At 61.2% G+C, this 44,196-nt stretch carries 34 protein-coding genes and 2 pseudogenes; 26 read left to right on the top strand and 10 right to left on the bottom strand.

Features of this window, described 5'->3' with window-relative positions; all coding sequences use genetic code 11:
- Window positions 1-61: 61 nt before the first annotated feature.
- On the bottom strand, window positions 62-1,060 hold the full coding sequence (locus tag AC1DSG_RS11440) for an NAD(P)H-quinone oxidoreductase (protein ID WP_477790986.1): 999 nt from the start codon (window positions 1,058-1,060) through the stop codon (window positions 62-64).
- Window positions 1,061-1,115: 55 nt separating this feature from the next.
- Window positions 1,116-2,327 (bottom strand): annotated as a pseudogene (locus AC1DSG_RS11435) (YbfB/YjiJ family MFS transporter).
- Between the two features lie 113 nt (window positions 2,328-2,440).
- Between AC1DSG_RS11435 and AC1DSG_RS11430 the strand changes: the two are divergent.
- Window positions 2,441-3,316, top strand: a complete 876-nt coding sequence (locus AC1DSG_RS11430; RefSeq protein WP_477790985.1) for a LysR family transcriptional regulator — start codon at window positions 2,441-2,443, stop codon at window positions 3,314-3,316.
- Window positions 3,317-3,417: 101 nt separating this feature from the next.
- Here the strand turns inward: AC1DSG_RS11430 and AC1DSG_RS11425 are convergent, their stop codons facing one another.
- Window positions 3,418-4,140, bottom strand: a complete 723-nt coding sequence (locus AC1DSG_RS11425) for a pirin family protein (RefSeq protein WP_007947050.1) — start codon at window positions 4,138-4,140, stop codon at window positions 3,418-3,420.
- 339 nt (window positions 4,141-4,479) lie between these two features.
- Here AC1DSG_RS11425 and AC1DSG_RS11420 point away from each other — a divergent pair, with 339 nt between their 5' ends.
- Together AC1DSG_RS11420 and AC1DSG_RS11415 are read left to right on the top strand one after the other, a co-directional pair.
- Window positions 4,480-5,430, top strand: coding sequence for a GlxA family transcriptional regulator (locus AC1DSG_RS11420; protein ID WP_477790984.1), 951 nt, complete (start codon window positions 4,480-4,482; stop codon window positions 5,428-5,430).
- 185 nt (window positions 5,431-5,615) lie between these two features.
- Window positions 5,616-7,100 (top strand): ATP-binding protein, encoded by a 1,485-nt coding sequence (locus AC1DSG_RS11415; RefSeq protein WP_477790983.1) that lies wholly within the window; start codon window positions 5,616-5,618, stop codon window positions 7,098-7,100.
- Here the strand turns inward: AC1DSG_RS11415 and AC1DSG_RS11410 are convergent.
- On the bottom strand, window positions 7,065-9,869 hold the full coding sequence (locus AC1DSG_RS11410; RefSeq protein ID WP_477790982.1) for an ATP-binding protein: 2,805 nt from the start codon (window positions 9,867-9,869) through the stop codon (window positions 7,065-7,067). The genes AC1DSG_RS11415 and AC1DSG_RS11410 overlap by 36 nt on opposite strands.
- A 421-nt stretch (window positions 9,870-10,290) precedes the next feature.
- On the opposite strand from AC1DSG_RS11410, the gene AC1DSG_RS11405 reads away from it, so the two are divergent.
- Window positions 10,291-10,866, top strand: coding sequence for a flavodoxin family protein (locus AC1DSG_RS11405; RefSeq protein WP_477790981.1), 576 nt, complete (start codon window positions 10,291-10,293; stop codon window positions 10,864-10,866).
- 33 nt (window positions 10,867-10,899) lie between these two features.
- A complete protein-coding gene (locus AC1DSG_RS11400) occupies window positions 10,900-11,724 on the top strand; it encodes an alpha/beta fold hydrolase (RefSeq protein WP_477790980.1) in 825 nt (274 codons plus the stop codon).
- 299 nt (window positions 11,725-12,023) lie between these two features.
- Here AC1DSG_RS11400 and AC1DSG_RS11395 read toward each other — a convergent pair whose 3' ends face one another.
- A complete protein-coding gene (locus AC1DSG_RS11395) occupies window positions 12,024-12,464 on the bottom strand; it encodes a helix-turn-helix domain-containing protein (protein WP_477790979.1) in 441 nt (146 codons plus the stop codon).
- A gap of 219 nt (window positions 12,465-12,683) precedes the next feature.
- Here AC1DSG_RS11395 and AC1DSG_RS11390 point away from each other — a divergent pair, with 219 nt between their 5' ends.
- The 6 genes from AC1DSG_RS11390 (at window position 12,684) to ycaC (ending at window position 18,192) form a co-directional block, all read left to right on the top strand.
- Entirely contained in the window at window positions 12,684-13,670 is a 987-nt protein-coding gene (locus AC1DSG_RS11390; RefSeq protein WP_477790978.1) for an MBL fold metallo-hydrolase, read from the top strand.
- Between the two features lie 46 nt (window positions 13,671-13,716).
- Entirely contained in the window at window positions 13,717-14,637 is a 921-nt protein-coding gene (locus AC1DSG_RS11385) for a LysR family transcriptional regulator (protein ID WP_477790977.1), read from the top strand.
- Window positions 14,638-14,879: 242 nt separating this feature from the next.
- The gene (locus tag AC1DSG_RS11380; protein WP_477790976.1) at window positions 14,880-15,074 is read left to right on the top strand and encodes a hypothetical protein; all 195 of its coding nucleotides are present in this window, start codon (window positions 14,880-14,882) and stop codon (window positions 15,072-15,074) included.
- Window positions 15,067-15,660: an antibiotic biosynthesis monooxygenase gene (locus AC1DSG_RS11375; protein WP_477790975.1), complete on the top strand. Its 594-nt coding sequence runs from the start codon at window positions 15,067-15,069 to the stop codon at window positions 15,658-15,660. The genes AC1DSG_RS11380 and AC1DSG_RS11375 overlap by 8 nt, the downstream gene beginning before the upstream one ends.
- A complete protein-coding gene (locus AC1DSG_RS11370) occupies window positions 15,657-17,495 on the top strand; it encodes an amidohydrolase (protein ID WP_477790974.1) in 1,839 nt (612 codons plus the stop codon). Before AC1DSG_RS11375 ends, AC1DSG_RS11370 begins: the two co-directional genes overlap by 4 nt.
- Before the next feature lie 70 nt (window positions 17,496-17,565).
- On the top strand, window positions 17,566-18,192 hold the full coding sequence (gene ycaC, locus AC1DSG_RS11365) for an isochorismate family cysteine hydrolase YcaC (RefSeq protein WP_477790973.1): 627 nt from the start codon (window positions 17,566-17,568) through the stop codon (window positions 18,190-18,192).
- 224 nt (window positions 18,193-18,416) lie between these two features.
- Here ycaC and AC1DSG_RS11360 read toward each other — a convergent pair whose 3' ends face one another.
- On the bottom strand, window positions 18,417-19,853 hold the full coding sequence (locus tag AC1DSG_RS11360; protein WP_477790972.1) for a mechanosensitive ion channel domain-containing protein: 1,437 nt from the start codon (window positions 19,851-19,853) through the stop codon (window positions 18,417-18,419).
- 201 nt (window positions 19,854-20,054) lie between these two features.
- Entirely contained in the window at window positions 20,055-21,074 is a 1,020-nt protein-coding gene (locus tag AC1DSG_RS11355; protein WP_477790971.1) for an alpha/beta hydrolase, read from the bottom strand.
- A gap of 162 nt (window positions 21,075-21,236) precedes the next feature.
- Here AC1DSG_RS11355 and AC1DSG_RS11350 point away from each other — a divergent pair, with 162 nt between their 5' ends.
- Window positions 21,237-22,133, top strand: a complete 897-nt coding sequence (locus AC1DSG_RS11350; protein ID WP_477790970.1) for a LysR family transcriptional regulator — start codon at window positions 21,237-21,239, stop codon at window positions 22,131-22,133.
- Window positions 22,134-22,603: 470 nt separating this feature from the next.
- On the opposite strand, the pseudogene AC1DSG_RS11345 reads toward AC1DSG_RS11350, so the two are convergent.
- The 3 genes and pseudogenes from AC1DSG_RS11345 to gspG form a co-directional block, all read right to left on the bottom strand.
- Window positions 22,604-23,260 (bottom strand): annotated as a pseudogene (locus tag AC1DSG_RS11345) (hypothetical protein); the annotation flags it as partial.
- A 151-nt stretch (window positions 23,261-23,411) separates the two neighbouring features.
- Window positions 23,412-24,599 carry a type II secretion system F family protein gene (locus AC1DSG_RS11340; RefSeq protein WP_477790969.1) on the bottom strand — a complete coding sequence of 396 codons (1,188 nt, stop codon included), beginning with the start codon at window positions 24,597-24,599 and terminating at the stop codon, window positions 23,412-23,414.
- A 12-nt stretch (window positions 24,600-24,611) separates the two neighbouring features.
- The gene (gene gspG / locus AC1DSG_RS11335) at window positions 24,612-25,046 is read right to left on the bottom strand and encodes a type II secretion system major pseudopilin GspG (RefSeq protein ID WP_223512704.1); all 435 of its coding nucleotides are present in this window, start codon (window positions 25,044-25,046) and stop codon (window positions 24,612-24,614) included.
- 195 nt (window positions 25,047-25,241) lie between these two features.
- On the opposite strand from gspG, the gene AC1DSG_RS11330 reads away from it, so the two are divergent.
- The 14 genes from AC1DSG_RS11330 to AC1DSG_RS11265 form a co-directional block, all read left to right on the top strand.
- Window positions 25,242-25,850: a lytic transglycosylase domain-containing protein gene (locus AC1DSG_RS11330; RefSeq protein WP_477790968.1), complete on the top strand. Its 609-nt coding sequence runs from the start codon at window positions 25,242-25,244 to the stop codon at window positions 25,848-25,850.
- Window positions 25,851-26,057: 207 nt separating this feature from the next.
- Window positions 26,058-31,880, top strand: a complete 5,823-nt coding sequence (gene mnxG / locus AC1DSG_RS11325) for a manganese-oxidizing multicopper oxidase MnxG (RefSeq protein WP_477790967.1) — start codon at window positions 26,058-26,060, stop codon at window positions 31,878-31,880.
- Window positions 31,881-32,037: 157 nt separating this feature from the next.
- Window positions 32,038-33,990: a YncE family protein gene (locus AC1DSG_RS11320; RefSeq protein WP_477790966.1), complete on the top strand. Its 1,953-nt coding sequence runs from the start codon at window positions 32,038-32,040 to the stop codon at window positions 33,988-33,990.
- 13 nt (window positions 33,991-34,003) lie between these two features.
- Window positions 34,004-34,660, top strand: coding sequence for an SCO family protein (locus AC1DSG_RS11315; RefSeq protein ID WP_477790965.1), 657 nt, complete (start codon window positions 34,004-34,006; stop codon window positions 34,658-34,660).
- Window positions 34,657-35,277 carry an SCO family protein gene (locus AC1DSG_RS11310; protein WP_477790964.1) on the top strand — a complete coding sequence of 207 codons (621 nt, stop codon included), beginning with the start codon at window positions 34,657-34,659 and terminating at the stop codon, window positions 35,275-35,277. Before AC1DSG_RS11315 ends, AC1DSG_RS11310 begins: the two co-directional genes overlap by 4 nt.
- 11 nt (window positions 35,278-35,288) lie before the next feature.
- Window positions 35,289-36,839, top strand: a complete 1,551-nt coding sequence (locus AC1DSG_RS11305) for a cytochrome c/ABC transporter substrate-binding protein (RefSeq protein WP_477790963.1) — start codon at window positions 35,289-35,291, stop codon at window positions 36,837-36,839.
- Between the two features lie 13 nt (window positions 36,840-36,852).
- Window positions 36,853-37,806 (top strand): peptidylprolyl isomerase, encoded by a 954-nt coding sequence (locus AC1DSG_RS11300; RefSeq protein WP_477790962.1) that lies wholly within the window; start codon window positions 36,853-36,855, stop codon window positions 37,804-37,806.
- Between the two features lie 219 nt (window positions 37,807-38,025).
- Window positions 38,026-38,559, top strand: a complete 534-nt coding sequence (locus AC1DSG_RS11295) for a response regulator (RefSeq protein ID WP_477790961.1) — start codon at window positions 38,026-38,028, stop codon at window positions 38,557-38,559.
- 85 nt (window positions 38,560-38,644) lie between these two features.
- Window positions 38,645-40,351 carry a GspE/PulE family protein gene (locus AC1DSG_RS11290; protein WP_477790960.1) on the top strand — a complete coding sequence of 569 codons (1,707 nt, stop codon included), beginning with the start codon at window positions 38,645-38,647 and terminating at the stop codon, window positions 40,349-40,351.
- Entirely contained in the window at window positions 40,332-41,135 is an 804-nt protein-coding gene (locus AC1DSG_RS11285) for a hypothetical protein (RefSeq protein WP_477790959.1), read from the top strand. The genes AC1DSG_RS11290 and AC1DSG_RS11285 overlap by 20 nt, the downstream gene beginning before the upstream one ends.
- A gap of 1 nt (window position 41,136) precedes the next feature.
- Window positions 41,137-41,682: a PilN domain-containing protein gene (locus AC1DSG_RS11280; RefSeq protein WP_477790958.1), complete on the top strand. Its 546-nt coding sequence runs from the start codon at window positions 41,137-41,139 to the stop codon at window positions 41,680-41,682.
- On the top strand, window positions 41,669-42,217 hold the full coding sequence (locus AC1DSG_RS11275) for a GspMb/PilO family protein (RefSeq protein ID WP_477790957.1): 549 nt from the start codon (window positions 41,669-41,671) through the stop codon (window positions 42,215-42,217). The genes AC1DSG_RS11280 and AC1DSG_RS11275 overlap by 14 nt, the downstream gene beginning before the upstream one ends.
- Window positions 42,217-42,735: a hypothetical protein gene (locus tag AC1DSG_RS11270; protein WP_477790956.1), complete on the top strand. Its 519-nt coding sequence runs from the start codon at window positions 42,217-42,219 to the stop codon at window positions 42,733-42,735. The genes AC1DSG_RS11275 and AC1DSG_RS11270 overlap by 1 nt, the downstream gene beginning before the upstream one ends.
- On the top strand, window positions 42,732-44,196 hold a 1,465-nt coding region (locus AC1DSG_RS11265; protein ID WP_477790955.1), incomplete at its 3' end, for a secretin N-terminal domain-containing protein. The genes AC1DSG_RS11270 and AC1DSG_RS11265, both read left to right, overlap by 4 nt.

Genomic DNA, 44,196 nt, shown 5'->3' with positions numbered 1-44,196 from the left:
GATCCACTGTGGGAGCCAGCCTGCTGGCGATGGGGCCAGTACTGCCAAAGCCATATTTCGATCAATCCACCTTCAACACTATCTTGCCAACATGATCCCCACCCTCCATCCGCGCATGGGCCTGCGCCGCATCGGCCAGCGCATACACTTTGTCGATCATCGGCAAGCAACGCCCGGCCGCGAGCACGGGCCAGACGTATTCGCGCAACTGTTCGGCAATCGAGGCCTTTTCTTCGCGGGTGCGTGGGCGCAACAGGGAGCCGGTGATGATTGCGCGTTTGGCCATGATCGCCAGCAGGTCGACATCCTTGGCGTGAGCGCCGCCGAGAAAGCCCAGCATCACCAGTCGACCTTCCATGCCCAGCGCCGCGATGTTCGGATTCAGGTACGAACCGCCCATGATGTCGAGGATCACGTTCACGCCTTTACCGGCGGTTTTTTGCGAGATGACCTCTGCAAAATCCTCGTTGCGGTAGTTGATCGCCTCGGCCCCCAACTGACGAATCACCGCGCACTTGTCCTCGCTGCCCGCCGTGGCGAAGGCCTTGACCCCGAACTCGCGACAGAGCATCAACGCCGTGGTGCCGATGCCACTGGTGCCGCCGTGAATCAGTGCGCGTTGGCCTTTGCTGGCGCCACCCATCTCGAACAGGTTGGCCCACACCGTGAAAAAGGTTTCCGGAACCGCTGCCGCGTGCACCCAATCCATTCCATCAGGGATCGGCAGCGTCTGGCTGGCCGGTGCCACGCAATACTGCGCATAGCCGCCGCCGTTGGTCAGCGCACAGACGTTGTCACCCACGATAAAGTCGCTGACGCCTGCGCCAATGGCCACCACTTCCCCGGCCACTTCCAGCCCGGGGATCGGGCTCATGCCGGGTTTCATCGGGTACTTGCCGGCACGTTGAATCACGTCGGGACGGTTGACCCCGGCAGCGTGCACGCGAATCAGCACTTCGCCCGCCGCCGGGGTCGGCACCGGCACCTGGCGCGGCTTCAAAACCTCGGGGCCGCCGGGCTCGGTGATTTCAATCAGGGTCATGGTTTGAGGCAAGGTCATGTCGAAGTCCTAAGGTGAAGGCGTAAAAAATAGACCGCATCGAGGAGTGGGTGATTCAGTCCAAAGCAGGCAACAAATCATCACGACGGTTGAGCAAACGCATACCCTGTTCCAGCAGCAGTGCAACCACAATCGCACCGGCCGCGATGACAAACAACAGAGCGTGATGACCGCCGCTGGCGTTAAACAGCGCCGAATAGGCAAACCCGGCGAGGGCCTGAAACGTTGCAAATGAAACTGTCGCGCGACTCCAGGCCACTTGCTGCTGGTGATGCTGCGGGATCAGTTCGTGAACCCGTGCCAGCGCCAACGGGACGATGCCCGGCGGGAACGAGCCGAGAATCACCGCCAACAAGGCCAGTGCCGCAAAAGAACTCGATATCGCCAACAAGCCAACGGCAATCGCCTGCACCACCAGCACCACGCGAATGCTGACCTTCGCGCCGAGTTGATCCGCGAGAAACCCATAACTCACCGGCCCGATAATCGCGCCAAGGCCATACATCACCCAAATCAGCGCGCCGACGTGCGGCCCGGCACCGAGCCCGCGGGCCACGTAATCCACCAGGAACACCATCGCGGGCACCAGCCCGGCGGCCATGAATGCGTATTGAGCGAACAGCAGGTAAACCCGTGGGTCAGTGGCCGTCTTCGGCTCGGCGGTTACTGGCGTGACGGTGGCGTGATGTGATTCTGACGGCCAGCCGAACCAACTGGCGGCGGTCAGCACCAACGACAGCAGGCCAAGGCCGAACCAGGTCTGTTGCAAGCCAAGGCTCAGCAATGGCGGAACAATCGTCCCCGAGCCGGCAATGCCCAGGCCAATGCCGAGAAAAATCGCACCGCTGGCCAACCCTCTGCGCGACGCCGGCACGTGTGGCAACACGGTCTAGGCCACCAGCACCATGATCGCGCCACCGGCAATGCCCGACAGCAGGCGCCAGCCGAAGAACCAGCTCACCGACAAGGGAAAGCCGCAGGCGAAGAACGACAGGGTAACGGCCAACATCATCAGCCGTAGCGCGGTTTTGTTGGACGTGCGTTGCGCGACGGGGCGGCCGATCAGGGCGCCAATCAGATAGCCGACCAGATTGGCGGCGCCGAGGTACACCACGTCGCTGGCGGAAAACCAGTGCGCCTGGATCAACGATGGAATCAGCGGTGTGTAGGCAAACCGCGCCAGGCCAATGCTGACCAGGCTGGCGCTGAGGCCGGCAAAGATTGGCAGCCAGATCGCGCTGCGCAGGGTGGTCGGTGAGCTGTGCATGAGAAGGCTCCTGTGAGGTTGACACTGGCCTTCAGCCTAGCGTGATTGTTTGATGCAATTACGCAGCGAATTTGCGCTATGGTGATGCGCATATGCATCAGTGGGGGAGCCGTATGAATTGGGATGACGCACGGGTATTTCTCGCGGTGTGCCGAGAGTCGACACTGCGTGGCGCCGCGCGGGTGCTGGGGGTTGATCAGGCCACGGTGGGCCGGCGCATCACGGCGCTGGAAAAGTCATTGAGTGCGACGTTATTTCTGCGCACCTCCGAAGGCTACGCATTGACCGCCGTCGGCGAGGCGGCACTGGCGGCGGTGGAAAAAATGGAGCGTTCGGCACTGGAACTGCAGCGGCAGATCCAGGGGCTGGATGACCGGTTGACCGGGCTCGTACGGGTCAGCACCACGGATTCCATGGCCATCGATTTCCTGATCCCGGCCATTGCGCGCCTGCATCAGCAGCACCCCGACGTGCGCGTGCAACTGGACGCCTCGACGCAGATTCTCAGCCTGGCCAAACGCGAAGCCGACATCGCCGTGCGCAATACCCGGCCGGATAACCCGGACCTGATCGCGCGCCGAATCGCCCGCTGGCCGGTGGGTCTTTTTGCGTCCCAGGCGTATGTGGACGCCCACGGCGTACCGGCGCCGGGTTCGGCGTTTGAGGGGCATGATCTGGTGGTGTATCAGCCGTACCTGCAAAGCCACAAGGACATGACGCTGGTGTCGGAACCGTTGACGCGCGGGCGGATTGTGTCGAGCCTGAGCTCCGGCCTGCTGGTGCGTCGATCCATTGCGGCGGGCATCGGGCTGGGGGAAATTCCGGTGTACATGGGGGAGAGGGACGGGCTGGTCAGGCTCTGGCCGGAACGCACGCGACCGCTGCCGTATGACGTCTGGCTGGTGACCCACGCCGACTTGCGGCACACCGCGCGGGTGCGGGCGGTGATCGAAGAAATTGTCGCGGTGTTTTCAGGGACAGGTGAGTGATGGCGAAAAGATCGCAGCCTCGTTTCACTCGACAACTGCTACAGGGTTTCGCATACACCTGTAGCAGCTGACGAGCGAAGCGAGGCTGCGAGCTCTTGAGCTTATGGCATTTCCGGCAGTTCTTGCGGGCGCAGATCGAACACCAGCACTTCGGCATCCACACCGTTGCTCAACGTCAACACCTGCTCATCACGAACCCGCACGCCATCGCCTTCCTGCAACTGCACACCATTGAGTTCGACACTGCCACGGGCCACGTGCACGTAGGCATAACGATTCGCGGCCAGTTCCAGCGCGGCGCTTTCCTTGCCGTCGATCAGCGCGGCGTACACCCGTGCATCCTGGCGCACCTTCAGCGAACCCTTGTCGCCGTCGGGGGAGATGATCAGTTGCAGACGCCCGCGTTTCTTTTGCGTGCTGAAATGCTCTTGCTGATAACGCGGTTTGGCGCCGCTCACCTCTGGCACGATCCAGATTTGCAGGAAGTGCACGGGCCGTGTCGCCGAGTGGTTGTACTCGCTGTGGGCCACGCCACTGCCGGCGCTCATCAACTGCACGTCACCCGGGCGGATCACCGAACCGGTGCCCAGCGTGTCCTTGTGTTCCAGCGCACCGTCGAGCACGTAGGAGAAAATCTCCATGTCGCGGTGCGGGTGCTGGCCGAAACCTTTACCGGCCGCCACGCGGTCATCGTTGATCACCAACAGGTCGGAAAAACCCTGCTCTTTCGGGTTGCGGTAGTTGGCGAAAGAAAAGGTATGGAACGACTTCAACCAACCGTGATTGGCCGCGCCGCGATCAGAAGCTTTGCGAAGGGTCAGCATGATGAAATCTCCTGTGGGGACGTTGATTCGTCCGAGTGAGGAGAAGGTTAATGGTTACTGGTTGATGCAATAAGTAGATGAAAATTGAAACACTGTCTCTTTCAGGTTGACGGTTGTGTGCGGAGATCACGTATTCATATCCGACGTCGATGCCACTATTGTCCATAATGCACCGCACCCTTTTAATGCCGGGTACATTCCCCCTGTGGGAGCGAGCCTGCCCGAAGGCGGTGTCACATTCAGCACTGCTGGTGACTGACAGACCGCTTTCGCGAGCAGGCTCGCTTGGATTGGTTTTCAGCCGATGGAACTTCCTTTGACTTCAGTGATTATTAATCCATGAAAACCGTCGCAATGGTGCTGTTTCCGGACTTTCTGCTGCTCGACATGGCCGGTCCGATGGAAGTGTTTTCCATCGCCAACCGATACCTGGCCCCGGCTGACCACTACGTACTCACGACCATCGGCACCGAGYCTGACGCATTGCGTGCGTCCAACGGCGTCAGGGTTCAGGCCGATCTGTACATTGATCAGGCGCTTGAAGATTACGACCTGCTGCTGGTGCCGGGCGGTCCTGGTGCCTACAACGAGAAACATCCGCCGTTGCTCGGCTGGCTCAAGGGCGCTGTAAATCGGGTCGGGCGCTACGGTTCGATCTGCACCGGCGCTTTTTTGTTGGGGCACGCCGGTTTGCTCGACGGTTACCGCGTGACCACTCACTGGCATTACACCGAACGGCTGATCAAAGGCTTTCCCAAGGCTACGGTGGAGACCGATCAGATTTACGTGCAGGACCGCAATCTCATCACCTCCGGCGGGGTGACTGCGGGCATCGACCTGGCGCTGGCGGTGGTCGCCGAAGACCATGGCAAAAAAGTCGCGCAGGACGTGGCCAAAGTACTGCTGGTGGTGATGAAGCGCCAAGGCGGGCAGGCGCAGTTCAGCCCGTTGATGGCCGCGGTCGCTCCCCATGAAACACCGATCACCCGACTGCAAAACTATGTGCTCGAACATCTGGACGAAGCATTCAGCATTGAACGCATGGCCAGCCTGGCAACCATGAGTGCGCGCCACTTCACCCGGGTTTTTGCCCGGGAAGTGAACATGACGCCCATGGGATTTTTGCAAAACGCACGCATCGACCGCGCCAGGAGCCTGCTGGAAACCAGTGACGTACCGCTCAAGACCGTGGCTTTCAAAAGTGGCTTCGGCAGTGTGCGGCACATGCGTTTTCTATTCAGCGAAAAGCTCGGCCTGACCCCCAGCCAATACCGTGAACAGTTCAGCTAACGCCTTGTGTCCGTTGCACGCACCGTGATGGCCGGCACGCTCCCTCCGTGGCCGTTGAACCGTCACTGAGGTCTGCCAAGATACCTGTGAACTCTTTGCAATGGAGGTGCTGGAGCCTGGTGGGCAAGTGCGATGGATGTTCGCGGCACTTTGAGCCGGACCAGGTTTTCAGCACGCGAACGTGCATGAACAGCCTTACTGATTTTTACAGCGAAGCGGTGCTGCATTTTGGTCCCTATGCGTTTCACCAGCGGCAACGGCTGATCCTGGAAGGTGATCGGCCCCTGCGCATGGGCGGACGGGCACTGGACATTTTGCAGGTGCTGGTCGAACGTGCCGGCACGGTGGTCAGCAAGGACGAGTTGATTGCCCAGGTCTGGCCGACGTCGGTGGTCGAAGAAATCAACCTGCGTGTGCACATCGCTGCGCTGCGCCGCGCCCTTGGCGACGGGCAGAACGGTCAGTGCTACATCGTCAACATTCCACAGCGCGGCTATAGCTTTGTGGCCCCGGTACAGCACGTGCCGGCAGGCGAGCCTGTGTCGATCCAGACTGTTCAAAACACTCTGCACAACCTGCCTGCACGGCTCACACCGGTGATCGGCCGTGACTCGATGGTCGGCAGTCTGGTGCGGCAGTTGCCGGTGCGGCGCCTGATGACACTGGTCGGGCCCGGCGGCATCGGCAAGACCACCGTAGCGTTGCGCGTGGCCGAACTGTTGTTGCAACACTATCAGGACGGCGTCTGGCGGGTTGATCTAGGGGCGATCGATGATCCCGCGCAAGTGCTTGAGCACCTCAGGCGCACCCTCGAACCGGACGTCGGGACGCCCCTCGATGGATGGGCGCAGCGCCATGCGTTACTGGTACTCGACAACTGCGAGCACCTGCTTGAGCAATGCCGGACATTGGTCGAAAGCCTGCTGATAGCGGCGCCCCGGTTGTCGATTCTGGTCACCAGTCGCGAGCCTTTGCTGGCCGCAGGGGAAACGCTCGTACATCTACCGCCACTGGCGGTGCCGCCTGACTGCGAACGGCAAAGTGTCGCGCAAGTCATGGGCTATTCGGCCGTGCAATTGTTCGTCAGTCGCGCTCGTGCCCGTCAACAAGGTTTTGTCCTGCGCGAACAAGACCTCAAGGCCGTGGGTGAAATCTGCCGCAGGCTCGATGGTTTGCCGCTGGCCATCGAGTTGGCCGCCGCTCAAATCGACGCATTGGCGCTGGTGGGGTTGCAAGCCCAGCTCGATAACTGTTTTCAACTGCTGACCCTGGGCCGGCGCACCGCCGTCCCCCGGCATCAAACCTTGAAAGCCGCGCTGGACTGGAGCTATGAACGGCTGAGCCCGATAGAGCAAACGGTATTGCAGCGCCTGGCGGTGTTCAAAATGGCCTTCAGCCTAGACGCCGCCATCAGCGTGATGAGCTGCGCGGTGTTGCTGCCTGGTCGCGTGAGGGAAGCGGTGGAACACCTGGCGCTTAAATCACTGTTGTCGCTGGAGCAGGGTAGTGGTGTAAGCCGGTACCGTTTCCTCAACACCACCCGCACCTATGCCCTGGAAAAACTCGAACGCAATGGGGCATTGCGCGATGTTGAAAGGCGTTACGCCCGCTACCTCCGCCGGGCGCGATCCACGTCAGGCGGGCAGGTGGCATTGCAACTCGTCGAGTAACCGGCGGACTTTCATCAGGTCCGGTGTGGTAAAGCCTTCAGTGAACCGCTGGTAGAGCGGCGCCAGCAGCTCATGGGCTTGCTGATAGCGGCCCTGACGCTTCCAAAGCTGTGCCAGTGTCGTGGCGCTGCGCAGTTCCCAGGCGAGGGCGCCCTGGGTTTTGGCCACGTTCAGCGCCCTGATCAGCACGGCCTCGGCCGCCTCGGTTTGCAGCGGGCAATCCTCTGCCAGCAGCGAGTTCGCCCTGGCCCGCAGAATCTCTGCCGTGCTCCAACCTGCGGTGCCGGCATCCGCTCGATGCAGCAAGGCCTCATCGACGAGATCGGTGTCCAGCGTGACCATGATGTCCTTGATCAACCCGGTGCCAGGTGAGGGGGGGCGTTGCGCTTGCGCCGGGTCGATCACTTGCGCGTAGTGGCGCGCCCAGGTGTAGAACCGCAGCACAGCGTGTTTTTGCGCCTGCTCCAGCAGCAGACGCAGCAGTTCACGAGCGCTGCGGGTGTCGCCGTTGTAGTGGGCGATCACGCAGCTGGCCAGGGCCAGGGTGTAGCAAATCGAGGTGCCGTGGTTGATCTGGATCGCGATGTCCAGCGCCTGCCTGGCCGTGCGCCAGGCTTGCTCCGGTTGGCCCTGCAACCACAAGATGCGCGCCAGAACCGTCAGGGCGGCCACGCTCTGATCGTAATGCACGCCAAAACCGTGGGTGAAGCGGTTGAGGTGGCCGCTCTGGGCCATGCGCTGGATCACTTGCCGGGCATCCGCCCCCGCTTGTTCCTGATCCCCGGCAAAGTGCAGGGCCAGCACCCGTAAGCGATGAGAGCTCAGCGACAGAACCGCCTCGTCTTGTACCCCCAATCGGCCGAATTGCTGGCTCTGCTCCAGCGCCATTTGATAGTTGCCGCAACTGAGGTTGACCGCCAGATGCCCGGACACCGCCCGCTGCTGACCGATCACGTCACCGCGCTGTCTGGCCAGGTGTCTGGCGCTGACGAAGGCTTCGATGGTTTCCGGCGTGCCGTCCTGGGTGTGGTAACAGCAGCTGCCGAGGGCAAGCTTCAGGGCCATTTTCAGCTGAAGGCAGGGCTCGGGCGTCGCATCGAGCAACGTCAGGGCCTTACGCACATACACGCCGTGTTCCTTGAGCAGCGACAGTTCTTGCCACAGCGGGGTGGACGTTGCGGCCAGGCGGATCGCCAGTGCTTGCGGCCCGTTTCCGTTCAAGCCCCAATCGAGCGCTGCGCGAATATCTTCCAGGCGACGGGCATAACGCTCGATCCACAGACCGGTGGGGATGTGCTCCCATTCGGTCTGGGCCTGATGCATCAAGGCAAGGCAGCGTTCGGCATGACGGATTTGCGTGTCCGCCAAGTCGGTGGTCTGGCCGAGTTTTTCAAGGGCATAGCTGCGTGTGGTGTCGAGCAGGCGATAGAACACTTCTTCATCGCCCACTTCCACGTTGAGCAGCGACTTGGCCACCAATTGGGTGACCGCACCAAACACCGTGTCGGGGTCGATGTGTTCACCGACGATCACTGCGGCTGCCGACTCCAGGGTGAATCCGCCCCTGAACACGCCCAAGCGGCGCAGGCAGTTTTGCTCGCAGGCCGTCAGCAGTTCGAAGCTCCAGTCGAGTGTGGCGCGAAGGGTCTGGTGCCGGCCCAACGCCGGCTGACTCCCTTGGGTGAGCAGGCGAAAACTGCCTTGCAAGTGCTCCACCAGTCCACGCAAACCGAAGTTGCCGACTTGTGCGGCGGCCAGTTCGATGGCCAATGGAATCCCGTCCAGACGATGGCAGATGTCGACCAGCAGTGGCAGTTCGTCATCGCTCAATTCAAAGCTGTCGTGGCTGGCCATCGCCCGCTCGACAAACAATTGCAGCGCCGAAAACGTCATGGCCTGAGTGCGATCCAGCACGGCGATGGGCGGTGGACAATCCAGCGTTTCAAGGCGCTGAACGAATTCGCCTTCGGCCCGCAGGCTCTCGCGGCTGGTGGCCAGAATGTGCACCTGCGGCGCGCCCCGCAGGATGCCTTCGCAGAGCACGGCAATGGCGTCGAGCAGGTGCTCGCAATTGTCGATCACCAGCAGCATCTGCCGGTCGTGCAGGAAGGCGGCGAGTTCGCTCACGGGTTCGCCGTCGTGCAGGGACAGATCCAGCAGCGTCGCCAACTGCGTGGTGACCATCAACGGGTCGTTGATCGCTGCCAGGTCCAGCAGGCGAATGCCGTCGCGGTAGCGCCCGATCAGCTGTTCGGCGACGCGCAGAGCCACGGTGGTCTTGCCGATGCCGCCAGGGCCGACAAGGGTGATGAAACGCTTGCGTGCCAGTTGCGTCACCAGGGTGTCGACCAGGGACTGGCGACCGATCAGGCGAGTGCGGCGCACGGGCAGGTTATGGCGGTTGGGTTCCGGCCCTTCGAGATCAGGGTGTTGCTCGATCAGTTCCAGCGAATAGGGCGCGACGAAGCTATAGCCGCGCTGCGCCACGGTGACGATGTAGCGCTGGCCGGCCTGACCATCGCCGAGGGCTTTGCGCAACGCCGCCATGTGCACCCGCAGGTTGATGTCCTCCACCACGCTTTTGGACCAGACCTGTGCGATCAGTTGCTGTTTGCTGACCACCTGCCCGGCGTGCTCCAGCAGGATCAACAGAATGTCCATGGCACGCCGGCCCAGACGCAGGGGCTGGTCAGCCTCCATCACCAGGCGTTGTCCGGGGTAGATCCGGTAGGGACCGAAATGCACAGCCTGATCGGGAGAAAGGGTCAACGGGGCACTCCAGCTGGCATCCGTCCAGGACGCGGGTTTCGAGCATATTCCGCAGGTTTTTTGATTAGCGCAATCCGGATGGCCGGTGTCTGTCGGGAGTTTGCAACGACTGCCAGCGCCCGGCACCCGCAGCCGGTGCCGTGTTTACGGTAGCAAAGGCAGCGTTATGGTTTTTGGTGTGCTATGAAAAATTAACAACGTTTAACTCGTCTTGCGTCTGGTCTGCGCCCAAAACTCTGTTCTTTAACTTCCACCGGTCAGTCGCAGTACGCAACACCTGTAGGAGCCGAGCTTGCTCGCGATAGCGATGGATCAGTCGACATTGACTGTGACTGACACACCGCTATCGCGAGCAAGCTCGGCTCCTACARGTGTTGTGTTGGCATTGAAAGCAGGGATTCTTGGTCATGAGGACGTCGCAATGAGCAACGTGGTGGTGGTCTATCACAGTGGCTACGGGCACACCCGGGTCATGGCGCAGGCCGTCGCCCAAGGGGTGGAACGGCACTTGGGCAGTACCTGCCAATTGATTCCGGTCGAAGAAGTGGAAGCTCACTGGGATCGATTGCACCGCGCCGACGCCATCATCTTTGGTGCGCCGACCTACATGGGCAGCGCCTCGGCGCCCTTCAAAGAATTCATGGAAGCCTCGGCGGCGTTTTACCTGGCCCAACCCTGGCGCGACAAGTTGGCGGCCGGGTTCACCAACTCCGGCAGCCTGTGCGGCGACAAGCTCAACACCTTGCTGCAGATGGCGGTGTTCGCCGCTCAGCACTCAATGATCTGGGTCGGCCTCGACGTGCTGCCGGCGCGCTCCGGTAACGGCGTGTTCGATGGGCAGATGAATCGCCTGGGCAGCTCGCTGGGTGCCATGTCCCAGTCAAATGTCGAGCAACCTCCCGAACTGGCCCCACCGCCCGAAGACCGCTGCACCGCCGCGCATCTGGGCGAGCGGGTGGCCCGGCTGGCGGCACGCATGAACCACTCACCGCTTTGATTCACCCCCCAACCCTCACTAAGGAAATATCCCATGAGTACGTTCACCACCCGAGACGGCACCGAGATTTACTACAAGGATTGGGGCACCGGTCAGCCCATCGTCTTCAGCCATGGCTGGCCGTTGAATGCTGACAGCTGGGAATCGCAGATGATTTTCCTGGCGTCCAAAGGCTACCGTGTCATCGCACATGACCGTCGTGGGCACGGGCGCTCCAGCCAGCCMTGGRMCGGCAACGACATGGACACCTACGCCGATGACCTGGCGCAGTTGATCGAGTTGCTGGACCTCAAAGATGCCGTGCTGTTTGGCTTCTCCACCGGCGGCGGCGAAGTGGCGCGCTACATCGGTCGCCACGGCACCGACCGTGTGGCCAAGGCAGGGCTGATCTCCGCGGTGCCGCCGCTTATGCTCAGGACCGAAGCCAACCCCGGCGGTCTGCCCATCGAGGTCTTCGATGGCATTCGCCAAGCGTCACTGGTCGACCGCTCGCAGCTGTACATCGATCTCGCCAGCGGGCCGTTCTTTGGCTTCAACAAACCGGACGCCAAACCCTCTCAAGGCATGATCGACTGGTTCTGGGTGCAAGGCATGGCCGCCGGCCACAAAAACGCCTATGACTGCATCAAGGCTTTCTCCGAAACCGACTTCACCGAAGACCTGAAGAAATTCGACATCCCCACCCTGGTGGTGCATGGCGACGCCGATCAGGTGGTGCCGATCGAAGCGGCGGGCATCGCCTCGGCAGCACTGGTCAAAGGCTCGACGCTCAAGATCTACCCGGGCGCCCCCCATGGTCTGACGGATACCCACAAGGATCAGCTCAACGCTGATTTGTTGGCATTCCTCAAGGGTTAACACACGCTGCTACAGGCGCCCCAACCCTGTAGCAGCTGWCGAGCCCCGGCGAGGCTGCGTTCGGCGGCGAAGCCGTCGTAAACCCTGAGCGCGGGTTCTACCTGAAAAAACGCTGCGCAGCCAAACGCAGCCTCGCYGGGGCTCGACAGCTGCTACAAATCCCCTGAATCAGCTCTGACTCACTGCCCTCCCCGTAGCAGCTGACGAGCAACGCGAGGCTGCGTCTGGGATTTGCCTGACAAAACGCGATTGCCCGTTGAGGTTCAAGACGGTATCTACCCGGCGTGCAGCGTGGGGCGTTATTGCGCGTGAAGTTGAGAGGTGTAGGCAGCGTGGTGGGGGTGTGAACGCACCGTACGACAGCGCCAGGCGAACGGATTGATGCCTTCGCTACGGGTGAACATGTGGCAGAAGTGCGCCTGATCGCAGAAGCCGCATTCAAGGCTAATTTGCGTCAGCGTCATGTCGGTGTCCTGGATCAGCTGTTTGGCGCGGGCGATGCGTTGATTGCGAATCCAGTCTTGTGGCGAGAGACCGGTGCTGCATTTGAACGCGCGGGAAAAATGACTGCGCGAGAGGGCGCAGGCCTGTGCCAGTTCGGTGACCTCAATGGTTTCATCGAGACGGTCGAGGATCAGTTGTTTGACCAGCCTTTCGCGCCACGGGGTCAAACCGCCAGTGGTCTTCTTTGGCGATTCAGTGACTGCCGCGAGGGCAGCGTTTTGCTGAGAATGGGCCATGACAAATGTCCGTGTCGGTGAGCTTCATTCTTCGTCGCGGGGGCGTTGGCAGGCGAGTTAAACGTTGTTAATTCCGTCCGTGCGCAACACTGCAAAAGGCGTTGACTGAGCACATCGCTGCAATTTATTCGCACGCGTTACTTGCAAAATCGACGGCATCCGACGGCATCCGACGGCGTTATGCGCGGCCGCTTTTTTTGACTGATCGAAGGAGAAGGCATGAAACATTCACTGGTTTGCGCGCTGGGGCTCGCGGTAGCGCTGGCGTCCGGTATGTCCTCGGCTCAGGCGCCGGCACAAGTCGGCACCCAAGTGCCGGGCTACTTCCGCCTGGCGGTGGGGGATTACGAAGTGACGGCGTTGTTCGATGGTTACAACGACCTGTCGCCGAAACTGCTAAAGGGCCTGACCCAAAGCCAGATTCGTGCATTGCTGGCCCGTCGCTCGATTGAAACCCCGGGGGTGCAAACCGCGTTCAACGCCTTCTTGGTCAACACCGGCAAACAGCTGATTCTGGTGGACACCGGTGCCGGCCAGTGCATCGGCGAAACCGCCGGCATGCTTTCGGACAACATGAAAGCCGCCGGGTATGAGCCGTCCCAGGTCGATGTGATTCTGTTGACTCACCTGCACCTGGACCACGTCTGCGGGCTGGTCGACGCCGAGCAAAAGCCGGTGTTCGCCAATGCCACGGTGTACGCGGCCAAAGCAGAAGCTGATTACTGGCTCGATCCTCAAGCTATCGCTAAGGCACCCGAGGGCGCCAAGCGGTATTTCAAAATCGCCCAGGACTCCACCGCGCCTTACGTTGCCCAGGGTCGCTTCAAGACGTTCGAGGCCGGTCAGTCGCCCGTGCCCGGTGTGGTCGATGCGGAGCTGGAGGCCGGGCACACGCCAGGCAGCACCACTTACCGCTTCACCTCGCAGGGGCAGGGCATTCTGTTCATGGGCGATCTGGTGCATAACCTCGCGGTGCAGTTCGAACATCCTGAAGTGTCGATCGGTTTTGACGTCAACAGTCAGCAGGCGATCAAGCGTCGCGCCAAAGTGTTCAGCGACACAGCCGCCAGCAAGAGTTGGGTGACGGCGGCGCACTTGCCGTTTCCGGGCATTGGCCACATCGCCGCCGAGGGCAAGCACTTCCAATGGGTGCCGGTGGAATACGGTCCTTACAAACGTGCGGCCAACGTACCGCTGATCGAGTAAAGTCCACCGCTTCGTGCCTGGCTCAACACATAAGGGAACCGTGCCTATGAACCGTAACGATCTGCGCCGCGTCGACATGAACCTGCTGGTGATTTTCGAGGCCCTGATGTTCGAAAAGAACCTGACACGTGTCGCGGAAAAACTGTTCATGGGCCAGCCGGCGGTGAGTGCGGCGTTGGGGCGATTGCGCGATTTGTTCGATGATCCGCTGTTGCTGCGCAACGGGCGCGGCATGGAGCCGACCGGGCGGGCGCTGGCGATTCTCAAGGAGTTGCAGCCGGCGATGGACGTGATCTCCGGCGCAGTCAGTCGGGCCAAGGAATTCGAGCCGGCCAGCAGTTGCGACGTGTTTCGAATAGGGCTGTCGGACGATGCCGAGTTCGGTTTGTTTCCGCCGTTATTGCGGCAACTGCAAGAAGAGGCACCGGGGATTGTGGTCGTGGTGCGCCGCGCCAACTACCTGCTGATGCCGGCGTTGCTGGCCTCCGGCGAAATCTCCGTGGGCGTCAGCTACACCACCGACCTGCCGGCCAACGCCAAACGCAAAAAACTGCGCGATATTCCCTGCAAAATACTGCGCGGAGACAAACGACCGGGCACGCTCACCCTGGATGAATACTGCGAACGGCCTCACGCCATGGTGTCGTTCTCTGGCGACCTGAGCGGCAACATCGACCTCGACCTGGCCAAGCTCGGTCGCTGCCGTCGCGTGGTGTTGGGTGTGCCACAGTTCAGCGGCTTGCGCGCGATACTCGCCGGGACGGAGATGATCGCTACCGTGCCGGACTACGCCGCGTGCGCGCTGGTGGAAGGCTGTGGGTTGCGGGCTGAAGACCCACCGTTTGCCATCGATGCGGCGCAGTTGTCGATGGCCTGGAGCGGGGTGCATGACAACGACCCGGCGGAGCGCTGGTTGCGCTCGCGCATCAGCGAATTCATGTCCGCGCCTTTGCCCATTCCGGCTTGAACGCGACGCCCTCCAAGCCAGACATTCACCGACCTCTGTGGGAGCTGGCTTGCCTGCGATGACGCCCTCACAGCCAACCCGTCATTCACGGATGTACCCAGGCTCACTCCCACAGGGGGCTTCGCAGGTAGATGGATCCAGGCGCATCCACAAAAAGAGCACACCCATCCAATTTTCCCCGCCCCCACACCGGCATTATCGAATGATGTACCGGCCCCTCGCTGCCGGTGGTTTTTTCATTTGTGCAGGTAGCCCATGAGCTGTTGTTTTTGCAGGTCAGCAGCAGTTTGCTCCTGCTGTGGGTGCACGGTTTGCCGAAGCTGCTTAACTACAGCGCTCAACTGCAAATCATCGAAGACCCTTTTCATCTGGGTGCGAACGTCGCGCTGATGCAGGCGTTCAAAGTCCGATTCGCCGGAGCGTTACGGTATGCCTGAGTCCAATCGTTTTGAGGAAGTCGTGACCCTGGTTATCAAGCACCGGGTGAAGGCGGGATTTGAAGTGCCGTACGAAGCCTGGCTACGCAACATTGTCAGCATCGCCGGGCAGCAGGAAGGGCACTTGGGGGTGGACGTGATACGCGGTAAAAACGCCGGCCTCGACCTGTACACCTGCGTCTTACGCTTTTGCACCACCGAGGCGATGCAGCATTGGCTCGATTCGCCGCAGCGGCTGGAACTGATTCGTGAAGCCACGCCGATGCTCGCTGACGGCGACCAGACCGAGGTTAACCCGGTCAAGGAATTCTGGTTCGCGCCGCAGACCGACACCGAGTCGCCACCGCCGCCGCGCTGGAAGCAGGCCGTGGTGACGCTGTTGGTGATTCTGCCGCACACCTTGCTGGTGCCACTGATCTGGGGGCCACTGCTGCAGCTCAATGCCTTCCTCTCCAGTTACGTGGTGGCGACGTTCCTGATCACGCTGACCATCGTGGTGTCGGTGGTGTACGTGTTTATGCCGATGGCGACGCGCCTGTTCGCGCCCTGGTTATCTCCTTCCACTCAACCCAAGGAAACGCGATGAGCGCTGATCTGATTTTATTCAATGGCCAATTTCATACCGTTGACCGCGAAAATCCGCTCGCCAGTGCCGTTGCCATCAGTGACGGTCGTTTCGTTGCGGTCGGTACCGATGCCGAGGCCATGGCCCTGCGCGGATCGGGTACACAGGTCATCGACCTCAAGGGTCGCTGCGTCATTCCCGGCCTCAACGACTCGCACTTGCACCTGATCCGTGGCGGTCTGAATTACAACCTCGAACTGCGCTGGGAAGGCGTGCCGTCGCTGGCCGATGCCTTGCGCATGCTCAAGGATCAGGCCGACCGTACGCCGACGCCGCAATGGGTGCGGGTGGTCGGTGGCTGGAACGAATTCCAGTTCGCCGAAAAACGCATGCCGACCCTCGAAGAATTGAACCAGGCCGCGCCGGACACGCCGGTGTTTGTCCTGCATTTGTACGACCGCGCCTTGCTCAACCGTGCCGCGTTGCGCGTGGCCGGATACACCCGCACGACACCGAACCCGCCGGGTGGCGAGATTGTGCGCGATGCCAATGGTGAGCCGACCGGCATGCTGGTCGCGCGGCCCAACGCAATGATTTTGTACTCGACGCTGGCCAAGGGGCCGAAGCTGCCGCTGGAGTATCAGGTCAACTCGACCCGCCAATTCATGCGCGAACTCAATCGTCTGGGCTTGACCAGTGCCATCGATGCCGGCGGTGGTTTCCAGAATTATCCGGACGATTATCAGGTGATCGAACAGTTGGCCAAGGACCAGCAACTGACCATTCGCATCGCCTACAACCTGTTCACCCAGAAGCCGAAAGAAGAACTTACCGACTTCAAGAACTGGACCAGCAGCGTGACCCTGCACCAGGGCGACGATTACCTGCGGCACAACGGCGCCGGGGAAATGCTGGTGTTCTCGGCGGCGGATTTCGAAGACTTCCTCGAACCGCGTCCAGACCTGCCACAAAGCATGGAAGACGAGCTGGAACCGGTGGTGCGCCACTTGGTGGAACAGCGCTGGCCGTTCCGTTTGCACGCCACCTATAACGAATCGATCAGCCGCATGCTCGACGTGTTCGAGAAGGTCAATCGCGACATTCCGTTCAACGGCCTTCCGTGGTTTTTCGACCACGCCGAAACCATCACCCCGCAGAACATCGAGCGGGTGAGGGCGCTGGGCGGCGGCATTGCGATTCAGGACCGGATGGCGTTTCAGGGCGAGTATTTTGTCGAGCGTTACGGTGCCAAAGCCGCGCAAGCAACACCGCCAATCAAGCGCATGTTGGCCGAAGGTGTACCGGTCGGCGCCGGCACCGACGCCACGCGAGTGTCCAGCTACAATCCATGGACTTCGCTGTACTGGATGGTCAGCGGCCGGACCGTTGGTGGGCTTGAGCTGCACGCCGAGGGCTTGTCCCGGCAGACCGCGCTGGAACTGTTCACCCACGGCAGTGCCTGGTTTTCTTCTGAGCAGGGCAAGAAAGGCATGATCAAGGTCGGCCAATTGGCGGACGTCGCGGCGCTTAGCGCGGATTTTTTCAGCGTCGACGAAGAAGCGATCAAGTGGATCGAGTCGGTGTTAACGGTGGTCGGCGGCAAGGTGGTGTACGCCGCCGGTGACTTCGCAAAACTGGGGCCGGCCAGTGTGCCAGTGCTGCCGGACTGGTCGCCGGTAGTGAAAGTGCCGGGCCACTGGCGTCCGGCTTCGCCGATGCAGGCGCAGGTTCACCATTGCAGCGGACCCTGCGGCGTTCATTCACACAGCCATGAAAAGGCACGTTTGTCGAACGCCCCGGTCAGCGATTTTGCCGGTTTCTGGGGCGCCTTTGGCTGCTCGTGCTTCGCGTTCTGACGATCAAATAAAAAGCGCCGGCCGCGTTGGTCGACGCTCTGAGCGATAAACATCCACCGAGGAGTTTCACATGAGCAACGTTCCGTACAAACGCCTGAACAAAGACGATGCCGTTGTCCTGTTGGTCGACCACCAGACCGGCCTGATCTCACTGGTTCAGGATTTCTCCCCCAACGAATTCAAGAACAACGTGCTGGCCCTCGCGGACCTGGCCAAGTTCTTCAAGCTGCCGACCATCCTCACCACCAGCTTCGAAAACGGCCCGAATGGCCCGATGGTGCCTGAACTCAAGGAACTGTTCCCGGACGCGCCATACATCCCGCGTCCAGGCCAGATCAACGCCTGGGACAACGAGGATTTCGTCAAAGCCGTCAAGGCCACGGGCCGCAAGCAGTTGATCATTGCTGGCGTAGTGACTGATGTTTGCGTGACCTTCCCGACACTGTCGGCGCTGGCGGAGGGGTTTGAAGTGTTCGTCGTCACCGACGCCTCGGGCACCTTCAACGAAACCGTGCAGCAAGCCGCCTGGGCGCGCATGTCGGCGGCCGGTGCGCAACTGGTGAACTGGTTCTCGGTGGCCTGCGAACTGCAAGGTGACTGGCGCAACGACATGGAAGGCCTGGCGAACCTGCTGTCGCCGCGCATTCCGAACTACCGCAATCTGATGAACAGCTATTCGGCGCTTGCTGCGAAGTAAGTCCTGCCGCAATGAAAGATGCCCGCCAATGCGCGGGCATTTTTTTGTCTGACGAATAATCCCGTAGCAGCTGCCGAGCCTGCGAGGCTGCGTTCGGCTGCGWAGCAGTCGTGGAATCATGCGCTGCGGTGTATCAGAAAGACCGAAGTCTYRGGTTTGCGACKGCTTCGCAGCCGAACGCAGCCTCGCAGGCTCGGCAGCTGCTACATGAACTGCGCGCGCCATTACACCGATTGGCGCTTTTGCAGCCAACTGAGGAAACCACCTTTCTTGATTTGCACCGGTTTGGCCAGCAACGTCAACCGGCTGTTCTGTTGCCTCACCGCTTGCAGTTTGTTCAAGGCCTGGCCGATGTCGCTGCGTTGCTCCATGCAACTGCGGGTCAGCGATTTGTCGATCCGGTAGATGATGCAAGAGGTCAACGTGGTGAACGTCGCCTGGGACGGCGTATCGGTAAGGATGCTCTGTTCACCCATCACTTCACTCGGACCCATGCGGCCGGCTTCGATGAGCCCAGTACCGTCAGGCACGGTGGCACTGACAACGCCGGTGGCGATGACCATCAGGCTGTCCGGAACGTCGCCAAGTCCGAGCACCACCTGACCCGCCGCGTACTGCTGTGCAACCATCGACTGCGCCAGTTGATCGCGTTCGTCTTCGCTCAGGGATCTGAAGATTTTCACTTCGTCCAGCAACGCCCGAGCACGGGTCGTCGGTTCTATCACGCCATCGAGCTGCCGGGAAATTCCCGCCGCTTCAAGGTGCCGATGCGCGAGGTCGAACAGTTGATTGCGCACTTCGCTTTTTTTGCCGAGCTCAGCGATAAAGCCGCTGGCCACGTATTCGGACATTGTTTCGCCAGCTTCTTTGAGTACCGCTTTCGGTGCCGGGTCCAGCAGCAAACTGCTGCTGCCCTGAAGCGTGCGTTCCAGTGCCTCCAGCACCCGACGCGGACGAATGTGGTTGGGCACTTGAATGCTGATCGACACGCCGTGCAGGTTGACTGGCCGACTCAAATTGACGATTTTCGCCTTGGCCGCCACCGAGTTCGGTACCACCGCCGTGCTACCGGCGCGGGTGAGCAGGTGCGTGGCGCGCCAGTCGATGTCCAGCACCTTGCCTTCCACGCCGTCGATCACGATCCAGTCGTCCACCTGATAGGGCTTGGTGGTGTTAAGCACGATCCCGGAAAACACATCGCTCAAAGTGCTTTGCAAGGCCAGGCCGACCACGATGGCCACCACCCCGGACGTCGCGAGCAAACCTTTGACCGGCAACTCCAGCACATAACCGGCCGCTGCAACGATAGCGATCAGAAACACCAGTGCGCCGATGACGTCCTGCAACAAGCGGCCGCTGTGACCGATGCGGCGCATCAGCACCAGGCCGATGACTTCAGTCAGCACGCGTGCGGCGTACAACCACCAGAGAATCCCCAGCGCCGTAGCGCCCAATTGCGTTACCCGATCCTCGCCAAACAGCGGTGCTTGCAATGGGCTGACGCCGGCGTTGATCACCAGTGCACTGAACATCACAAACAGCGCCAGGCGCACGCCAACCCGCGTGACGCGGTGCTTGAATGGCGCCAGATGCCAGAGCAGGGCGTCGATCACCAACAGCACGGCGCTCCACGACAACAGATGAGCAAGGACGAAGGACATGGTTAAACTCCGGCGTAAAACTTCTGTGGGTTCGTGTAGCAGCTGCCGAGCCTGCGAGGCTGCGTAGCAGTCGTGGAATCATGCGCTGCGGTGTATCAGAAAGACCACTGCTACGCAGCCTCGCAGGCTCGGCAGCTGCTACATAAGCCAGTTGTTAAGAACAACTTCGCCACACATTGCTGTGTGGCGAAGTGTATGGGCTCAGTTCAAATGAGTCTTGAGTTCCAGTGCCGCTTGGCGAACCGCCGCTTTCACCTCAGGAATCTGGCTCAGCGGGTTGAGCAAGCCAAAGTCGTGAATCATCCCGTTATAGCGCACGGCCGTGACCGGCACACCAGCCGCATCCAGGTGGCGGGCATAGGCTTCGCCTTCATCGCGCAATACATCGAACTCGGCGGTTTGCACCAGCGCGGCGGGCAAGCCTTTGAGCGCTTCGGCACTGGCTTGCAACGGCGAGGCATGGGGCTGCGCACGCTCGGCCTGGTCGGTGGTGTAGTTGTCCCAGAACCAATTCATCATGCCCTTGGTCAAGAAATGGCCCTCGGCAAATTGCTGGTACGAACCGGTGTCGAACTGTGCGCTGGTCACCGGCCACATCAACAACTGGAAGCGCAGCGCCGGGGTTTTTTGTTCCTTGGCCATCAGTGCGACAACTGCCGCCATGTTACCGCCGACGCTGTTGCCCGCTACAGCCAGACGCTTGCCGTCGACGCCGATGTCCTTGCCATGCTCGGCCACCCAACGGGTCGCGGCGTAGGCCTGGTTGATCGCGGTCGGGTAATGCGCTTCCGGCGACGGCGTGTAGTCGACGTACACCGCGACAGCGCCAGAGCCGACCACCAGGTCGTGGATCAAGCGTTGGTGAGTCGGGTAATCGCCCAACACCCACCCGCCACCGTGGAAGAACATGAACACCGGCAATTCACCTTTGACCTTGGCCGGACGCACGACTTTCAGGTTGATGGTTTGTCCATCGACCTTGATGGCGCGGTCGCTGACATCCACCCCTGACAGATCCACTTTCACTGAGTTTTGCGCGCCGGTCAGTACCGCACGGGCGTCCTTCGGGCTCATCTGCTCGAGCGGCTTGCCGCCACCGGCCGCGAGGTCTTCGAGGAAGGCTTGAGTGTTGTGTTCGACACCCGGGCTGCCGGCGGCAAATGCATTTCCGATGGAGAGGGCGAGGAGGGAAGCGGTCAGGGTTTTTTTGACAAGGTTCATGGGGTAAATCCTTTTTAATTAATCAGACGTTGGTTACCTAAGGTTCAGGTCGCTGTTGGCACTGTGGTTCAGGCCTCAGCAACACCGTGGACACAGATTAATAGGGTGCCGATAAGCGAAAAAGCGGCTATAAAGTGTTTGACTGTCAACCAGAGTGTGACAATGAACCCGTTCGAAGACATGCGTATTTTTTGCCAGGTCATGGACTCCGGCAGCTTCACCGCGGCGGCTGATCAATTGGGGCTGTCCAAGCAGTTCGTCAGCCGGCGCTTGATGCAACTCGAAGAGCGCCTGGGCGTGCGCTTGCTCAATCGCTCGACGCGGCGGCTGGACGTCACGCCGCTGGGGCAGAGTTATTACGAGTCAGCCTTGCGCCTGCTCGGCGAGGTCGAGCAGGTGGAGCAGGGCATTGCCGGGCAAACCACCGAGCCACGGGGCACTATTCGCATCAGCGCACCGCTGTCCTTTGCGGTGGCGCATTTGGGGTGCCTGCTGCCGGTGTTCTTGCAGCGTTATCGCGATGTCACCGTAGAAGTGGACCTCAGCGATCGCCCGGTGGACTTGCTGGGTGAGGGCTACGACCTGGCGTTGCGCATCGGCATTCTGGAAGACTCGACGCTGATCGCCCGACGCATCGCGTCAATCCAGCGTGTGTACTGCGCCAGCCCGACGTACCTGGCCGAGCGTGGCACGCCGCTCAAACCCGAAGACCTGCACAGCCATGACTGCCTGCCCTACGGCCACGGGCGTCAGGTCCAATGGCGGTTCGACGGGCAGGGCAAACCGCTGACCGTCAACGTCACGGGCAGGATGCGGGTCAACAACGGTGAGTTGCTCAGGGACGCGGCGATTGCCGGGATGGGGATTACTTACTTGCCGACGTTTATCGTCGGTGCTGCCTTGAAGGACGGCAGGCTGGTGCCGGTGCTGGATGCGTTTCGGCCTGAGCCGTTGACGTTGTCGGCGGTGTATCCGCAACATCGTCAGGGTTCGCGACCGGTGCAGGCGTTGATCGAGTTTTTGCGCGAGCGGCTGGATCAGACTGAGGGTGGGCTCTAAGCCTCACACACAGATGCCCCTGTTAAAGCGAGCCTGCTCGCGATGGCGGTGTGTCAGACGACATCAATGACGTATGACAAATGGCTATCGCGAGCAGGCTCACTCCTACAGGGGATTTCTGGGGTTTCTGTGTTTAGCGGTTATCAGCTCCTCTTGTCATCGCCGACTTCGCCATTGGCATGTACGCCACGGTCATCGCCGACTTCGCCGTTGGCATGTACGCCACGGTCATCGCCGACTTCGCCGTTGGCATGTACGCCACGGTCATCGCCGATTTCGCCATTGGCGTGAACGCCATTTTGGTTGTGGGAGACTTCACCGGAGCGATGAACGCCATTTTGGTTGTGGGAGACTTCACCGGAGCGATGAACGCCATTTTGGTTGTGGGAGACTTCACCGGAGCGATTCACGCCATTCCTGTTGTGGGACACTTCACCGGAGCGATTCACGCCATTCCTGTTGTGGGACACTTCACCGGAGCGATGAACGCCATTGTCATGGGCCACTTCACCGGAACGATGAACGCCATTGTCATGGGCCACTTCACCGGAACGATGGACGCCATGGTCATCGCCTGCTTCGCCGTTGGCATGAACGCCATGGTCATCGCCTGCTTCACCGTTGGCATGAACGCCATGATCGTCGCCTGGTTCGGCGTGCGTGCCACTGCGCCCGGAGTTGGAGGAGGCTGTGTTGCCGGCATTGCCCGGGCCATGGTCGCTGCCGCTGTGGCTGCTGCCGCTATTACCGCCGCTGCCACTGTTGCCGCCGCCACCGCTTCCACCACTGCCGCCGCTGTTACCGCCGCCACCGTGACTGCCACCGCCACCGCCGCTGTTGCCGCCGCCACCGTGACTGCCACCACCACCGCCACCATTGCCGCCACCACCACTGCCGCCGCCGCCGCCACCATTGCCGCCGCCGCCGCCACCATTGCCGCCGCCGCCGCCGCCCCCACCGCCACTGCCGCCACCACCGCCGCCACTACCGCCACCCCCTCCGCCGCCACTGCCACCATCCTTGGCCTGAGCGGTCGACATACTGGACAAACTGTCCGGTATCAATACGGTGGACGCCGACAAGACCGCGCCAATAGCTACTGCAAGTAAAAGCTTGTTGATGTGCATGTCGTTCTCCGTCTTCTTGTTCAGGGGTGGAACGTAGATGAACACTGCAACGTGTTGCCCGATTCAGTAGAAGAACACCCCAGCGTTCTGATTTATTCAGATGTAACGTTGATAAAAAATGCAACGTACCGCTCGACCCCGTTCCAGAGCCTCAGTGAATGCTTGAGGCGAGTTCGAAAATCGGCATGTACATCAGGATCACGATGACCCCGATCAACAAACCGATGAACGTCATGAGCAGCGGTTCAAACAGCCTGACGAACCATTCGAGCCAGCGGCTGATTTCTTCGTCGTAGAAGTCGGCGCTGCGCTCCATCATTTGCCCGAGGTTGCCGGACTGCTCGCCGGCGCGTAGCAAACGCAGGGACACCGGGGTCACGAGGTGATTGAGTTCAAGCGCGGCCGACAGCGATTGACCCTCGCGCACCCGTTCGCAGGCTTCGTCCAGGCGAGTGCGGGAGGCCACGGTGAGCAGGCCACGCACCATGCCCATGGCCGTGACGAGGGGGATGCCGCCTTGCAGCAAAATCCCCAGCGAGCGGTAGAAGCGCGCCAGTTCATACATGAAGATGCGTTGATGGATCGCCGGGACCTTTTCAATCAGACGGTCGACGCCCCGACGAAAGGCCGGTTGGCGTTGGAGGAAGGTGAGGGCGGCGATGATCGCCGGCAACCCGCCGAAGAATTCGCCCTGGTGCGCGTGGAGGAACATCCCGCTGGTCATCAGGACTTGCGATAACCACGGCAGGTTCGACCCCAGACCTTCGAACACCAGGCTGAAGCGCGGCACCACGTAGCCCATCAAAAACAACACCACGCCACCGCCCACCACCAGCAACAGCATGGGGTAGATCGACGCACTGACGATTTTTTGCCGAACCTCGTCCATGCGCTGGCGATAGCTGACATATCGGCCCAAGGCTTCGCCCACGGCACCGGTCTTTTCACTGGACTGTACCAGCGCAACGTACAGCGGCGGGAAAACCCCTGATAACTGGCCCAATGCCTGGGAAAACGATTTGCCCTCGTAAAGCAAACGCACCAGCTCACTCAAGGTTTTGCGGGCCTGTGGCGCGGATTCTTTTTCGGCCAGGCTTTCCAGTGCATCGATCAACGGCAAGCCTGCATTGAGCAATGTGGTCAGTTCCTGGCTGAACAAAACCAGGTTAAAGGTCTCGCGCTTTTGCAGACGCAAGGCACGCCAATGCCGATCGGCATGCAGGCTGACCACCCGCATGCCCTGGTCTTCGACAATTCGCCGGGCTTCGCTGTGGCCGGGGGCCTCGACGGTCATCGAGACCACACCGGCCTTGCCCACGGCTTTGAGATGAAAGCGCATGGTCTTCCCCCGTCATTGCCAGCTGGTGACTTCGGCATTCTCGCCTTCGCCGCCGGGTTGCCCGTCTTTGCCCATGGACAGTAAATCGTACTCACCGTTTTCGCCGGGATAGCGGTAGGTGTAGTTACGGCCCCATGGGTCCTGAGGCAGTTTTTTCTGCAAGTAAGGGCCGGTCCAGTGGGTTTCATCGCTCGGCGCGGTGACCAGCGCCTGCAAACCCTGTTCGGTCGACGGGTAATGGCCGACTTCCAGGCGATACAAATCCAGTGCCTTGCCCAGGCCTTCGATTTGCGCCTTGGCGACTTTGACTTCGGAACGGCCCAGTTGGGCGAAATACTTCGGCGCGACGATACCGGCCAACAGCCCCAGCACCACCAGCACCACCAACAGTTCGAGCAGGGTGAACCCGCGTTGAGTACGCCGGGCACGAAATAGTCGTTGTTTCATGATGACCTCACACTTTCGGCAGAAGGGTCGCACCAAAGGCTTATGCAATTGCCATGCTCAGGTTTGGGTAACCGTCTGGACTCCCCGTGCCATGGGCCTTCGCGCTTACGGCACAGAGCTTGCGTAAAGCTGTTCAACGATCGGTCATTGGGGCAATAGCCCCATTTTTCGGGGCCGGCCAGGGGAGGAAGAAAAATGAAAATACTCACCACTGGATTACTTGGATGTTTGTTGTTGAACAGCGTGGCACAGGCCGATGTCTTCGTTTCGATAGATGCCAATGGCAGCTATGTACTGTCCAATGTCCACCGTCCCGGCCGCACCTATGAACGGGTCATTCACGAGCCCACCGCGGCGGTCGTCAGTCTCGATCAGCAGCCCCAGATGATCGCTGCGCAACCCTATGCCGAGCTGGTCTCGGCGGCGGCCACGGACAATGAAGTGCCGGCGGCGCTGTTGCATGCGGTCATTCGCGCCGAGTCCCATTACAACGCCGACGCAACGTCCCCCAAGGGCGCTGGCGGGCTGATGCAATTGATGCCCGACACGGCGCGGGAGATGGGCGTCAAGGATGTCTACGATCCCAAGTCCAACATCCAGGGCGGCGCCAAATACCTCAAGCGCCTGTTGACCCTGTTCGACAACGACATCGCCCTCGCGGTAGCGGCCTACAACGCCGGGCCGCAAGCGGTGCTCAGCCGTGGCGGGGTGATCCCGCCGTTCGCCGAAACCCAGCGTTACGTGCCGGATGTTTTGCGCCAGTACCGCCGCTTGCAGGGCCTGGCGGCGGACGCGCCGTTGTAATCGAAAACGGAGTGCAGGCATTCCCCAATAGTGGGGAATTTTTGACCCGGCAGAAAAGTGGGGAATAAGTGGGGGAATACCCCCCCGACTTATCAAGTTGCAAATGTAACTATCTGATAAACAACAAAATTATTTATGGCATGCGGATTGCTGTACCGCACTTGTCGAGAATTATTCCTGTGAGCACCTATAGCGAGGCCCGTGAACATGACCGGCATACCCTACGCACCGTCTTTGTTTAATCTGCTGCTGTTGGTGGCGTCGATGCTCGGCATCGAGCTGGCCGAAGCTGCCGCGCGTTGCGAGCGCAATCTGGTGGCGAACGTCGTGGCGCTGGATCAGCCGCTGATGTTCAACCGCCTGGGTGCACAGAACGCGAATGGCATGATGTTCGCCCTGCGCCGCGACGTGGTTGATGACAACAATATGTCTTTGGCCCAGGGCGGGGCGGCGGTGCCGGGCAAAGTCTCGCTGCGCCCCGACAAGCGTCCGCGTCCACTGGTGCTGCGTGTGGCTGCCGGTGATTGCCTGACGATCAACCTGCAAAACCTGCTGGCGTATCAAGCCAACCCCGGCAAACACGAGGGCGCCGAAGTCGAGGGTGAAGAAGTGGAAGTCGGTAATGCCGACGATATCAAGGTCGATGAACAAGTCACCGACCGCCACGTCGGCTTCCAGGTCAACGGCCTGCAAGCGGTCAACAGCATTGACGACATCGCCTCCTTTACCGGGCGCAACGCCAATACGCTGATCCCGCCAGGCGCCACCCGTTCCTATACCTTGTACGCCGAGCGCGAAGGCGCGTTTGCTGCCAGTAGCCGTGGCGCCACCTTCGGTGGTGAAGGCGATGCGGGCAACGTGGCCAACGGTCTGTTCGGCGAAGTGGTGGTGGTGCCCAAGGGTGGCCGCAGCTATCGCAACACCGTGACTGAAGAAGAAATGCGCCTGGCCAGCGCTGGCCGTACTCCGGCCGGCCAGCCGATTGTCGATTACCAGGCGCGTTACCCGCAGCGTGAGCCGTGGATCCGTGAAGGCAAGGCCGGCACGCCGATCATCAATATGGTCGACGGCAATGAAATCATCTCCAGCGAGAGCGACGCGATCGTGATGGGCAGCAACGCCGACGGCAGCTTCCCGCCCTCGACCTATTCGCTGGAATCCATCGGCAAACGCAACCCGGCGCTGCCCAACCGGCTGGAACCGTTCCGCGATTTCGCTTCGCAGTTCCAGGATGAAACCGCCGCGACCCAGGCATTCCCCGCGTATTGGGCAGACCCGGTGATGGCCCACGTACTGGAACCGACCCGCGACTCGTTCATGATCAACTACGGATCCGGCGGCATGGGCGCCGAAGTGATGGCCAACCGGTTGGGCGTCGGGCCGATGCACGATTGCCTGTCCTGCGCCTATGAAGAATTCTTCCTCAGTTCCCACACCGTGGGGGACGTGGCGATGCTGGTGGACGTACCGGCCAACGTCGGCCTGGAAAACATTCGTCCGGGTGAAACGCCGCGCGCCGACCAGATCGGGGTCAAGGCGACCATGGCGCTGTATCCGTCCGAGCCGTCGAACGTCAACCACAGCTACATTGGTGACTTCGTCAAATTCCGCAACACCCACAACGGCCATGAGCAGCACATCTTCCACCTGCACGGGCATCAATGGCTGTTCAACCCCAACGACGATAACTCCGACTATGTAGACGCCCAGGGCATCGGGCCGGGCGCCGGTTACACCTATGAGATCGCCAACGGTGGTTCGGGCAACCGCAACCGCGTGGCGGGCGATGCGATCTATCACTGCCACTTCTACCCGCACTTTGCTCAAGGCATGTGGGCCATGTGGCGAGTGCACGATGTGTTTGAGGAAGGCACCAAACTCGAAGTTTCCCAACAAGGTAACGACGGCTATCACAGCGAACCTTACGCCCTGCGCAGCGGTAAACCGGCGGCGGGTGCACGGGCCTTGCCTGATGGCGAGATCATTGCCGGCACGCCCATTCCAGCGGTCGTGCCGCTGCCAGGCAAAGCCATGGCGCCGATGCCGGGTAAAGTGGCGGTCGTGCCGAAGATCAGCGAAACCCTGGTGGCCAGTCATGGCGATGACGATGATGAGGGCGATGACGACGGCGAACATCACGGTGGCAGCGGTGGTGGTCAAGCCATCGGTTCCCTGGCCCTGGTCGACCGTAGCGAAGCCAACCGCAACGCCGACGGCAGCCTGAAAAACCCTGGCTATCCGTTCTGGATCGGCGGCATGGAAACCTCGGTTGGCCAACGTCCGCCAACCCCGCCGCTGGACATGCTCGACGCCGCCAAGGCGCAATCCCTGAAAACCAGCGGCAATGCCTTGTGGGCCAACCTCGACCCGGCGCAGTCCGGTGGCTGGGATGGCGGTTTGGGGCGCCACTCGCTGGATGGTTTCTCCTCCGGTGGTGAGGCGCACACCGTGACCACTTCGCTGGATTTCTCCAAGGAAGTGACCCGGGCCAAACCGATTTACATGCCTGAAGAAGGCACCGAAGTCGAACAGGCGGCCATGGCGTTCCACGCCAAAAAAGAACACGCGAGCTACGCCGTATTGCCGGGCAATCAGGTCGTGGCGCGCAACTTCCGCACCAACGGCGCCTTGCCGACGGCGGGTGCGCCTTACTACGAACCGTGCATGGACGATCGGCAAAAACGCCTGACCGCCAGCGCCGGCACGGGCGAGTTCAACAGCGGCGAACGGATCGATGGCCTGTCGTTCACCGGTTCGTCGACCTTCACCGCCGACCGTCCACGCATCTACAAAGCGGCGAACATCCAATTTGATGCGGTGTACAACAAGGTCGGCTACCACTTCCCGCAAGCGCGCATCCTGGCGCTGTGGGAAGACGCCTGGCCGGTGATCACCAAACAGCGTCCGCCAGAGCCGCTGGTGATGCGCATGAACACCTTCGACTGCGTGCAGTACCAGCAAACCAACCTGGTGCCGGCCATCTACGAGATGGACGACTATCAGGTGCGCACACCGACCGACGTGATCGGCCAGCACATCCACCTGCCCAAATGGGACCTGACCGCCGCTGACGGCTCGGCCAACGGCTGGAACTATGAAGACGGCGTGCTTTCCCCCGGTGCCGTGCAAGAGCGCATCCACGCCATTCGTCTGTTCAACCAGTGCGCAGGCACCGACCCGCGTAACGGCACGCCGGTGTGCCCGGTGGCCAAGGCGCATCCGTTCTTTGGTCAATATGGCCGGGCTGACTGGGTGGGCGCGCGCACGGCGATGCAGCGCTGGTTTATCGACCCTGTGGTCAACAGCAAAGGTGTCGACCGTGGCCTGGGGACCATTTTCACCCACGACCACTTAGGCCCATCGACGCACCAACAAATCGGTCTGTACGCCACCGTACTGGCAGAGCCAGCCGGTTCCACCTGGTTCCACGCCGAAACCGGCGAACCGTTGTACAGCGGCGCGCGGCAGGATGGCGGGCCGACCTCGTGGCAAGCCGTGGTGTCTACCGGAGACCTGGACGGCGACGGCAAGAACGACAGCTTCCGTGAGTTCTTCCTCGAATACAGCGACTTCCAGCACGCTTATGAAGCCGGTGTGTACGTCGGCGCCGGCCCCAATGGCGTACCGGATGCGCAAGCCTTCCCGGCCACCGCCGACAGCTTCCGCTACGCAATCAACCCGCCGGTGCGCAACAACGCCAGCAACCTGTTGGAGGGCGTAGTCGAAGTTCAGGGCGGGGCGGTTCCGGGCTGCCCAAGCCGGCCTTGCCCACAAGCCATCTCGGTCGATGACCCGGGTATGTTCGTGGTCAATTACCGCAACGAGCCGTTGGCCCTGCGGGTGTACGACCCGAACAAGGTCGGCCCGGACGGCAAGCGTGGCATGCAGACCGATGGCCTCGGCGGCGACCTTTCGTACGCCATGCAAAGCCGTACCGACCGGGCGATCCCGGCGATGAACCTGGCGCCCAACCAGATCACCGCTGCCACCGGCCCCACCGGCGGCACCACGTTGTTCCCGCCACACATCAACCGTGGCGGTGCGGAGCCGGGTGACCCGTTCACCCCGATGCTGCGTACCTACACCGGTGACAATGTACGGCTGCGGGTGCATGCCGGCGGTCACGAAGAAGAGCACAACGTGACCCTGCACGGGGTGAAATGGCTGCAGAGCGGTTCCGGTTTCGGCAACAGCTCCAACTCCGGCTGGCGCGCGTCGCAAATGATCGGGATCTCCGAGCAGATGGGCTTCATTGCACCGGTCTCGATGCTGTCCAGTTCGGCGGCAACCACCGGGGATTATCTGTACTCGATGGATGCGTCCCTGGAAGGTTACTGGAGCGGGATCTGGGGCGTGATGCGCAACTACACTGCGCAACGCAACGACCTGTTCGCACTGCCGAACAACCCGAAACCGGCCGGCATGCGCAACACCGTGGCCTTCGATGGTTCCTGCCCACGGATCAGCGCCAACCCGAACGGCATCGGCACTCGGCCTACCGTGCAACGCAACTATGAAGTGGTCGCGGCACTGGCCAACGACATCCTCGGCAATCCGCTGAACCTGTCCATCGCGGATCCGGCGGGGCTCGGCCAGCATGTCGGCGGGCCGCTGAACCCGGCGGGTGGCACCCTGGTTTACAACTCCAGAACGGTGAACATTCCTCAGGTCACCGTGACCGACCCTGAAGATGGCGAGACCTTCACCATCGGCGGGCAGAGTGGGCCGCTGCATGATCCGACCGCGATTCTGTACGTGCGCAAAACCGACCTCGACCCGAACACCGGCAAGCTCAAGCCCGGCGTGCCTGTCGAACCGCTGGTGCTGCGTGCGGCGGCCGGTGACTGCATCAACATCACCCTGGAAAACCGCTTGCCAGTGGTCATGCCGGACTTGACCCAGACGGCGGTGATGCAAGGCATTGTCAAACGTGATCGCAACAGCGGCCAGGGCTCAACCACCTTCAGCAACAACTTGATCCGGCCGTCCAGCCACGTGGGCCTGCACGCGCAACTGCTGGCGTACGACATCACCAAATCCGACGGCACCAACGTCGGCGCCAACCCGATCCAGACCGTGCCACCACGCGTGGGTAGCAGCGGCGCGTACCCGACGCGTACTTATCAGTACTACGCCGGGCACCTGGAGCGCGAAGGCAAACCGATCACGCAACTGGGCCGCAGTGTCGACAACATCAACGCCACGGCGGTGGAGTTCGGCGGGTTGAATTTCACCCCGGCGGACGTGATCAAGCAGCCACAAAAAGGCCTCGGTGGTGCAATGAGCATCCTGCCGGTCGGCGCCACCTGGGTTGAGGACGCGCGCAAAGCCAATGCGACGGTCACCGCGCCGGGGCAAACCATCTACCGCGACTTCGCGATGGTCTGGCAGAAAGCCTTGAACATTCGCTGGGCCAATGGTCGGCCGGTGGAAGGCATTGCCGCTGAAGGTCAGGGGGTACCGACCGATCCACAGGACAACTCGAGCATGGCCATCAACTACAAGACCGAGCCGTTGTGGTTCCGCTTCGGCCTGCCACCGGACGCGCCATTCGGTCACGCCGGCGGCTACGGCTACGGCGACGTGCCCAACGCGCACATGGCCTACAGCAACGCGCTGGTGGGCGGCGATCCGCAGACGCCGGTGCTGTATGTCAAACCGGGGCAACCGTTCCGCACCCACATCTTGATGCCGACCGGTGGCAGCCGTGGTTCAACCTTCCAGCTTGACGGTCACGTCTGGTCGGTCAACCCGTTCCTGGCGGAGAAGAGCGACACCGGCGGTTACCCGATGTGGACACCTGGCGTGGGATCGGTGCGGTTCGGCTACAACCCGATGTCGATGTACATCGGCGCTCGCGAAAGCGTCCTGCCGGCGGCGCACTTCAGCTCCATGCACCCGAGCGCCGGGGGCACCAATGCGATACCGGGCGACTACCTGTACCGGGATTACGGGGCTTACGGCAATACCGCAGGGCTTTGGGGCTTGCTGCGGGTGACCAACGAGCCGGAACCGGCGCCGGCTCCGTAGGCTGAGAGAGGGGAATGCCACCGTCCCTGTGGGAGCGAGSCTGCTCGCGATGAAGTCACCTCGGTGTCAGGGGTGAGGCAAATGACGCTATCGCGAGCAGCCTCGCTCCCACAGGGGGCGCGGCGGCAGGCAAAAGAACTAAAGAGGGGAGAGAGCGATGAACAGGACCATCAAAATCGCCAGTTGTACGCTGGTCGTCGGGGTTGCGCTGATCAGCCTCGGCGTGTGGCGCACCGCGCCGCCCAACAGTCCGAGCGAGGTCTCYCTGCCGGACACCTGGAGCAGCCAGAATCTCTCCCGTGACGGAATTTCGGTGGCGCTTGAGGTCAAGCCGTTGGCCAAGGACGGTGTGCTGCGCGAAGGTGAATTTGCCGACGTGCAGTTCCGGGTCAATGACAGTACCTCGGGCCAACCGTTGTCGGGCGTCAATCCTGGTGCCTGGCTCGACCCCGAAGCCGTCGCCGCTGACCAGGCCCAGGGCCGCGAGCAAAGCTGCAAGTCGCGGGTCGGGGTGTTCCTCAAATCCAGCATTGGCGCGCGGCCGTTGCTGGACCTGAACAGCTATTTCCTGTTGGTGATGAATCGCGATGCCAGCGTTTCGGTGGTCGATCCGTCGGTATCGGTGGGGGGCATCACCAGCACCATGGCACGGATCAACCTCAAGCAGCCGCCGATGGATTGGGTGACTCCGAAGGACAACAAACGGGTGTTTGTGTCGATGCCGACGGCGGGGGAAGTGGCGGTGATCGACAGCGAGCAATTCAAGTTGCTGGAGTCGGTCGCCGCCGGCAGCAACCCGGTGCGTGTGGCCCTGCAACCGGATGAACGTCTGCTGTGGGTCGGCAACAACGCCTCGAAAGCCGAAGAGTCCGGCGTCACGGTGATCGACACCCACAGCCTCAAGACCCTCAAACACCTGGCCACCGGGGCCGGGCATCACGAAATCGCCTTCAGCAAGGACAGCCGGTTTGCCTTCGTCACCAACCGCGACGACGGCACATTGAGCATCATCGACATCGCCAGCCTGAGCGTGAGCAAACAACTCAAGACCGGCTCGCACCCGCTGTCGGTGGCGTACTCGCCGCTGTCCCAGGCGGTGTATGTCGCCGATGGCAAGGACGGCACCGTGACCGTGGTCGACAGCGCCAGCCTGGCGGTGCGCCGGGTGATCCAGATGAAACAGGGCCTTGGGCCGATGGGGTTCAGCGCTGACGGTCGATTCGGCATTGTGCTCAACACGCTGGAGAACCAGGCCTCGGTGATCGACGCCGCCACCGACTCGCTGATCCATGATCTGGACGTATCCGCCGAGCCCTACCAAGTGGTGTTTACCAAAGCGTATGCCTATGTCCGCGGACTGGCGTCGGCCAAAGTCACGATGATCAACCTGTCGTCGCTGGGCCAGGGACGCATGCCGATCAGCCAGGGTTTCGAAGCCGGGCCGCAGCCGCCACGGCTGGCCGGTGACCTGCCGCTGGCGTCGAGCCTGGCGGTGTCACGCGACGACAACGCGGTGTTTGTGGTCAATCCGGTGGACAACACCACCTATTTCTACGCTGAAGGCATGAATGCGCCGATGTCCGGCTACCCCAATCGCGGGCAAGTGGCACGGGCGGCGATGGTCATCGACCGCAGCCTGCGCGAGGTCGAGCCAGGGCTGTACAGCGCGCGGATCAAGCTGCCCTCGGCCGGGCGTTTCGACGTGGCGTTTCTGCTCAATCAACCGAACATCATCCATTGCTTCACGGCCTTGGTTGAGCCCGACAAACAACTCGCCCGGCACGCTGGCGTGCCCAAAGTAGAGTTCATGCTCGACAAGGCCACGACCGCCATCGGCAGCCCTTACGTGGTGCGCTTTCGCATCGTCGAGGGCCAGCAGAAAGCCCAGCGCAGCGGGGTCAAGGATGTGCAGGTGCGCTACTTCCTCGCCCCGACTTCACGGGTTCAGGAAGTCGCCGCCCTCGACGTGGGCAACGGCATCTATGAGGCTCCGGTGACCCTGGACCAGAACGGCGCGTGGTACTTGCACGTCCGGGCGGCGTCGCTGGGTGCGAATTTTGACGACAAGACTTTTGCCAGCGTGCGGGTTCTGCCCGGCAATACGAACTGAAGAGGACACCGACATGAACCGTTTCGCACATCGTGGATTGCTGACGTTCTGCCTGTTGACTGCCGGTATCGGCCAAGCCCTGGCGCACTCGGCGGATGAGCACGCCGGGCACGACATGCCGGCCAAAAGCGCCAGTTCCGAAAGTGCCCAAGTCAAGTTCGCCGATGTGGCACTGGTGGACCAGGACGGTCAACCGGTGCGCCTGGAAAAGGACCTGATCAGCAACAAAATCGTGGTTATGAGCTTCATCTACACCAGTTGCACCACGGTGTGCCCGGTGGTGTCCTCAATCATGGGCAAGGTGCAAAAGCAGCTCGGGGCGCGGGTCGGCGGCGAGGTGCAACTGGTGTCGATCAGCGTCGACCCGCAGCGCGACGACGCCAAACGCCTGAACGACTACGCTCGCAACTTCCAGAAAGGCCCCGGCTGGAGCTGGCTGACCGGCAGTTCGCAGTCGATCAATGAAACCCTTAAAGGCCTGGGCTCGTTCAGCGGTGACTTCAAGAACCATCAGCCATTGATCCTCGTCGGCGACGGCAACAACCGTCACTGGACTCGCTACTACGGGTTCACCGACCCGACGGTGCTGACCCGTGAGGTCGAGAAACTCAGCGGCCAGCGCAATACCCACGCCAAACACACCGCCATTGCCATGGAGCAACAGCCATGAGAATGCTCGCCTTGACCCTCATGTCGATGTGCTTTGGCCTGTTCAGCTGGTCGGCGGTTGCCCACGAAGGGCACGAAGAAGCCGCCCCGGCGGTGGCTGCCGCGCAACCGGCGACCGGCACGCACGACGCGCAAGCCTGGTTCACTGACACGCCGTTGCAGGATCAGAACGGCGAGACTTTGCGTTTCTACAGTGACGCGCTGCAAAACCGCGTGGTGCTGCTGAACGTGATTTTCACCAGTTGCAACGATGCCTGCCCGCTGATCACCCGCAAGCTCAAGGAAGTGCGTGAGTTGCTGGGCGACAAGGCGGATGGCATCACCTTTATCTCCCTTACCAGTGATCCGCTGCGTGATACACCGGCGGTACTCAAGGCCTATACCTTGAAACAGGGCGTCGATGGGCCCCACTGGCTTTTTCTTACCGGCGACAAGGCGCAAATGGACCTTGTCCTGGGGCGTATCGGCCAGACTGTGCCGACCCCCGAACAGCATTCAACGCAGTTGATCGTCGGTGATGTGGCCAACAAGCGCTGGAGCAAAATTCGCCCCGATGCCCCGGCCGCCGCCATTGCTCAGCGCTTGCAGTTGCTGACCATGCCCGTGGCGGATCGATAAGTGCGCGCGCCATGAAAACGTCCCTGGTCTTCGGCCTGCTACTGCTTGGCGGCATTCCTCTGGCCGCTCATGCGTTAGCGTTGACCCCCAGCGAAAGTGCGGGCAAGCGCCTGTACCGCGAAGGTGTTTCCGAGAGCGGTGAACCGGTCATGGCACGGGTCGGCGCCGCCGACATGTTGCTGCCGGCCAGCAGCTTGCCGTGCGCCAACTGTCATGGCGCTGACGGTCAGGGGCGGCCGGAAGGCGGGGTGCGTCCCCCGGAAATCAGTTGGTCGCGCCTCTCCAGCCGCTATGGCCAGGAGCAAATCAACGGCCGCGATTATCCGGCTTACACCGAGGGCACGCTGGCCCGCGCCGTTGCACAAGGCCGCGACCCTGCCAACAACCGACTCGACCCGGCGATGCCGCGGTTCGTGCTGTCGATGAAAGATCAGCGCAACCTCACGGCCTACCTCAAGCGTGTGGCCGATGACCGCGACCCCGGTCTGAGCGCCGACAGTTTGCACTTGGGCACGTTGTTGCCCAGTCAGGGACCCTTGGCCGACGAGGGCGCCACAGTAGCGGCAGTGCTCAAGGGCAGCGTGGCGCGGATTAATGCCTTGGGCGGCATTCATGGCCGGCAATTGCGCCTGACCATTCTCGACCCTGGCCTGGATCGCGACAGCGCCGAGTGGGCGCTGGACCAATTGATCGATCAGGAACAGGTGTTCGCCCTGATTGCACCACTGGCACCGGCGCTGGACGCGGACCTGGCGGCGCGTCTGGAACGGGCGGGGATTCCGCTGATCGGGCCGCTTTCGTTGCAGGGCTCGGTGCAGGCCAGTCGGCAAATCTTTGAACCGTTGCCGGGGCTGCGCGAACAGCTGATCTCCCTGGCCAACTACGCCGCCGCCAGCTTGCGTGTGCTCCAGGGGCCGACGCTGATTACCTACCCGGACGAACCGAACCAACGGCTGGCGGCACAAAACCTCGGTCAGTATCTGCAAGATAACGCCTGGAAACAGGTGCGTCTGCAATCCTACGACTCGATGCAGGACGAACTGCCGCTGGGCTCGCGGTCGGTGTTTTACCTGGGCAGTGGCAGCGGTTTCAGTCGTCTGGCCGAACGTTTGCAAACGGCGGGGCAGGTGCCTTACCTGTTCGCCACGTCGAATCAGGTGGCCGGTGAGGTGTTGAACGTGCCCAGTGGATTTTCCCGTCGGTTGTTTTTGGCCTACCCGTTTGTGCCCAGTGACTGGACGCTGGGCGGGCGTGTGGCGCTGACGCAGTTGCGCCAAAAACAGGGGCTTGGCGGTCAGCACTCAGTGCTGCAAGTCGGCGCCTACAGTTCGATGCAACTGTTGAGTGAAGGCATGAAGCAGGCCGGGCGCGACGCCAGCCGCGAAAAGCTCATCAGTGCCCTGGAAGGCCTGCACGATTTCGATACCGGGCTGACCCCGCTGATCAGCTTTGGCCCGGGCCGTCGCTTGGGCTTGAGCGGTGCACATGTGGTCACGGTGGACCTGCCCGACCAGCGCTTCTTCCTGGTCGCCCCTTACAAATCCATTGGTGTCATGCCTTGAGCGGAGGTCGATCATGAAACTCAACACTGTGCTGATACTGCTGACACTGTGGGCCCCGGTGGCGTTCTGCAACAACGGGCCGGCCGCTGCGCGGGTCAATGGCGAGGAGATTTCCGAGTTTCGCCTGGAGCGCTATTTCGCCGAATTCCTCGAAGACCAGGGCAGGGCCGTGGGCAACATTCGTAACCCCAAGGCCTACAAGCAACTGCGGCAGAAGGCGCTGGACGCGTTGATCGACAAGGAGTTGTTGTGGCAGGAAGCGGTCAAGCGCGGCGTGGTGATCAGTGATGCCGATGTGCAAAACCAGATCGCCCAGACCCGGCAAGCGATCGGCGGGCCAGAAGTGTTTGCCCGCCGGCTCGAAGACGCCGGTTTCGATGAAGCCAGCTTTACCGAATACACCCGCCGTGAGTTGGCGGCGCAACAGGTCTTTGCCGACCTGCTTCAGGTGGGCAAGCCGGATGAAAAACAGGTCAGGGCGTTTTACGAGGAACACCGCGCCGACATGAGCCGGCCCGAAGAAATCCAGGCCCGACATATCCTGATCAAGGTGCCCCAAGGTGCCGATGCCGCCACAGTGGAAGCGAAACGACTACGCTTAACCGAGTTGCGCGTGAAAATCAGCCAGGGCGAGGACTTTGCCAGCGTTGCAAGGGCCGGCTCAGAAGACGCGACGGCCAGCGAAGGCGGGGACTTGGGCACTTTCCCTCGTGGGCGCATGATGCCGGAGTTCGAAGCCGCGGCTTTTGCGCTGGCGCCGGGTGACGTCAGTGAGCCGGTGCGCACGCCAGTGGGTTGGCATTTGATTTATGTACAGAACCACTCGGAGGCGGTCAATGTCCCAGAAATGCAGGGGCTTGAAATGGTCCGGGCGTACCTTGCCCGACAGGATCAGGCTCAGGCTCGCCTGAAAGTCTTGGCGCAGCTTCGATCAAACAATCGAATTGAACGCATTGATGATGAATAAAGCTTGTCCCCCCAATAGTGGGGAAAGCATTATGACAAATCCTGACGCTTCCCCGTTTTTGGGGAATGGGTTTTGTGGGCGAAAAAGTTTCATCATGAAAATCAAAGAGATGTGCCGGCCGAAAACCGGCTCTGAGTCTGGCATGAAGTGTGCGTTAGCCTAATTAGGGCGCGTACTCCCAGGCACGAATTTCGGACCTGTGGTTACAAGGAGTCGACCTTGTTAAACAAAATACTGGTGGTTGAAGACGAAAAGCTGCTTGCACAAAACCTCCATGATTATCTGGAGGCGCAAGGGCTGGAAGTCCTGGTAGCGAACGACGGTGCGAAGGCTATCGGCGAAGTCGAAAGATTTGCACCCGATGTGATGGTGTTCGATTACCGCTTGCCCGATATGGAAGGCTTTGAGGTGCTCGATGCCGTCCGCCAAAACAGGAAGTGCCACTATGTGCTGATTACCGGGCACCCAACCGCTGAAGTGTGTGAGCGGGCCCGGCAACTGGGAGTCAGCCATATCCTGTTCAAACCGTTTCCTTTGGCGGAATTGGCCCGAGCAGTCTGTGACCTTTTAGGGATGAAGCGCGAACCCAAAACGGGCACAAGCGCTTCCGAAGGATTCGTCGAACGACGCCAGAGCAGGACCGAGAGTTTCCCGCTGCAGTTGTACGACGGTAGTTGGGTGCTTGTGGATCGCCGAAAAAAAACCTCGGTCTCCTTGGCGCCAGACGACGAACAACTGCTCACCGGGGAGTAATTGGCGCGACAAGACGTTCCGGCACACGCCGCAATGACTCGCCGCGCCGACAGGGCTTAAAGCCCCGGGTGTTGGAGAGCATTTCATGGACCGTCTATCCCTTGCCGTCGAACCGGCGTTGTTGGACTGCGTACCGTCTCGTTTTTCCAGTGAACAATTAGCCCAGGCCCGGGCCCGCGCCACCAGTTCCGGCGAGCGGGTACTGGAAGCCCTTGGGGTGTTGTGCGAACTGGACCCGATGCCCTTCATCCAGTGCCTCGGCACCACCCTGCATTATCCGGTGCTCGACACCGACAGCCTGTTCAAGGCCATCCCCGTATTCGACCGGGTCACCCTGGCCCAATGCCTCAAGCGCGAATTTATCCTGCTGCGTCACGAAGACGCGGTAATAGGCGTGTTTGCCGACCCCTTTGATACGGCGCGCCTGGCCTGGATCGACGACTGCCTGCACGGTGCTCCGCTGTACCTGGTGCATGCCGACGACCTCAAAGCCTACCTGGCGCGTCACGAAGAGAGCTTCCACGCGGTGGAGTCGCTCAATGCCCAATCCGATACCGGCGTCGAAATCGATAACCTGCAAAGCCTGTCCCTGACCAGCATCAGCGAAGACGCCAGCGTCGTCGTCAAACTGGTCAACTCGACCCTCTATGACGCCTTGAAAATGCATGCCAGTGATATCCACCTGGGCACCACCGGCAGCGGCCTGGTGATCAAGTACCGGATCGATGGCGTGCTGAACAACATCAGTAAAATCCAGGGCAACGAATTCGCCGAGCAGGTCATCTCCCGGGTCAAAGTCATGGCCGAACTGGACATCGGCGAAAAACGCGTGCCCCAGGATGGTCGCTTCAAGATCGGTATCAGCGGCCGGCAGATCGACTTCCGGGTGTCGATCATGCCGAGCATTTTCGGTGAAGACGCGGTGCTGCGGGTCCTCGACAAACAGGACCTGGCCGACAAGGTCAGCGGCGTGCAGTTGCAGGCGCTGGGCTTTGAAGAGGAAACCCTGCGCCAGTTGCGGCGCCTGGCGGCCGAACCTTACGGCATGGTGCTGGTGACCGGGCCGACCGGYAGCGGCAAAACSACCACGCTGTACGCGATGATCACCGAGATCAACCACGGCGTGGACAAGATCATCACCATTGAAGACCCGGTGGAATATCAACTACCGGGCGTGCTGCAAATCCCGGTCAATGAAAAGAAAGGTCTGACGTTTGCCCGTGGTTTGCGCTCGATCCTGCGCCATGACCCGGACAAGATCATGGTCGGTGAAATCCGCGACCCGGACACCGCACAAATTGCCGTGCAATCGGCACTCACCGGTCACCTGGTGTTCACCACCATCCACGCCAACAACGTGTTCGACGTGATCGGTCGTTTCACCCAAATGGAAATCGACCCTTACAGCCTGGTGTCGGCCCTCAACGCGGTGCTGGCGCAGCGCCTGATTCGCCTGGTCTGCGCCAGTTGCAGTGCGCCGGTCACCCCCACCGACGACGAGTTGCAGGCGTCGGGTCTCGATCCCAAAGAAGTCGGGCACTACCACTTTGTGCATGGCAAGGGCTGCGGCCACTGCCGGGGCACCGGGTATCGCGGGCGCAGTGCAATCGCCGAGTTGCTGCACCTGGACGATGAGCTGCGGCAAATGATTGTAGAGCGCCAACCCATTTCGAAAATCAAGGCCCACGCGTGCAAACGCGGCCTGCGTCTGCTGCGCGAGTCGGCACTGGAATTGGTGCAACAGGGGCGGACCACACTCGAGGAGATCAATCGTGTCACATTTGTCTCGTGATCGGTATATCGCCGTCCTCGGCGCCAGTGGGGTCGGCCTGGGCCAGCGCAAGGGCAGCGAAACCCTGTGGCTGGGCAGCGTCGGCTTTATCGACGAAGGCTTCCATGCCTGGGCAGTCGCCCTCGAAACCCTCGACCGTTTGCTGGGTGAACACGCTCATGCCGGTGCGGAGTTGAGTGTGGTGATTTCCGGGCACTTCAGCCGTTTCTGCCTGGTGCCGTGGAGCGATGCGATCAGCACCCCCGACGAATTGCTCGGGTTCGCCCAACTGTGCTTCGAAGACCTTTACGGTGTACCGGCTCAACCCTGGAGCATCGTGCTGTCGGCCGAACCTGCGGGTTACGACCGGGTCGCCACGGCGCTGCCGCAAGACTTGCTGACGCGCCTGCGCAGTCTGGCCAGCGGGCGCGGCCTGCGTTTGCGCTCGGTGCAGCCGTACCTGATGGCCGCGTTCAACCACTTCGACAAGAGCTTTGAAGGTGACGACTTTCTGTTTGTGGTGGCCGAGCCGGTGCGCAGTGTGTTGCTGCTGGCGCGGGAAGGGCGTTGGGTGGCGGTGCGTTCGGTGGGCAGCAGTGACAGCGATGCCGCACTGACCGCACTGATCGGCCGTGAAAGCCAACTGCAGGCTTCCACCAGCGAACGGCCGTTCAAACTCTACCTGCATGCCCCGGCGCGCATCGACTCACACCCTGACGTGCCCGGTGTGCAGTTGCGCACCCTTGAAGAAGACCAGACATCCGTACGCGACAGTTTGTACGTCATGTCTCGGGCGGTGGCCTGACATGCGCCCGCTGATGCTCGACTTCCAGCCGCGTCGCCGTTCCGGCCCATTGGGCTGGAGCTTGCTGGGCGGTGGCGTGGTACTGGCGCTGGTGTGTTTGCTGGCCCAGCAGCATCTCGACGAACAGGCCTCGCAACAGCAAGGGCATTTGCAGCACGCCCAGCGTGCGCTCACCGGCGACACCGGCAGCAAAGTCACCTTGACCCCCGCCGAAATCCGCGAGCAGGCACATAACCTGGCCGAAATGCGCAAAGTCTCCCAGCAACTGCGTCGGCCTTGGGAACGCTTGTTCGCCATGCTCGAAGCCATGCCGCGGGAAAACGTCGCCTTGCTGACCCTGACCCCGGATGCCCGCAAAGGTCAGGTGCGCATCAGCGCCGAGGCGCGGGATCTGGAAGCCATGCTCGAATTCCACCAACGCCTGGAAGCCAGCGACGAGCTGTCCGACGTGTCGTTGCTCAGCCACGAAATCGTCGCCAACGTGCCGGAACACCCGGTGCAATTCAACCTGTCGGCAAGTTGGGAGATCGGCGATGCGAATCCCTAAATTGATCATCCACGAATACCTGCAAGGTCTCGGGATTCCCGGCCTGGCCGGTATGGTGCTGCTGCTGGTGGCCCTCGTGTATGGCTTGGGTGGCTTGATTCCGGACTGGCAAGCGCTAGAACAACTGAGCCAGCAGACCCGTGAAGCCGGCGAGTACCTGGCCAAGGTCGAAGACGGCAGCGTCGCTGCCCCGGTAGTGCCGCAACGCCAACTCGACCACTTCCGCAGCAAATTGCCAGCGCAACCTCAGGCCACCGTGGCCATCGACAAGATCTACGCATTGGCCGCCCAGGAACGCATCACCCTGTCCCGTGGTGAATATTCACTGGGCGTCGACCCCAAGACGCACCTGGCCCGCTACCAGATTCTGCTGCCGGTGCGCGGCAGCTATCCACAATTGCGGCGCTTCCTGCACGCCTTGCTTGGCCAGTTGCCAGCGGTGGTGGTGGAAGACATGGAGTTTCAGCGTAAAAAAATCGCCGACACCGACCTGACCGGGCGGATCCGCATGACCCTTTATCTGTCGAGGTCATGATGAATACCAAGCGCGTAATGAGTTGGGTGGCGTTCTTCGGCGTGGCCGCGGGGCTGGCCTGGGGACCTCAATATTTCCAACAAGCGGAGGAGGAGGGTGAGGGTACTGTCGCCGTAACCACCCCGGCCAAAGGCAAAACCGGCGGCGCGCTGCCGGCGGTATCTGCCGATGGCAAACCGGCAGTGATCAAGGACTTGAGTCCGGCCGGCGACCTCTTCGGCGCCCGCAGCTGGAAGCCGGCACAGACTCTGGCCCGCGTCATCGAAGAACCCGTCAACCAGACCCCGGTGGTCCAAGCCCCCAGCGTACCGCCGATGCCTTTCCAGTTCGTTGGCAGGATTCATGACCGTTCCGACCTGCAAGTGTTTTTGCAGAGCGGCGAAAAAATATACGTCGTACGCAAAGGGGATGTGATCGACGACAACTGGCGGATCGAGCGGATTTCCGATGTGGAACTGAGCTTTGTCTACTTGCCTCTGCATGTGTCCCAGACTTTGTCTGTGGGGAGCGAGCAATGAACAAATCCCGTTTGGTGTTGAGCGTCTGCATTGTTGCAGCGCTGGCCGCTTGCAGTTCGGCGCAGATCGCGAACAAGGAAGGGACCGAACTGATCGAGTCGGGACAGTACGAAGCCGGCCTGGCGCGTATCGAAGAAGGGTTGCGCGAAGACCCTCGCGATACCTCGCTGCACATAGCCCTCACCAGCGGACGGGCATTGGCAGTGACAAATTTGCTGACCCAAGGCGACATGGACCGTGCACAACGGGATTTCGCCTCTGCACGCATGGCCTATGGCCGGGTGCTGAACATCGAACCGAACAACCGTCGCGCCCAGGACGCGTTGCGTCAACTCGAGTACCTGCGCAGCATGGATGAAAAACTCGAACTGGCCCGTGGGGATTTGCGTCGTGGTGACATTTACGGGGCCGACCGTCAGGTCAAACAGATCCTCGAACTCGACCCCCAAAATCAAGGCGCCCTGGAACTGCAAGCCAACATTCGCCTGGTGCAGAGCCGCAACGTGATTCCATATCCACAACTGCGCACCCGACTGGACCGTCCGGTAACCCTGGAGTTTCGCGACGCCAACCTGAAAACCATCTTCGAAGTGCTGTCCCAGGTGGCCGGGTTGAACTTCATCTTCGACAAGGACCTGCGCCCGGACATGAAAGCCACGATCTTCGTGCGTGACGTGCGCATCGAAGACGCCGTGCAACTGCTGCTGCAACAGAACCAGCTGCACCAGAAAGTGGTGAACGAAAACACCTTGCTGATCTACCCGGACTCACCGCAGAAGCTCAAGGATTACCAGGAACTGGTGATGCGCACCTTCTACYTGACCAGCATCGATGCGAACACTGCGCTGAACATGATCAAAACCATGCTCAAGACCCGCGACGTGTTTGTCGATGAACGCCTCAACACCTTGACCATGCGCGACTCCGAAGACGCCATCCGCATGGCGGAAAAGCTCCTGCAATCGCAGGATCAGTCCAACCCGGAAGTGGTGCTGGAAGTGGAGGTGATGGAAGTCGCCCGTCAACGGATTCTCGACCTCGGCCTGCAATGGCCGAACACCTTCGGCGTGATCAACACCGACGGTTCGCCCGTGACCATCCTCGATCAACTCAAAGGCATCACCTCTGACCGGATCACCATTTCACCGTCGCCGCAAGCCAAGATCAACGCGCAAGACAACGACATCAACACCCTGGCCAGCCCGGTGATTCGTGTCACCAACCGTGAACAGGCGCGCATCCACATTGGTCAGCGCGTGCCGATCATCAGTGCGACCTCGGTGCCTTCGACTCAAGGGCCGGTGATCACCGAAAGCGTCACCTACCTCGATGTCGGTCTGAAGCTCGAAGTGCAACCGATCGTGCACTTGAATAACGAAGTGGCGATCAAAATCGCCCTGGAAGTCAGTAACGCTACGCCGCTGGAACCGACCCGCCAGGGCACTATTCAGGGCACTATTC

The sequence above is a fragment of the Pseudomonas sp. P5_A12 genome (assembly GCF_056400685.1).
Note: the sequence above shows the minus strand (reverse complement) of the source record. Positions and strands in the feature narration are given on the sequence as shown.

What these genes read in the sequence shown, in the direction of transcription:
- AC1DSG_RS11360 (WP_477790972.1), bottom strand. Translation starts at nt 19,853, where the DNA reads ATGTCCTTCGTCCTTGCTCATCTGTTGTCGTGGAGCGCCGTGCTGTTG.
- AC1DSG_RS11415 (WP_477790983.1), top strand. Translation starts at nt 5,616, where the DNA reads ATGAACAGCCTTACTGATTTTTACAGCGAAGCGGTGCTGCATTTTGGT.
- AC1DSG_RS11330 (WP_477790968.1), top strand. Translation starts at nt 25,242, where the DNA reads ATGAAAATACTCACCACTGGATTACTTGGATGTTTGTTGTTGAACAGC.
- AC1DSG_RS11440 (WP_477790986.1), bottom strand. Translation starts at nt 1,060, where the DNA reads ATGACCTTGCCTCAAACCATGACCCTGATTGAAATCACCGAGCCCGGC.
- AC1DSG_RS11310 (WP_477790964.1), top strand. Translation starts at nt 34,657, where the DNA reads ATGAGAATGCTCGCCTTGACCCTCATGTCGATGTGCTTTGGCCTGTTC.
- AC1DSG_RS11390 (WP_477790978.1), top strand. Translation starts at nt 12,684, where the DNA reads ATGAAACATTCACTGGTTTGCGCGCTGGGGCTCGCGGTAGCGCTGGCG.
- AC1DSG_RS11270 (WP_477790956.1), top strand. Translation starts at nt 42,217, where the DNA reads ATGAATACCAAGCGCGTAATGAGTTGGGTGGCGTTCTTCGGCGTGGCC.
- AC1DSG_RS11385 (WP_477790977.1), top strand. Translation starts at nt 13,717, where the DNA reads ATGAACCGTAACGATCTGCGCCGCGTCGACATGAACCTGCTGGTGATT.
- AC1DSG_RS11300 (WP_477790962.1), top strand. Translation starts at nt 36,853, where the DNA reads ATGAAACTCAACACTGTGCTGATACTGCTGACACTGTGGGCCCCGGTG.
- AC1DSG_RS11275 (WP_477790957.1), top strand. Translation starts at nt 41,669, where the DNA reads ATGCGAATCCCTAAATTGATCATCCACGAATACCTGCAAGGTCTCGGG.
- gspG (WP_223512704.1), bottom strand. Translation starts at nt 25,046, where the DNA reads ATGAAACAACGACTATTTCGTGCCCGGCGTACTCAACGCGGGTTCACC.
- AC1DSG_RS11340 (WP_477790969.1), bottom strand. Translation starts at nt 24,599, where the DNA reads ATGCGCTTTCATCTCAAAGCCGTGGGCAAGGCCGGTGTGGTCTCGATG.
- ycaC (WP_477790973.1), top strand. Translation starts at nt 17,566, where the DNA reads ATGAGCAACGTTCCGTACAAACGCCTGAACAAAGACGATGCCGTTGTC.
- AC1DSG_RS11395 (WP_477790979.1), bottom strand. Translation starts at nt 12,464, where the DNA reads ATGGCCCATTCTCAGCAAAACGCTGCCCTCGCGGCAGTCACTGAATCG.
- AC1DSG_RS11370 (WP_477790974.1), top strand. Translation starts at nt 15,657, where the DNA reads ATGAGCGCTGATCTGATTTTATTCAATGGCCAATTTCATACCGTTGAC.
- AC1DSG_RS11425 (WP_007947050.1), bottom strand. Translation starts at nt 4,140, where the DNA reads ATGCTGACCCTTCGCAAAGCTTCTGATCGCGGCGCGGCCAATCACGGT.
- AC1DSG_RS11315 (WP_477790965.1), top strand. Translation starts at nt 34,004, where the DNA reads ATGAACCGTTTCGCACATCGTGGATTGCTGACGTTCTGCCTGTTGACT.
- AC1DSG_RS11350 (WP_477790970.1), top strand. Translation starts at nt 21,237, where the DNA reads ATGAACCCGTTCGAAGACATGCGTATTTTTTGCCAGGTCATGGACTCC.
- AC1DSG_RS11430 (WP_477790985.1), top strand. Translation starts at nt 2,441, where the DNA reads ATGAATTGGGATGACGCACGGGTATTTCTCGCGGTGTGCCGAGAGTCG.
- AC1DSG_RS11405 (WP_477790981.1), top strand. Translation starts at nt 10,291, where the DNA reads ATGAGCAACGTGGTGGTGGTCTATCACAGTGGCTACGGGCACACCCGG.
- AC1DSG_RS11375 (WP_477790975.1), top strand. Translation starts at nt 15,067, where the DNA reads ATGCCTGAGTCCAATCGTTTTGAGGAAGTCGTGACCCTGGTTATCAAG.
- mnxG (WP_477790967.1), top strand. Translation starts at nt 26,058, where the DNA reads ATGACCGGCATACCCTACGCACCGTCTTTGTTTAATCTGCTGCTGTTG.
- AC1DSG_RS11305 (WP_477790963.1), top strand. Translation starts at nt 35,289, where the DNA reads ATGAAAACGTCCCTGGTCTTCGGCCTGCTACTGCTTGGCGGCATTCCT.
- AC1DSG_RS11355 (WP_477790971.1), bottom strand. Translation starts at nt 21,074, where the DNA reads ATGAACCTTGTCAAAAAAACCCTGACCGCTTCCCTCCTCGCCCTCTCC.
- AC1DSG_RS11280 (WP_477790958.1), top strand. Translation starts at nt 41,137, where the DNA reads ATGCGCCCGCTGATGCTCGACTTCCAGCCGCGTCGCCGTTCCGGCCCA.